At 58.1% G+C, this 57,671-nt stretch carries 42 protein-coding genes (2 of these 42 only partly in view); 19 read left to right on the top strand and 23 right to left on the bottom strand.

Annotated features, from left to right (window positions below; genetic code table 11):
- The 10 genes from eprS to AC3IUF_RS13855 form a co-directional block, all read right to left on the bottom strand.
- On the bottom strand, positions 1 to 391 hold the start of the coding sequence (eprS, locus tag AC3IUF_RS13900) for an autotransporter serine peptidase EprS (RefSeq protein WP_489281341.1). Its footprint begins 2,570 nt before the window's first position; the window shows 391 of its 2,961 coding nt (coding positions 1-391); the start codon lies at positions 389 to 391; its stop codon lies beyond the left edge, outside the window.
- Positions 392 to 708: 317 nt separating this feature from the next.
- Complete coding sequence (locus AC3IUF_RS13895; protein WP_007914891.1) at positions 709 to 2,079, bottom strand: TolC family outer membrane protein; 1,371 nt, start codon at positions 2,077 to 2,079, stop codon at positions 709 to 711.
- A gap of 2 nt (positions 2,080 to 2,081) precedes the next feature.
- Positions 2,082 to 3,431: an HlyD family type I secretion periplasmic adaptor subunit gene (locus tag AC3IUF_RS13890; protein WP_007914892.1), complete on the bottom strand. Its 1,350-nt coding sequence runs from the start codon at positions 3,429 to 3,431 to the stop codon at positions 2,082 to 2,084.
- Positions 3,428 to 5,203: a type I secretion system permease/ATPase gene (locus AC3IUF_RS13885; RefSeq protein WP_007914893.1), complete on the bottom strand. Its 1,776-nt coding sequence runs from the start codon at positions 5,201 to 5,203 to the stop codon at positions 3,428 to 3,430. Before AC3IUF_RS13885 ends, AC3IUF_RS13890 begins: the two co-directional genes overlap by 4 nt.
- A 209-nt stretch (positions 5,204 to 5,412) precedes the next feature.
- A complete protein-coding gene (locus AC3IUF_RS13880) occupies positions 5,413 to 5,835 on the bottom strand; it encodes an AprI/Inh family metalloprotease inhibitor (RefSeq protein WP_489281338.1) in 423 nt (140 codons plus the stop codon).
- A 93-nt stretch (positions 5,836 to 5,928) separates the two neighbouring features.
- Positions 5,929 to 7,374, bottom strand: a complete 1,446-nt coding sequence (locus AC3IUF_RS13875; RefSeq protein ID WP_007914895.1) for a serralysin family metalloprotease — start codon at positions 7,372 to 7,374, stop codon at positions 5,929 to 5,931.
- Positions 7,375 to 7,830: 456 nt separating this feature from the next.
- On the bottom strand, positions 7,831 to 8,916 hold the full coding sequence (locus tag AC3IUF_RS13870; protein ID WP_007914896.1) for a polyamine ABC transporter substrate-binding protein: 1,086 nt from the start codon (positions 8,914 to 8,916) through the stop codon (positions 7,831 to 7,833).
- A gap of 59 nt (positions 8,917 to 8,975) precedes the next feature.
- Positions 8,976 to 9,320 carry a cupin domain-containing protein gene (locus tag AC3IUF_RS13865; RefSeq protein ID WP_123375153.1) on the bottom strand — a complete coding sequence of 115 codons (345 nt, stop codon included), beginning with the start codon at positions 9,318 to 9,320 and terminating at the stop codon, positions 8,976 to 8,978.
- A 41-nt stretch (positions 9,321 to 9,361) separates the two neighbouring features.
- Positions 9,362 to 10,768 (bottom strand): NAD(P)/FAD-dependent oxidoreductase, encoded by a 1,407-nt coding sequence (locus tag AC3IUF_RS13860; protein ID WP_095113291.1) that lies wholly within the window; start codon positions 10,766 to 10,768, stop codon positions 9,362 to 9,364.
- Positions 10,769 to 10,820: 52 nt separating this feature from the next.
- Positions 10,821 to 11,636, bottom strand: coding sequence for a helix-turn-helix domain-containing protein (locus AC3IUF_RS13855; protein WP_095113292.1), 816 nt, complete (start codon positions 11,634 to 11,636; stop codon positions 10,821 to 10,823).
- Between the two features lie 263 nt (positions 11,637 to 11,899).
- Here AC3IUF_RS13855 and AC3IUF_RS13850 point away from each other — a divergent pair, with 263 nt between their 5' ends.
- Positions 11,900 to 12,172, top strand: a complete 273-nt coding sequence (locus tag AC3IUF_RS13850; RefSeq protein ID WP_038367758.1) for a DUF1652 domain-containing protein — start codon at positions 11,900 to 11,902, stop codon at positions 12,170 to 12,172.
- A 49-nt stretch (positions 12,173 to 12,221) separates the two neighbouring features.
- Here AC3IUF_RS13850 and AC3IUF_RS13845 read toward each other — a convergent pair whose 3' ends face one another.
- Positions 12,222 to 14,696: a UvrD-helicase domain-containing protein gene (locus AC3IUF_RS13845; RefSeq protein WP_489281335.1), complete on the bottom strand. Its 2,475-nt coding sequence runs from the start codon at positions 14,694 to 14,696 to the stop codon at positions 12,222 to 12,224.
- 279 nt (positions 14,697 to 14,975) lie between these two features.
- Here AC3IUF_RS13845 and AC3IUF_RS13840 point away from each other — a divergent pair, with 279 nt between their 5' ends.
- Complete coding sequence (locus AC3IUF_RS13840; RefSeq protein ID WP_463542990.1) at positions 14,976 to 15,671, top strand: pirin family protein; 696 nt, start codon at positions 14,976 to 14,978, stop codon at positions 15,669 to 15,671.
- 72 nt (positions 15,672 to 15,743) lie between these two features.
- Here AC3IUF_RS13840 and pgm read toward each other — a convergent pair whose 3' ends face one another.
- From pgm to AC3IUF_RS13820, 4 genes are all read right to left on the bottom strand, one after another.
- A complete protein-coding gene (gene pgm, locus AC3IUF_RS13835; protein WP_007914911.1) occupies positions 15,744 to 17,387 on the bottom strand; it encodes a phosphoglucomutase (alpha-D-glucose-1,6-bisphosphate-dependent) in 1,644 nt (547 codons plus the stop codon).
- A 105-nt stretch (positions 17,388 to 17,492) separates the two neighbouring features.
- Positions 17,493 to 18,890 carry an aminotransferase-like domain-containing protein gene (locus AC3IUF_RS13830; protein WP_042704921.1) on the bottom strand — a complete coding sequence of 466 codons (1,398 nt, stop codon included), beginning with the start codon at positions 18,888 to 18,890 and terminating at the stop codon, positions 17,493 to 17,495.
- A 49-nt stretch (positions 18,891 to 18,939) separates the two neighbouring features.
- Positions 18,940 to 20,391, bottom strand: coding sequence for a hypothetical protein (locus tag AC3IUF_RS13825; RefSeq protein ID WP_007914915.1), 1,452 nt, complete (start codon positions 20,389 to 20,391; stop codon positions 18,940 to 18,942).
- 547 nt (positions 20,392 to 20,938) lie between these two features.
- The gene (locus tag AC3IUF_RS13820; RefSeq protein WP_007914918.1) at positions 20,939 to 21,961 is read right to left on the bottom strand and encodes a zinc-dependent alcohol dehydrogenase family protein; all 1,023 of its coding nucleotides are present in this window, start codon (positions 21,959 to 21,961) and stop codon (positions 20,939 to 20,941) included.
- A gap of 269 nt (positions 21,962 to 22,230) precedes the next feature.
- Between AC3IUF_RS13820 and AC3IUF_RS13815 the strand changes: the two genes are divergently transcribed.
- From AC3IUF_RS13815 to AC3IUF_RS13780, 8 genes are all read left to right on the top strand, one after another.
- The gene (locus AC3IUF_RS13815) at positions 22,231 to 23,145 is read left to right on the top strand and encodes a LysR family transcriptional regulator (RefSeq protein ID WP_007914920.1); all 915 of its coding nucleotides are present in this window, start codon (positions 22,231 to 22,233) and stop codon (positions 23,143 to 23,145) included.
- Positions 23,146 to 23,482: 337 nt separating this feature from the next.
- Positions 23,483 to 23,980 (top strand): PAAR domain-containing protein, encoded by a 498-nt coding sequence (locus AC3IUF_RS13810; protein WP_007914923.1) that lies wholly within the window; start codon positions 23,483 to 23,485, stop codon positions 23,978 to 23,980.
- 4 nt (positions 23,981 to 23,984) lie between these two features.
- A complete protein-coding gene (locus tag AC3IUF_RS13805) occupies positions 23,985 to 24,719 on the top strand; it encodes an alpha/beta hydrolase family protein (RefSeq protein WP_007914925.1) in 735 nt (244 codons plus the stop codon).
- Entirely contained in the window at positions 24,716 to 25,231 is a 516-nt protein-coding gene (locus tag AC3IUF_RS13800) for a hypothetical protein (protein ID WP_007914927.1), read from the top strand. The genes AC3IUF_RS13805 and AC3IUF_RS13800 overlap by 4 nt, the downstream gene beginning before the upstream one ends.
- A gap of 242 nt (positions 25,232 to 25,473) precedes the next feature.
- Positions 25,474 to 27,213, top strand: a complete 1,740-nt coding sequence (locus AC3IUF_RS13795; RefSeq protein WP_489281332.1) for a dipeptidase — start codon at positions 25,474 to 25,476, stop codon at positions 27,211 to 27,213.
- A 272-nt stretch (positions 27,214 to 27,485) separates the two neighbouring features.
- Positions 27,486 to 28,739, top strand: coding sequence for a multidrug efflux RND transporter periplasmic adaptor subunit MexE (mexE, locus tag AC3IUF_RS13790; protein ID WP_007914931.1), 1,254 nt, complete (start codon positions 27,486 to 27,488; stop codon positions 28,737 to 28,739).
- Positions 28,740 to 28,754: 15 nt separating this feature from the next.
- Complete coding sequence (locus tag AC3IUF_RS13785; protein ID WP_489281331.1) at positions 28,755 to 31,934, top strand: efflux RND transporter permease subunit; 3,180 nt, start codon at positions 28,755 to 28,757, stop codon at positions 31,932 to 31,934.
- Entirely contained in the window at positions 31,931 to 33,352 is a 1,422-nt protein-coding gene (locus tag AC3IUF_RS13780; RefSeq protein ID WP_007914935.1) for an efflux transporter outer membrane subunit, read from the top strand. Before AC3IUF_RS13785 ends, AC3IUF_RS13780 begins: the two co-directional genes overlap by 4 nt.
- Positions 33,353 to 33,547: 195 nt before the next feature.
- On the opposite strand, the gene AC3IUF_RS13775 is transcribed toward AC3IUF_RS13780, so the two are convergent.
- From AC3IUF_RS13775 to AC3IUF_RS13765, 3 genes are read right to left on the bottom strand one after another with little or no spacing between them, the layout of a single operon-like run.
- The gene (locus AC3IUF_RS13775) at positions 33,548 to 34,492 is read right to left on the bottom strand and encodes an HlyD family secretion protein (RefSeq protein WP_007914936.1); all 945 of its coding nucleotides are present in this window, start codon (positions 34,490 to 34,492) and stop codon (positions 33,548 to 33,550) included.
- Positions 34,493 to 34,496: 4 nt separating this feature from the next.
- Positions 34,497 to 34,697 (bottom strand): DUF1656 domain-containing protein, encoded by a 201-nt coding sequence (locus tag AC3IUF_RS13770; RefSeq protein ID WP_007914938.1) that lies wholly within the window; start codon positions 34,695 to 34,697, stop codon positions 34,497 to 34,499.
- A complete protein-coding gene (locus AC3IUF_RS13765) occupies positions 34,687 to 36,822 on the bottom strand; it encodes an FUSC family protein (protein ID WP_489281330.1) in 2,136 nt (711 codons plus the stop codon). The genes AC3IUF_RS13770 and AC3IUF_RS13765 overlap by 11 nt, the downstream gene beginning before the upstream one ends.
- Positions 36,823 to 36,993: 171 nt before the next feature.
- Between AC3IUF_RS13765 and AC3IUF_RS13760 the strand changes: the two genes are divergently transcribed.
- From AC3IUF_RS13760 to AC3IUF_RS13750, 3 genes are all read left to right on the top strand, one after another.
- Positions 36,994 to 38,049 (top strand): tetratricopeptide repeat protein, encoded by a 1,056-nt coding sequence (locus AC3IUF_RS13760; RefSeq protein WP_007914942.1) that lies wholly within the window; start codon positions 36,994 to 36,996, stop codon positions 38,047 to 38,049.
- A 132-nt stretch (positions 38,050 to 38,181) separates the two neighbouring features.
- On the top strand, positions 38,182 to 39,684 hold the full coding sequence (locus AC3IUF_RS13755; RefSeq protein ID WP_007914943.1) for an ATPase domain-containing protein: 1,503 nt from the start codon (positions 38,182 to 38,184) through the stop codon (positions 39,682 to 39,684).
- Positions 39,681 to 41,351, top strand: a complete 1,671-nt coding sequence (locus tag AC3IUF_RS13750; protein ID WP_414915141.1) for an ATP-binding protein — start codon at positions 39,681 to 39,683, stop codon at positions 41,349 to 41,351. The genes AC3IUF_RS13755 and AC3IUF_RS13750 overlap by 4 nt, the downstream gene beginning before the upstream one ends.
- 102 nt (positions 41,352 to 41,453) lie before the next feature.
- Here the strand turns inward: AC3IUF_RS13750 and AC3IUF_RS13745 are convergent, their stop codons facing one another.
- The 5 genes from AC3IUF_RS13745 to AC3IUF_RS13725 are packed head-to-tail and all read right to left on the bottom strand — an operon-like array spanning position 41,454 to position 47,998.
- Positions 41,454 to 41,831, bottom strand: a complete 378-nt coding sequence (locus AC3IUF_RS13745; protein ID WP_489281327.1) for a response regulator — start codon at positions 41,829 to 41,831, stop codon at positions 41,454 to 41,456.
- 44 nt (positions 41,832 to 41,875) lie between these two features.
- Positions 41,876 to 43,090: a hybrid sensor histidine kinase/response regulator gene (locus AC3IUF_RS13740; RefSeq protein WP_007914947.1), complete on the bottom strand. Its 1,215-nt coding sequence runs from the start codon at positions 43,088 to 43,090 to the stop codon at positions 41,876 to 41,878.
- Positions 43,084 to 43,677 (bottom strand): chemotaxis protein CheB, encoded by a 594-nt coding sequence (locus tag AC3IUF_RS13735; RefSeq protein ID WP_007914949.1) that lies wholly within the window; start codon positions 43,675 to 43,677, stop codon positions 43,084 to 43,086. Before AC3IUF_RS13735 ends, AC3IUF_RS13740 begins: the two co-directional genes overlap by 7 nt.
- Positions 43,674 to 44,507: a CheR family methyltransferase gene (locus AC3IUF_RS13730; RefSeq protein ID WP_007914952.1), complete on the bottom strand. Its 834-nt coding sequence runs from the start codon at positions 44,505 to 44,507 to the stop codon at positions 43,674 to 43,676. Before AC3IUF_RS13730 ends, AC3IUF_RS13735 begins: the two co-directional genes overlap by 4 nt.
- Positions 44,507 to 47,998 (bottom strand): response regulator, encoded by a 3,492-nt coding sequence (locus tag AC3IUF_RS13725; RefSeq protein ID WP_007914954.1) that lies wholly within the window; start codon positions 47,996 to 47,998, stop codon positions 44,507 to 44,509. The genes AC3IUF_RS13730 and AC3IUF_RS13725 overlap by 1 nt, the downstream gene beginning before the upstream one ends.
- Positions 47,999 to 48,261: 263 nt before the next feature.
- Here AC3IUF_RS13725 and AC3IUF_RS13720 point away from each other — a divergent pair, with 263 nt between their 5' ends.
- The 6 genes from AC3IUF_RS13720 to AC3IUF_RS13695 all read left to right on the top strand — a co-directional run.
- Positions 48,262 to 48,624 (top strand): response regulator, encoded by a 363-nt coding sequence (locus AC3IUF_RS13720; RefSeq protein WP_007914955.1) that lies wholly within the window; start codon positions 48,262 to 48,264, stop codon positions 48,622 to 48,624.
- Positions 48,625 to 48,802: 178 nt separating this feature from the next.
- Positions 48,803 to 52,696: a hypothetical protein gene (locus AC3IUF_RS13715; protein ID WP_489281324.1), complete on the top strand. Its 3,894-nt coding sequence runs from the start codon at positions 48,803 to 48,805 to the stop codon at positions 52,694 to 52,696.
- Between the two features lie 82 nt (positions 52,697 to 52,778).
- Complete coding sequence (locus AC3IUF_RS13710; RefSeq protein WP_489281322.1) at positions 52,779 to 54,089, top strand: glycosyltransferase; 1,311 nt, start codon at positions 52,779 to 52,781, stop codon at positions 54,087 to 54,089.
- Between the two features lie 118 nt (positions 54,090 to 54,207).
- Positions 54,208 to 55,095, top strand: coding sequence for a phosphatidylinositol-specific phospholipase C domain-containing protein (locus AC3IUF_RS13705; RefSeq protein WP_007914963.1), 888 nt, complete (start codon positions 54,208 to 54,210; stop codon positions 55,093 to 55,095).
- 68 nt (positions 55,096 to 55,163) lie between these two features.
- Entirely contained in the window at positions 55,164 to 56,069 is a 906-nt protein-coding gene (locus tag AC3IUF_RS13700; RefSeq protein ID WP_007914965.1) for an AraC family transcriptional regulator, read from the top strand.
- Between the two features lie 342 nt (positions 56,070 to 56,411).
- Positions 56,412 to 57,671, top strand: the 5' portion of a protein-coding gene (locus AC3IUF_RS13695) for an ABC transporter substrate-binding protein (RefSeq protein WP_007914967.1). It continues 51 nt past the right edge of the window; 1,260 of the gene's 1,311 nt are visible here — the first part of the coding sequence; it begins with the start codon at positions 56,412 to 56,414; the stop codon falls past the right edge of the window.

Here is a 57,671-nt window from a genome sequence, read left to right as displayed (position 1 = left end):
GCGAGGCGCCCATGGTGCCGACGACGTGGGTGCCGTGGGAGTCGTTGTTGGGATTGAGGGTGCCGTCGACGTTGAACGGCGAGCCATCGACGTAGCTGCCAGTGGCCGTCACCGGGTGATAGCGGTCACTGGCGAACTCTGGGTGAGTTGTGTCAAAGCCAGAATCGAGGGCGCCGATTTTTACCCCCTTGCCACTAAATCCTGCCGCGTAGGCTTTGTCGGCCTGCATCCGCTCAAGGCCCCAGTCACGGAGGAATTCGGCAGTGCGCCAACTGGCCGGATCGCCGGGTTTTCCAGGTTCCAGGTATTGCGCCTGAGCGGGGTTTGCGGAAATCGCAAGCAGCAAGGTGCCGAGCGAAATAGGTTTGATACGTCCGTCCATGTTCACCATTCACTTTTATTGTTTTATGCAGGTTCTTTTGCGGTGTTGCCTGTTCCCCTCACCCCAGCCCTCTCCCCGAGGGAGAGGGAGCTGACCGAGGTGTCTCGCGTCATGCATCGACCTGAAAAACCTGGGTCGATTGTGGATTAGGTAAAGCACATCCCCTCACGCCAGCCCTCTCCCCGAGGGAGAGGGAGCTGACCGAGGTGTCTCGCTTCATACATCGACCTGAAAACCCCGGTCGATTATGGATTCGGTGCCGCTCGATCAGGTCGGCGTACTTCTAAAATATCCCCCGATCGGTCCCCTCTCCCTCTGGGAGAGGGTTAGGGTGAGGGCTGGTGAGCGACCACAAAAGCCTCATCCACCCGCGCCAGATCCTGCTCGTTCAAGGTCCCGGCGTAGTAATGCAACTTGGTCCACGCCATCAAATAGTCATACCGAGCCTGCGCCAGATCGCGGCGCGTGGTGAACAGTTGCTGCTCGGCGTTCAACGCGTCGAGGTTGGTGCGTTCGCCACCGAGAATGCTCTGCTTGGTCGACACCACCAGCGCTTCCGCCGAGCTCAACGCTTTCTGATAAGCGCGCAGTTTGCTTACCCCGGACAAACACGCACTGAACTGACGACGCAGTTCGATCAGCGTCTCGCGTGTCTTGCCATCAAGCTCGTACTCCGCCTGTTCCATGGTGCGGCTGGCCTGACGCGTCGACGCCGACACCCCGCCCCCGGCATACAACGGCACGCTGACTTCGAAACCAATGGTGTTGGTTTCGTAGCGCTGGTTGTAGGTATTGCCGCTTTCTGATTCGTTCTGGCGCATCGAGGCATAGGCATTGATTTTCGGCAGATGCCCGGCGCGATTGCGTTCCACTTCATAACGCGCAACTTCCACGGCCTGGCGCTGCGAGGCCAGATTCGGGTTATTGCTCACCGCCATTTCGTGCCAGGTGTCGTAATTGGCTGGCATCAGCGCGAAGGTCTGGAAGTTTTGCCCCAGCGGCGCCAGATCGCCGATATCCACCGCTGGCACGCCCACCAGTGCGCCCAGTTCACGCAGCGCCGCGTCTTGTTCATTGCGCGCTTCGATCTCTTCAGCGGTCGCCAGTTCATAGCGCGACTCAGCCTCGAGAATGTCGGTGCGCGTGCCCTCGCCTTGCTTGAACATGTGCTCGTTCTGCTGGAACTGCTGCTCGTAGGCCTTCTTCTTCGCCTGGGCGATATCGATCTGATCCTGCGCGAACAGTGCCTTGGTGTAGTTATCCAGCACGCGGACCAACAGTTCCTGGCTCTTGCCGCGAAAGTTTTCGTCGGCGAACAACGACTGCGCGACACCTTTGCGATACGCGGCATACGCCTCGTAATCGAGCAGCGGTTGCTGCAGGGTCAGTGCCGAGCCGTAACTGCTGTAGTTGCGGTCATCGGTACGATTACGCGCGCGCTCATCCAGCGAGGTGGCTTTCGAGGAGTTACGGCCCTTGTTGTAGGTGTAACCGATGCGCGGCAGCAGGCCGGCACGGCCAATGGCGCGGTTTTCCAGGCCGGCATCACGCTCCTTGATCGCCCCGAGGAACACCGGGTCATTGCGCAACGCCTGTTCGTAGATCTCGAACGGCCCCATCGCCGCCACTGCTGAGTGACTCGCGAGCAGCATCATTGCCGCCGCGAGCATGGAAAGCTTATTCATACAGCCGAACATCCTTATTCCTCGGTCAACGCGGAGCCGGCCCGGTCGAGCAGCGGTTTGAACAGATAGTTGAGGAGTGAACGTTCGCCGGTGCGCACGAACATTTCTGCCGGCATGCCGGGCTTGATCACCAGACCGTTGAGTTTTTCCATGGCCTGATCGCTGACGCTGCTGCGCAGGACGTAGTACGGCACGCCGGTTTTCTCGTCGACCATCTGGTCGGCGGAAATAAGACTGACTTCACCCGGTACACGCGGGGTTTTGCTCTGATTGAACGCGGTAAACAGAATGTCCACCGGCAAATGCGTGCCGACCTTGTCGATCAGGTTGATCGGCAAGTGCCCTTCCACTTCCAGCGTGGTGCCTTGCGGAACGATCTCCAGCAAGGTTTCACCCTGACGCACCACGGCACCTTCGGTGTGCACGCCAAGGTTGACCGCGACGCCGTCGGCGGTGGCGATGATTTCGCTGTGCTGCAGATCGAAACCGGCGGAGGTCAGTTGCTCCGACAGGGTCACGCTTTTCAGCTGCGCGTCGGCCAGTTGCGTGCGGACTTCCTTCTGGTATTCCTCGGCGTGCTGTTGCAGCTTCAGCCGCGACTCGAGGATGCCCTGTTCCACGCGGCCGCTTTCACCGGTGTTTTCCGCCAGTTGCTGCTGCACTTGCGACAGTTGACGCTGGTACTCCATCAAGCGGTTGCGCGGGATGTAGCCGTTGTCTGCCAGCGGTTGCAGGTTGCTCAGCTGTTGTTGCAGCGAGTCGGCCTGGGCATTCAGATCGGTACGGGCGCGGCGCATGCCGGCCAGTTGCGCGGTGGCGCCTTCGATGCTCGCACGCAGTCCGGCCTGCTCGCGGTAGTAGGCCTCGCGACGGCTGCTGAACAGTTGCCGCTGACCTTCCAGCACCAGTGCCAGACGCGGATCCGGATCATTGCTCAGCTCGGCGGGAAAGGTCACTTGCTTGAGGTTGTCGCGCTCGGCCTGCCAACGCGCGAGACTGGCCCAGGCCATGCGGTACTGCGCCTGCAGCGACTGCACGTCAGCGGCGACTTGCGTCTGATCGAGGCGGAACAACGGCTGACCCTGCTTCACGATTTCGCCTTCGCGCACCAGAATCCGGCTGACCACGCCGCTGCTCATCGACTGCACGGCTTTGCGCTTGCCCGAGACCACGACCGTGCCTTGCACCGGAATGCCTTGATCCAGCGGCGCCAACGCCGCCCAAGTGAAGAAACTCCCAGCGCCGACGATCGCCAGAATCCAGCCCATGCGCGCGAAGAACTTTGCATCGCGTTCCGGGCGCTCGGTAATGTAGGCGTGTTCCATGCTCGCTTCGTTTTCAGTGTTCATGCTTGCGCTGCTCATACACCCGAATTCCTTGTCGAGGGCTGATACTGTCGACTCATGCTGAGCCCGCCCGGTGCCTGTGCAGCTTTTTCCCGTTGTTGTTCTTGCTGGCCGGAAAGTGCCTTGAGCACGTCCTGACTCGGGCCGAAGGCTTGCAGACGCCCGTCATTGAGGACCAGCAATTTGTCCGCCTGGGCCAGCACTGAAGAGCGATGCGTCACCAGCACCACCGTGGTGCCTTGCGCTTTAAGCGCGGCAATGGCGCTGGCCAGTGCCGCTTCACCGACGGTGTCGAGGTTGGAATTCGGTTCATCCAGCACCACCAGGCTCGGCGTGCCGTACATCGAACGCGCCAGTGCCACACGCTGCTTCTGGCCGCCGGACAAGCCACTGCCGTCCTCGCCCAGTTGCGTGTCGTAACCTTGCGGCAGACGCAGGATCATTTCGTGCACGCCAGCCTGTTGCGCGGCGGCGACGACTTTCTGTGGATCAGCCTCGCTGAAACGGGCGATGTTTTCGGCGATGCTGCCGCTGAACAGTTCGATGTCTTGCGGCAGATAACCGATGTAGGGGCCGAGCTGGTCGCGGTTCCAGCGATGAATATCCGCGCCATCGAGGCGCACGGTGCCGCCGAGGGTTGGCCAGACACCCACCAGCACACGGGCCAGCGTCGATTTGCCGGAGCCGGAAGCACCGAGCACGCCGAGCACTTCGCCGGCATTCAGATTGAAATTGACCATTTGCAACGTAGCCGTGCGTTGCCCCGGTGGGCCGGCGCTGACCTGTTCGAAAGTAATCTGGCCTTTTGGCGCCGGCAGCGCCATGGCGTCGTCACTCGGCGGGAACGCTTGCAGCAGCGCATCGAGACGACGGTAAGCCAGCTTCGCCCCGCTCCACTGCTTCCACACGGCAATCAACTGATCGATCGGGCTCAGTACACGACCCATCAAGATCGAACCGGCGATCATCATCCCGGCGGTCATGTCACCCTTGATAACCAGCAATGCGCCCAGGCCCAAGACCAGCGATTGCAGGCACAGGCGCAGGGTTTTACTCACAGAGCTGATCACCGCACCGGTGTCGCTGGCCTGATTCTGCAGACCGAGGAAGCGCGAGTGCACCTGGAACCAGCGCTTGCGCAGGGAGCCGAGCATGCCCATCGCCTGAATGGTTTCGGCGTTGTGCAAATGGCTGGTGGCCAACTGGCTGGACTTCTGCGAATAACCGGCGGCTTCGCCCAGCGGCTTTTTGGTCATGTATTCGTTGAGGCAGGCCAGCCCGATCAGCAACAGTGCGCCTGCGGTGGCGAGCACGCCGAGCCAGACGTTGAACAGGTAAATCACGAACAGATAGACCGGGAACCACGGCGCATCGAAAAACGCGAACAGCGCCGGCCCGGTAACGAATTGACGAATGTGCGTGAGGTCGCCCAGCGACTGCCCGGCATTGCCCTCGCCCTTGAACAGGTTGCGTTCGAACGCCGCTTGATAAACACGCAGGTTGAAGCGGCGCTCCAACTGGCTGCCGATGCGAATCACGATAAAGCTGCGGATCACTTCCAGCATGCCGATGAAGGCAAAGAAGCCGACGACCATCAACGACAGCATCGCCAGGGTCGTTTCGTTCTGCGACGACAGCACCCGGTCATAGACCTGGAGCATATAGATGGAGGGCACCAGCATCAGCACGTTAATCAGCGCGGTAAAGCAACCGACGCTGATCAGGATACTTTTATAGTCACCCAATGCCTTGATTAAGGGAGCGGTGGCTGGGGCCTTCGCCATCTTCATTGATTATTCCTGGAAAATATTTCCCGCCATTCATTGGCAAGATTCGAATTAATGATCCGTGCAACGTCGGAACTTGCTTTTTTCGTCTACCGCTTACACTTTCATAACAACTTGCGCGATTAACTGCGGTGCAGTTGCCATTCAGCGTTTCTTATAACCATTGCGTGGCGCTTTATATTAAAACCTTGTCGCCGTTTAAAAAATCAAGGCTATTGCGCTGCGCGCTCAAGCGTAATCACCAGACCCGATTTCAAAGTCGCCAGATAAAGCCCGTCACGTTGTCGGCTGAAAAACTGGATTCTTGAGCCTTCTTTACCGGTGATCGCGATACCGTCCGGCTCAGGAAACCAGCCGATCGGGGTTTCTTCAAGCCATGCACCCAGGCAGCCGGCGCCTTTGCTCAAGGTTTTGTTGGCTGCCAATTCCACGAGGCACGTATTCGAAGGCTTGTCCTGTTGCTTTAGCGCTTCTCGATCATCATCCCGGGTAGACAATGTCGCTTGCCACTGTCCGGCAAACACCGAGGGTTCTTCGAGTCTGAGGCTGCTTGCCATGCTGGTTTCTCCTGAAATCATGATAAGCGCCGCCGAAAGCCACGCCGCTACCTTGTAGGTAAAAGCTTTACTGATCATGGGAATATTCGCTCCGGCGTGTAGCCTTGCTTACCTGTTAATACGATGCAAGCAAAGAAAGCGGCGCATTACGCGCCGCTTTCCATTTCTACATCACGCCACGATGTCGCTGGTCGCTGCCTGGCCAACGGTGCTGACCTGGAAGTCGGCCACGCCGTGCCCGGAGAAGTCCACCGAGAGCAGGCTGTTGCCGCCCGACGACGTCAGGACCGCGTCACCGGCAGCACCGGTGAAGCTGCTGACGAAGTGCAGGCCGGCACCGTTGGTGATGCCAGTCAGGTCGATTTTGTCCAGACCGCTGACGAAATCGAGGATCTGATCGATCGTACCTGGCTTGGAATCGGAACTGGCCGCGAACACAAAGGTGTCCGAACCAGCACCGCCCCACAACTTGTCAGCACCGCCAGCGCCGTAGAGGATGTCGTTGCCGGCACCACCCTTGAGCTCGTTGGCCACGCTGTTGCCGATCAGCAGATCGTTACCCGAGCCGCCAATGGCGTTCTCGATGATCGCGCCCTTGGCGATGGACACGTTACCTACCATGCCGCCAACGTCGGAGAACGAGGCGTCATTGAGGTTGATCTTCTGGTTCTGGGTGAAACCCGAGAAGTCCAGAGTATCTTTGCCGCCCGCGTCCCACACCGAGAACACCACTTTGTCACTCGACGACGAAGCGCTGAGGAAATCGCGACCAGTGTTGGAGTTGAAGCCGTAGGTGGTGTCACCGGTACGGGTGGTCAGGTTGGCACCGTAGAGCTTCTGGATGGCAGCGATATCGTCCATCAGTGGGCCGGACGAATACGCTTCGACTCCGCCCTTGCTGAAGTTCTGATTGGTGTTGCTTTCGCTCCAGTAGCTCATGACGCTGTAGCCGCGGGTGTCCTGCCCGTAGGACGCGTCGTTGTAGGTCGGGTTGCCATTACCGGCGTTGTAGTCGCCAGGGTGAGCGAGACCCAGGCTGTGGCCGATTTCGTGAGTCAGGGTCTGACGACCGTAGTTGTTCAGATCCGGATTCTTGTTCTGCGTGTAGCCACTGTTGATCAGGTACCACGAGGTGCCGTCATAACCGGCGCCAGTGCCTGGCAGATAAGCGAACGCTGCAGCGCCATCCTGGCCACCGCTGTAGTTACCGAAGGTCATGTGGCCGTCACCGCCCGAGGCTTTCTCGGTGAAGGTCACATTGGCCACGTCAGCCCAGGATTGCATGGCGAGCTTGGCCTGGGCTTGTTGTTGTGCACTGAACTGACTGAACCCGGTGATCCCGTGCTTGTACATCGTGCTGGACGATGCCGAAGTCAGGAACGTATAGGTGAGTTCGATCTTGCCGCTGCCGTCCTTGTCCTGGTAGGCAGCACCGTCGCGCAGCAACTGGGTGGCGGCCTGGTCGACGGAGTAGGAGGGTTTGCCATTGACCGTGAGGTTGCCGCCACGGTCGTACTGATGGCTGAAGCTATTGATCTGGTTATACGCCGAGCTGAAGGCTGACAGCTGGAAAGCCTGTTCGGCAGTATCAATAGCATTCGCTTTAACTTTCGACATAAACACACTTCCTTGTTTAGCAATGGAACAGTTTTTGTCCGACAGGACGATCTCTGGCGAGGTCGTCCTATCACTCGCCCAATGAAGGCGTAAGAAACCTGACACAATTTGAAATCTGCCGTAAAGGATTTTTTTGGGATCAAATCGGACTGTTTCGGGAAACTGCCGTAAACAAAGCGTGCGGAGGTGAAAGAATGTTTTAGTTGCGGAGCTTTTGCCTAATTGTCTGACGATTTTCTATTTAAATATTAAATATGGGTAAGTTGTTTTTTGTTAGGCGCGTCTCACTTTCCTGCACTTTATCAGTGCGATGCCAGTGTATTGATATCAACCAAATGGCTCACCCAAACTGTAGGAGCTGACGAGTGAAACGAGGCTGCGATCTTTTGACTTTGCCTTTCAAAAGCAAGATCAAAAGATCGCAGCCTGCGGCAGCGCCTACAGGGGAAAAGCGGATCAGCTACCGGTGCGTATCTTGTTCCACACGCGAGTGCGGATCCGGTCGATATTCAACGGCATCGCCTCCAGCGCAAACAATTTGCCCATCATCTCCGGGCTCGGATACACCTTGGTGTCGTTCTTGATGGCCGGGTCGATCAGGCTGTCCGCCTGCTCATTGCCATTGGCGTAATGCACGTAGTTGCTGATGCCGGCCATCACGTCCGGGCGCAGCAGGTAGTTCATGAACGCATAACCGGCCTTCTCGTCCGGCGCGTCGGCGGGCATGGCGACCATGTCGAACCAGATCGCTGCGCCCTCCTTGGGAATCGCGTAGCCGATGTCGACGCCATTCTTCGCCTCTTTGGCGCGGTTCTCGGCTTGCAGGATGTCACCGGAGAAACCGACCGCCACGCAGATGTCGCCGTTGGCCAGGTCGCTGGTGTATTTCGAGGAATGGAAGTAGCTGACATACGGCCGCACTTTCATCAGCAGCGCCTCGGCCTTTTTATAGTCCTCGGGATTCTTGCTGTGGTGCGGCAGGCCCAGGTAGTTGAGCGCCGCTGGCAGCAATTCCGGGCCGTTGTCGAGGATCGCCACGCCGCACTTCTGCAGCTTTTCCATGTACTCGGGCTTGAAGATCAGATCCCAGGAGTCCACCGGTGCGTTGTCGCCCAGCACCGCTTTGACTTTGGCGATGTTGTAGCCGATGCCGGTGCTGCCCCACAGGTAGGGAAAGCCGTGTTCGTTGTTCGGGTCATTGGTTTGCAGGGCTTTGAGCAGCACCGGATTGAGATTCTTCCAGTTCGGCAACTGGCTCTTGTCGAGTTTCTTCAGCGCCCCACCCTGAATCTGCCGAGCCATGAAGTGGTTGGACGGAAACACCACGTCGTAACCGGATTTGCCGGTCATCAACTTGCCGTCGAGGGTTTCGTTGCTGTCGTAGACGTCATAAGTGACACCCACGCCGGTCTCTTTTTCGAAGTTCTTGGTGGTGTCCGGCGCGATGTAGTCGGACCAGTTGTAAACCTTGACCGTTTCCGCTGCCTGAGCAAGGGAAACGGCGAGCATCAGCGGTGCCAGAGCGAGGGTCTTGCGGATCATGGATCGATTCCTGTGTGGGTTTTCTTTTTTGTTGGCAGGCAATCAAAAGGATCAAACAATCAGAAAATCAGCACGTAGCTCTTGCGCACGGTTTCCTGGATATCCCAGATACCGAGCGTGTTGGCCGGCAACATCAGTGCGTCGCCACCTTGTATGTGCAGGGTTTCGCCGCCACCGTCAGGGGTGAACGTGCAACGCCCGGAGATGAAATGGCAGAACTCTTGCGCGGTGATCTGCCGGCGCCAGCGCCCGGGCGTGCATTCCCAGACGCCGGTCTCGACGCCGTCATCGCGCTCGACGCTGGTGGTCGAGGCGATCGCCACCGGTTCGCCGAGGGGTACGGCCACCGGGTTGGATTCATCGAGAGGCAGGGTTGCGGTGTTTTTGAACTGGGTAATGCTCATGGTCTGACCTGTCTTTGGGCTTTCTTGAATTAATTCGACGCTCAATGCATGAAACCTTCCATGAAGCCCGCGACCTGGCTGGCGAGCTTGCGCCGCCATGGCGCGGTCGCCGGGTTGGCCAAGGTCTGGTCTTCGTGGACGAAACTTTTGATGATCGCGTTGTAACCGAGCCAGCGACACGGCTCCGGCTCCCAGGCGCGCAGTGCATGAATGCCGCCGTCCGGCAGCACCCACGGCTGATGGGTGAGTTCGGTGTCGCGCTCAAGAATCAGCTCCGCGAGGGTGCGCCCGCCGAGATTGCTCGCGCCGACGCCCTCCCCGCCATAACCGCCGGACAGCGCGATGCCATTGGCTCGATCGCAAAGCATGTGTGGTTTGAAGTGCCGGGACATGCCGAGGTTGCCGCCCCAGGCGTGGGTGATCTGCACGTTTTTCAGTTGCGGGAACAGTTCGCCGAACAGATAGCGGCGCAGCTCGACCTCATCGCGGGTCAAATCGAAGTTATGCCGCAACTTGCCGGCAAACTGATAACCGCCACGGGCGCCAAAGATCAGGCGGTTATCCGCGCTGCGCTGGCCGTAAGTGACTTGGCGGCTGAATTCGCTGAAGGCTTGGCCGCGATTGAGGCCGATTTCCTCCCAGGTTGCCGCCGACAACGGTTCAGTGGCGACAATCAGGCTTTGCACCGGCAACTGATAACGGCCCAGCGGCGGCAGAGTCACCGAATAACCTTCGACGGCCGGCACGATCCAGCGACTGCGCACGCTGGCTTTCGCCGTGCGCAAACTGCCCGACTGCCAATGGGTGACCGGGCTGTTTTCGTAGATCTTCACGCCCATGTTCTGCACGGTGCGCGCCAGGCCGCGAACCAGTTTCGCCGGGTGGATGGTCGCCACGTGTGGCGCGTAAATCCCGCCATAGGGTTTGGCCACACGGATCTGCTGGGCCAGTTGTTCGGGGCTGAGCCAGCGGTAATCGTCGTCGGTCAGGCCCTGGGCATGCAGTTTGGCCAGATACTCACGCAGCGTGGCTTCCTGCTCCGGATAGCGCGCCGCGCAATACAGCACGCCGCCCTTGCGGTAATCGCAGTCGATGCCTTCGCGTTCGAGAACAATTTCCACTTCATCGGGAATGCTGTGCAGCAGATCGAAGGACGCGCGGCGTTGCTCTGGCGAAAGCCCGGCCAGCAAGCGATCCTCGCCGAGCAGGTTGCCCATCAGCCAGCCACCATTGCGACCGGAGGCACCGAAACCGGCGGTTTGTGCTTCGACAATCGCAATGTCGAGGCCCGGCGCTAGTTTCTTCAGGTAGTACGCCGTCCACAGGCCGGTGTAGCCGGCGCCGATGATCGCCACGTCGACGTCCAGATCTCGCTCAAGCTCGGGCCGCGCGGTCAGCGGCTCATCGAGTTGATCCATCCACAAACTGATAGTGCGCCACGCCGGCATGCAAGACTCCGCCACTGAAAACCTTCGATGGCGTCGATCCTAGTGGCTGCGCTCAGTTGCTGTCTTGCGCGCGTGTCCGCAAAGAAATTTGTTTAACGTAAGCCTTCGGAGACTGGCCGGTGTGCTGGCGGAAACAGCTGTAAAACGCCGACAACGAATTGAAACCGGCAGCGAAAGCCAGTTCATCGATACGCACCGGCGGTGTGGCGTTATCCAGCGCACGCAGCAAATGCTGCAGGCGCGCCTGATTGACGTAGCGATAGAAGCTTTGCCCAAGCACCTGATTGAGCAGATAGGAAATCTGATTGCGACTGTAGCCGCACTCCTTCGCCACCCGCTGCAAGTCGAGTTCAGGATCGAGATACGGCTGCTGCTTTTCAAAGTACTGTTGCAGGTCTTCAGCCATGAAACTCAATTGACGCGGCGACAAGCCCAGGCGACTGACCGCCGGGCGCTGACTTGCCGAGTTTGTGCCGTGAGCTTGCGTGCGCACCAGCGAAGCGTATTCGTTGACGCGCCAGATCAGCCCGTCCTTGACCGTGATCGCCTCGCTGGAGCGAAACGACACCAGTCCGTCGCCGCCGCGCAAGGTCACTTCGTATTGGATGAATGCGGTGTTGCCGTCGACGCGAATGCGGTCGCAATGCTCGAGCAGTTCGTCGGATTCACGCGGCATGCTGACGCGTACGTACTCGCGCAACTCATCAAGGCCGAGCACGCGATTCTGGAAGAAATCGTTGTACTGGATGTCCGGGTGATACAGCGCCATGACGCTGTCGAGGTCACGGTGCTTCCAGCTCAGGTGATAGCGCATGACCGTGGCCGCCGTGGCCTGGGTCTGTTCTGGGCCGTCGTCGTCGGCGTGCATAAAGGGCTCGGCGCAAAAGAATCGAGCTTGCCGAAGTTCGGCGCGAGCTTCAATGACTAATCCGTAGTGGCCATTTGGCGACGATTGCGTAGGCCGTGACTTACATCAAAAAATGCGAAGCAATCGCAAAATGAACTGAAAAATCTCACAGGAATTTCACATGCAGATGCTACTTTTAATGTCAGTCACCGGTTGAGCCAATGAAGGCTCTTCCCACCTAACATGAGCAAACGGAAGCGCTCGATGAAGAAGGCGGGCAACACATGAATAAAGGGTCAAGCAAAGTCACGTTTCCCAATGCATGCCAGCTGATGCGCTGGCATTTTCATCCCATGGGTTTTGAGGCGACGATGGACGCGCCGGGCAGCATGATCGCCCGTCTGTTTGATCGTGCCAGCGGCGAAACCATGATCGCCATCGCTGGCATCCCGTGTGCGACGGTGATGAATGCAGCGGATGTCGAACGAATTATCGAGGCTGTGGAGGATGAACTGGAAGCCTTCGTACCTCCAGAGTCTCTCAGAAGCTACGCATAAGCTTTTGATTTAAAACAAAAAGCCCACATCTCTGTGGGCTTTTTTGTGCCTATGCGGTTTGTTTGGTGACACGGTGATCAACGAAAAACGGCTTGCCCTTGGCCACCCGGTCAGACGCCCGGGGCATGTTCACCGCTTGCGCTTCCTGCGGTTCGACGTACCAGTAGCAATGGCTGACCGCCCGTGTAATACCGACGTAGGCCAGGCGCAGGATTTCGTCTTTTTGCGCAGTGTCGTACGGTTCGCTGTCGCCCGACTTCCCCAAACCTGCCATGCGATAGACCTGGTTCTTGTAGGGCGAACTGGTCAGGTGCTGGCAATCGCCGAGCAGAAACACCGCGTCGGCCTGCAAGCCTTTGGCGCTGTGGTAGGTCAGCTGCTTGAGACGCCGCGCTTCGTACGGCAAGCTCGAATCAACATTAACCACTGACTGAATATGCTCTTCAATCAATAACTTATCGCTGCTTTTTCGATAAAGCATCAAGATCGAATGACCTTGGCGGTAGTGCTCGGCGAGGCGCTGCCCCAAGGCCTGATCATCGCGCTCCAGCACATTGACCGGCTGCAACGGCTTGGGCGCACCGCTGGCCTTGGCTTTTTTGCCGGGGATCGCTGGCGCAGCGCGGACGATATGCTCAGCGGCATCGATGATGTGCTGGTGACTGCGGTAGTTGTCACTGAGCATCACCCGCGTGGTGCCTGGCGACGGGAATTCCTTGTCGAACGCCATGAAGTAACTCGGCGAACTGCCACGCCAGCCGTAAATCGACTGCCAGTCATCACCGACGCACAGCAGCGATGAACGCTGCGCGCCCCGCCCGACATGCATGGCCGGGCCACGGCTGCGGATTTCCGTGAGGCTGGCGCGAATCCACGAAACGATCTGCGGCGAAACGTCCTGAAACTCGTCGATCATTAAGTGCGACAACGGTCTGAGTAACTCATCGCTCAACAGCTTGAGGTTTTCCGGTGAGTGCTCGCTGAACAGCGCGAACATCCGGTTGTAGGTCATGATCGGCGGCTTCTGGTCGAGCAGATGATCTTCAAAGGCCCGCCAGAACAGGCTGAGTGCCTCAAAGAAAAACCGGTCTGGGTCGTCCTTGGCAAAGCTCATGCGACCGACCGCGTCTGGCACGTCCAGGCCGAGGTTTTCGATGAAACCGGCCGCCGCGACAAAACAGTCGAGCAATGGCGCGGAAGCCAGCTCGCCCTTGACCTTGTACTCAAAGCCCGGCCCGGCGCTGGCATCACCCGCCAACGTGGCCAGAACACGCCTTGACGATTCGTAACTATCTAGCCAAATCAGAGGCTTACGACAGAAAGCTTGAAACAGGGTACGCTTGACTGCCCACTCTGCGCGCACGCTGAGCTTCGCGTTTGGCCGGCTCGTTTGCGGGTTTTCCCGCGGATCGAAGCCGAGCACCACCCAGGCATCCAGGCTCGGAATGTAGCCATGACAGTGAAATTTCGCGCCGTTGATATCGAAACTCTGCCGGTTCGGCTCAATGCCCTTGATCGGCCAGGCGCCAGCGCGGAACCACAGATCTTCAATGGCATCGCACAGTTCTTCATCGCGCTGGGAGGCTAACTGCGTCACCGCTACGCGTTTTTGCACGTCCGGATGATCGCGTTCCAGCTCCTTGAGCTGCAAACCAGCTCGGGACAGCGGCTGAATCAACTGGCGGAAACGCTCGTCTTCATTAAACAAGCGCTGATAACAGGCGTTGAGTTGCTGGCGTTGTGCATCGTTGATGCGCAGGTCGAAGGGGTTACTGTCGACCTCCTGCTCATCACCTTGTGCGCGGTGGCTGAGGTTTTCAAAGGCCTGCAGACGTTCGAAACCCGGCAAGCTGCGCACCATCGGCAGAATTCGCGAGTGGAAAGTACGCACCAGATCGCGTGCCTGGCGCAGGTTCAGCGCCTGCCCCCAGAGCGCGAACAACTCAATCAGTTTATTGATGAAATCCTTGCGCGACTCGCGGGTGAAGGTCACCACGGTCATCGAGTCCAGCTCAAAACCCAGATAGTGGTTAAGCAACAGAATGCGCAGCACCAGCGTGGTGGACTTGCCCGCGCCAGCGCCAGCTACCACTGAGGTTGACGGGGTTTCGCTGAAAATCATCTTCCACTGCGCGACGCTCGGTTGAGCGTGCTCAGGCAGCAAACGGGCGACATCGGCCTTCATGCGCTTTTTCAACTCGGCCGTCAGCGGCAGGCGCCAATCGTCAAACAGATGGTTATCGACGCTGGGCGGTCGATGCTCAGTATTGCGACTGTCACGGATCAGCAGCACCTGACGGCCTTCTTCCAGCCCCTCAAGCTTGCCTTCCTTAAAGCCATATTCGACGCCGGCGGTATGCCCGCTGCGAAAGCCATCGGCCTGACCGTGCAACCACGATGCTCGGTGTTGAGCGCGCAGCCGGGTCAAACCATGGCCGAAAAAGCGCGCAGCCAGACGTTTGAACCATGGCATCTCGGCCAAGGGGCGAAGTTCGGGAGGAAGATCGGGGGTGTGTTGCGCCACGCTGACGGACTCCAGTGTGTGAGGCTGTTGCGGCTATGGTGTCTGTATTTGCCGTTCAATTCTAGCGAAATGCTTACAGGTCATTGGTTTAGGCGATGAACTGAAGGTGAGATGAGACCCTTTCGAGCTTGTTTCCAATCGATCAATTCGATAATAACGCCGCACTTTTTACGCTTTTTATCGATTATTGACTGATAGATGATGGCCGTCATAAACCACCGGTGTCGCGTCGGGTGTCAACCATTCACACCCCATGACGAACCTTTTGAGGAGACGATCATGCTTGAACTCAGACCCTTCAGCTCGCTGGGCGGCGCCCACCACGGCTGGTTGGATGCCCATCACCACTTTTCGTTCGCCGAGTACTACGATCCGCAGCGCATGAGCTGGGGCAACCTGCGGGTGTGGAACGATGACGTGATCGCCGCAGGTACTGGCTTCCCACAACATCCGCATCGCGACATGGAAATCATCACGTATGTCCGTGAAGGTGCGATTACTCACCAGGACAATCTCGGCAACAAGGGTCGCACCGAGGCTGGCGACGTTCAGGTGATGAGCGCCGGCACCGGCATCGCGCATAGCGAATACAACCTGGAAGCCAAGGACACCAAGATCTTCCAGATCTGGATCCTGCCAACGGAAACCGGCGCGCCGCCCTCGTGGGGTGCCAAACCATTCCCGAAAGGCCAGCGCGAAGGCTTTGTCACGCTGGCCAGCGGCAAGGAAGGTGATGACCAGAGCTTGCGGATTCGCGCTGATGCAAGATTGGTCGCGGCCAATCTCAAAGCCGGGGAAACTGCCGAATATCAGCTGGGTGAAGGTCGTCGTGCGTATCTGGTGCCGGCCACTGGCGTGATTGAGGTCAACGGCTTGCGTGCACAAGCTCGAGACGGTGTGGCGGTGGCGCAGGAACGAGTGCTCAGCGTCACGGCCATTGAGGACAGTGAAATTGTCCTGGTGGATCTGGCCTGATCGCTCGAATGGCAGGCAAAAAAAAGGGGCAACCAGACGGTTGCCCCTTTTTTCATGCGCTTGCCGACTTCATCAGCCGGAAATGGCGCCATCTACCAGCGTCTGCGCTTCAACGACCAATTGCTTGAGGTGGTCGTCACTGATGAAGCTTTCGGCGTAGATCTTGTAGATGTCTTCGGTGCCCGACGGACGCGCGGCGAACCAGCCGTTTTCAGTCATCACTTTCAGACCGCCAATCGCCTGATCGTTGCCCGGTGCATGGCTGAGAATGCTCTGGATTTTCTCGCCGGCCAGTTCTGTCGAGGTGACCTGTGCAGGCGACAGCTTGCTCAGCAACGCTTTCTGCTCCGGATTGGCCTTGGCATCGACGCGCACCGAGAACGGTTCGCCCAGCTCATCGGTCAATGCCTTGTAGGCCTGGCTCGGATCGCGACCGGTGCGCGCGGTCATTTCAGCGGCGAGCAATGCCGGGATCAGGCCATCCTTATCGGTGCTCCACACGCCACCGTCCTTGCGCAAGAACGATGCGCCCGCGCTCTCTTCGCCACCGAAACCGAGCGAGCCATCGAACAGGCCGTCGGCGAACCATTTGAAACCGACCGGAACTTCGTACAGACGACGCCCCAAGCGCTTGGCCACGCGATCGATCAGACCGCTGCTGACCACGGTTTTACCGACGCCAGCATCCGCACGCCACTGCGGGCGGTTCTGGAACAGGTAATCGATCGAAACAGCGAGATAGTTGTTCGGCGCGAGCAAACCACCGGACGGCGTCACGATGCCGTGACGGTCGTGATCGGGGTCGCAGGCAAAAGCGACGTCGAAACGCTCTTTCAGGCCGATCAGGCCTTGCATCGCGTGGCTGGACGACGGGTCCATACGAATCTGGCCATCCCAGTCAACGGTCATGAAACGGAACGTCGCGTCGACTTCCTTGTTGACCACTTGCAGATCGAGGCGGTAATGCTCGGCAATCGCCGACCAGTAGCGCACCCCTGCTCCGCCCAGCGGATCAACACCCAGGCGCAGTTTGGCGTCACGAATGGCGTCGAAGTCGATCACGTTGATCAGGTCGGCCACATAAGTGTTCACGTAGTCGTGACGATGCGTCGTGCTGGCCTTGAGCGCCTGCTCGTAACTGATGCGCTTCACACCGGCCAGTTTGGCGGCCAACAGTTCATTGGCCTTGGCTTCGATCCATTTGGTGATGTGGGTGTCGGCCGGCCCGCCGTTGGTTGGGTTGTATTTGTAACCACCACTTTGTGGCGGATTGTGCGACGGCGTGATGACGATGCCGTCCGCCAGGCCCGAGGTGCGGCCACGGTTGTAGCAGAGAATGGCGTGGGAAATGGCCGGCGTCGGCGTGTATTCATCACCTTCGGCGATCATCACGGTGACACCGTTGGCGGCCAGTACTTCCAGCGCGCTGGCTCCGGCCGGAGTCGACAGGGCGTGGGTGTCGATGCCGACAAACAACGGCCCGGTGATCCCTTGGGCTTCGCGATACAGACAGATCGCCTGGCTGATGGCCAGAACGTGCCACTCGTTGAAACTCAAATCGAACGAGCTGCCCCGGTGCCCGGATGTTCCGAACGCCACACGCTGAGTGGAAATCGAGGCGTCAGGCTGTCCGGTGTAGTAAGCCGTTACCAGTCGCGGGATATCGACCAACAATTCTGCCGGTGCCGGTTTGCCCGCAAAAGGACTGAGTGTCATGCAAAACCTCTGAAATAGAGTGATTCAGGAATAGAGCGCAGTTTACTGGCAGTTTGACCGCAGTGCGATGGGATCTATCCGGGACGCTCCCGATGTTTTTTAACGTTATTCACCGGGTGCCAAGCGCAAGGCGTCACCGAGCAGGCCGACCACGCGGGCCAAGTCATGCTCGCCGTGGCTCAGCGGACTCAACCGCACATGCTGCGCATGCAGGCCTTGCAGGCTGAACAGCTCGCCCGGCGCAATAATGATCTGCTGCCTCAGCAGGCGCTGGAACACCTGCGCCATGTTGACCGGCCGCAGAGAACGCACCCACACGGTCGCACCACCTTGGGGTTCGACAACCTGCAACGCATCGCCGAGACGCTCACGCAACAGCTCAATCAATTGCGTGCGACGCTCCTTGAGCATTCGTCGCAATATCAACAAATGCTGATCCAGCCGACCACCCGCCAACAGCCTGGCAACGGCCTTCTGACGGATCGGCGACAAGCGAAACGCGCGCAACAGAAAATGCCGCTGCAACTCGTTGCGCCACTGCCGTGAGAGCAATATGCCGAAGGGTGCCTCGGCACCAATGAATTTCTCGAACGTGGAAAACACCAGCAGACGATCAGGGTCCAGCCAGTCACGCAATCGTTGGGTGCCCCCTCCTTCGTGGAGTTCGCTGTAACAATCGTTTTCCAGCACCCAAGTGCCATGGCGCCCGAGCAAATGCGCGACTGCCTGTTGGTTGCTCAGCGGTATCAGGCTGCCCCGCGGCATGCTCAACGCCGAAGACAACAGGATCAAACGCACCGACTCACTCTTGAGCACCGACTCCAGGCGCTGCAGATCAATCACGCCACCGGCAAATGGCAGTTCGATAACACGCACCTCGGCGGCTTCCAGCAGACGCAAGATCACCCAGTCACAGGGCGACTCGACGACCACGGTGGCGCGACGCAACTCAAGCACGGAAATCAGAATGTCCAGGACACCGCGCAGATCAGCACCAATGTAGACGTCATCCGCACGCCAGTAATTGGCGGTAGACGAGGTATAACGCGCGGCCATTACCGTGCGCAGCTCAAGCTCTCCGCAAGGTTGCACGAGCGCTTGCGGCTGGCGCGGATATTGACGCAGCAGTTCGCGCTCCAGCATCAGTAACGGACTGTCGAGCGGTTGCAGAGAGGCCGGCTCATCGGCGCTCAGCACACACATGCCCGGGCGCCTGGCATTGACGTAAACGGTTTCCAGCAAATCACTGCCGCTATCGGGCGAGTCCGATACGTGTAGCGCTTGCGCGTAGTATCCGGATTTGGCGATTGAATAGACCCTGCCTTCCTTTTCCAGCAGCGAATAGGCGTACTGGACCGTCGAGATCGACACATTGAGCCGATCCGCCAGTTGTCGCAGTGAAGGCAAGCGCACCGCCGAGCCACTGCCCGCCTCGTCTATCAGCAGCGTGAGGTATCGATATACCGCCTGATAAACAAAGTCATTCTGCCTCGCCGCTTTCACAAGCTCGCGTCCGTTGGCATGGCTCCATCTCCCTGCACGAGGCTCACGTTCACCCCTCCGCTGATCGATCAGCTGCCGGTTCAACGACCGGGTCCTGCGAGGCTTTTTCACCGGCAGCAGGCATATGAACAGGCCCCATTGCATACAGGCGCACAATCAGCCTGACCGGCAGCCCACTGACATCCGTCATCCATTTCATGACCTGTTCCGGCGCATGCAGGCCCTGCATCGCCCGGTGCAGATCCGGCAACGCCACCAACATGCCGGGGTGACAATTGCGCAAGAACCGCTCGAGCCCGGCGCCAGCATTGATGAACGGTGAAAACAGCAAGCACGTCAGCTGGATTTCATTCAGTTCGAAATTGGCCTGCAGAGCGCTTTCTGCCTGCTTACGCAGAGACTCGAGTGCCTGCAGATTGCCGAAACTCGCCAGCAACTGTTCGCAAACAGGTTCGGGAACCTGTTTTTGTCGCATGGATATCAGGCTGTTTTTCAGGTAATCGCTGACGCCAGCCTCGTAGGTCCGTCCCTCGATGAAGTGCGCCTGCAAGCCCTGCAGATGCGCAGCTACCAGAGGTTCCACATGTTCGTTATCACCTTGATAAAGCGTCAGGTCATCAGCCTGGAAACCCAGAAAATCACTCAGCAAGGGCCAGCGTTCTTCGAGCTTGCCGACAATCATGTCGTTGATACTGATGAAACTGGTGCGCCGACAGGCCTCGAATTGACCTTCGGGACGCCACGCTACCCGCTCTTCTTCGGGATAAAACTCGCGGTAATAATCGCCACCCAGTCCATCGAGAAGCGGGAACAGCATGTCAAAGCCGAGAGAACTCACCTGCGGCCCGGCAATCGCGGCTTTCTGCGCGGCGCGCCCCAATCCCTCAAGGAAGTGCCCCTGACGGCGCACGGATTCACTGCCGATCATCGCATCGACGCCATTGTTCCAGCGGGCAACCTGCCCGTAGAACTCGGCAGTGGCCAGATAAGCGTCATCCCACAGTTCAAGCGTTTCGTTCCAGGTTCGACGATGGCCGATCAGCAACAGATTGATGCGGTTGGCTTCACGCCCCGCCTCGCCAATGGGTGCCTGATGATCAAACGGCAGGACCTCGCGGTGATCCACCATCACCAGTTCGACTCGTGGATCGTCATACAGAAACAGCGCGCTGTAGCTGCGGTGCATGTTTTGCAGGGACGCCGGGCTGCTGCCGTTCCAACGCAGGTTGGCGACCCGCAGCTGAAAGGTCGCGGGCGATCGGCCAGCAATGGTCAGTTGTGCGGCCCGTAAAAGGGCCAGCGTATAACAACTGTCGCGCGACCCTGACTGGTTCACCAGAACCTTGAAATGACCGATGTTCTCCATACCGCCGGCGGCCACTGCCAGTCGCTGGATCAGCAACTGCAACGCCGTGCGTTCCGCGCGAGAGAAGAAACTCAGCAAACGTTGCAATACTTGCTGGTAGACATAGTTCATTGCCTGATCATGGATCGTGCTCATCGGTATTTACCCGGTATCGAAAGTTTCATGCCGCGCGGACTGAAAATCAGTCTGGCGACAATTCATCAATAAGTAATAGACGTTCGAATGCTAACACTTACAAGTTTGTAGTTATTTGAAACACTTGAGCTGCAAAAACCCCTTCAGCGACCGACCAACAGCCTCAAACCGCTGTAATTGCAGGGATATTTTTTTCCGGACGCAGTCCTAGGAAACTTCCCACAATGTCCCACGACAAGTGAGTACAAGAAAAAGAGAAGCAGTTTCCGAATAGCCCTACAACAATTAAACAAAAGTTGGCTTGATCAATCGATTTATTCGTTTGATATCGCGCAGGACAAATTGAATGCACAGCCATGGCTCATTCCTTGAGATGAAAGTAATCATTCAATTATCAGGGCTTACATTGTGATTAGAAGATACAGATAGGGAGCAAAAACCAGTTCAGTTGCTGAACGGTCCCGGGGGCTGCACCAGAGCGCTGTGTTTTTCAGGAGGGAGGTAAACGCACAAGAGTCCGTGGGGCCACGGACTCTGATGACAAGGCTTACGCCGGTTCGACTTGCAGGGCAACCCGTTCGCGGCATGGGCATTCGTCCATGTAGCGATGCGCTTCGACGAATTCGTTGAACGGGAAAACCCGCGTTTTCAGCGGCAGCAACACACGATCAGCGGTCAACTGGTTGATGTCACGCAAAGCACGTTGCAGAGCGACGTGGTCCTGAGTGATGCCCAGTTCCGGCTTGCCGGTGAAGTTGCCAATGCAGTGCACGAAAAACTGGATGTTCTTCTGGAACGCTGCACAGGCCGGGAACGGCGTCTGGTTGCCGCCCTGCAAACCGTACAGCACCAGGCTGCCACGCGGCGCCAGCACATCGCCAAGCAGCGACATCTGTGGGCCGCCGAGACCGTCGAACACCACATCGACACCACGGTTGTCGGTGATCTTGTTGATTCGCATCAACAGATCTTCCTCTTCCGTGACGATGACCTTTTCTGCACCGAGGGACAGCAGGTACTCGCGCTCTTCGGCTTCTTTGGTCGCAGCGATCACCCGCACGCCCATCGCCTTGCCCAACTGGACAAACGAGGGACCGGCACAATGGCTGGCGTCCGTGACCAGAGCGAATTGCCCCGGCTTGACCCGCGCCAGATCGGCGTAGGCAAAGTAGGCGATCAGCAGTGGCGTGTAATGCACGCTGGCTTCGATCGGGCTGAGCACATCCGGATAACGGGTCAGCGCAGTACGCGGCAGTACGATCGACTCGCCGTAGACCGGATAGTCGTTCGGGCTTTCAGCCGGAAAACTCGCGACCTTGTCACCGACGGACAGGTCCTCGACATCGGCACCGACTGCAGTGACCACGCCGGCCATTTCATGGCCAAGACCCGATGGCAAACGTGCCTGGGACGATGCCAGGTTCTGACGCCACAGGGTGTCGTACCAGCTGATGCCGATTGCCTCGACACGCACCTGCACTTCGCCAGGACCTGGCTGAGCGGCCGCATGCTCTTCGCATTTGAGCACCTCGGCCGGACCAAACTTGTGAAAACGGATCGTGCGGGACATCGCAAACCTCGTCAAAGTAACCTCTAATGCCATGAACTCTATCTGGGCTTTTGACCCAAGACTATCAGTGGCTATTAATAGTCGACATGCCTGTCATTGATTCCGCAACAGGGGCGGCAGTGGCAAAATCCATGAAAAACTGCTGCCACCGTCTCACTCAAGCTGAATTTTCCGGTGCAGAGTACCAGCCTTTCCCCGTAAGATTCATGCCGGCCATTGTTCTCATATGGCCGCTCTCGTCAAGCTTGATGACTCTGCCAGGACTCCAGATGAATCGTAATGACCTGCGTCGTGTCGACCTGAACCTGTTGATCGTATTCGAAACATTGATGCACGAACGCAGTGTGACCCGGGCGGCAGAAAAGCTCTTTCTCGGTCAACCGGCAATCAGTGCGGCGCTCTCGCGCCTGCGCAGCCTGTTCGATGACCCGCTGTTTGTACGCACCGGGCGCAGCATGGAACCGTCCGCCCGTGCGGTGGAAATCTTCGCCCTGCTCTCACCGGCCCTCGATTCGATTTCGACCGCCGTCAGCCGTGCGGCCGAATTCGACCCGGCGACCAGCACGTCGGTATTTCGGATCGGTTTGTCCGACGACGTCGAATTCGCCCTGCTGCCAATGCTGCTCAAACGCCTGCGCGCCGAATCCCCGGGAATCGTGTTGGTGATTCGTCGCGTCAATTACATATTGATGCCGGGCCTGCTGGCTTCCGGCGAGATATCCATTGGCGTCAGCTACACCACGGACCTGCCGGCCAACGCCAAGCGCAAGGTCCTGCGTCGCAGCGCGCCAAAATTGCTGCGTGCCGATACTGTGCCGGGGCCGTTGAGCCTGGACGACTATTGCGCGCGTCCGCATGCGCTGGTGTCGTTTGCCGGTGACCTCAGTGGCTTTATTGATGAAGAGCTGGAGAAGCTCGGACGCAAGCGCCATGTGGTGCTGGCTGTTCCGCAGTTCAATGGGTTGAGTACGTTGTTGGCGGGCACTGACATCGTCGCGACCGTGCCCGATTACACCGCGGAAGCATTGACGGCTGCCGGCGGTGTTCGCGCGGAGGACCCGCCGTTGCCGACGCGTACGTTTGAGCTGCATATGGCTTGGCGTGGATCGCAGGATAATGATCCGGGTGAGCGTTGGTTGCGGTCGCGGATTCAGATGTTTTTTGGGGATCCGGATAGTCTCTGAATCAGCGCTGGCAGTTCTGAATATTATTGAACGCAAGCGTAGCTTGCGGCATTCTTCGCAACGAAATTTCCAGGGACGGTAAAATTTGATGCGTACTTCACGTATGCAAGCGCTTGTGCCCCTCGCGTCTTCAAACACCACCGGTGTGATTGAAGGCGAACACTCGCATCCGTCCGGATGCACATGGGGTCAATGTCTCGCAGAACTGCCACCACACCTTCGCCATTCCCGATTCTACGACCGCTTAAGGCTGCCGATCCAACGGACAGCCTTGGCGCTCTACGCTACGGCTATCCATCACAGCTGCCCGATCTGACCTCTTGAAACGGAACTTCGCATGAGCGGAAAACCTGCTGCACGCCTCACGGACCCCACTAGCTGCCCTCTTCCGGGACATGGCACGAATCCCATTGCCAGTGGCTCGCCCAATGTGAACTTTGACGGGCTTGCTGCCGCCCGGATGACCGACAAATCCGCTTGTGGCAGTCCGATCACGGGAGGCGTCAGCTCGACCGTTTTCATCAATGGTTTGAATGCTGCGACGATCGACAGCACGGGCGGACACGGCAACATCGTTGTGGGCGGTTCCGGAACAGTCATCATCGGCGACACCTTCGTCTCGGCACCTTTCAGCGGTCTGCTGCCGATGCCGGTGCACTTCAGCGACAAGATCAAATTGATCGACGAAAGCACGGGTGAGCCCATGCCTAATCATGCCTACGCGATTCAGCGCGCGGACGGCAGTTTCGAGTACGGCACCAGTGATTCGCTGGGGTTCACGCATGTCGTGAGTTCACACGTGGCAGAAACCTTCAAACTATTTCTGGAAGATTGAAAACATGCCGGCAGAGCAAATCCAGCTTCCCAATGGAAATACCGCGAGTCTGGCCGTCACGCCGACGTTAACACTCGTGAAGGATCAGTCGGTAAAGACGGCTCCCGTTCCCGTAAAGAAGGCGATCGTTTTTTTCATTGGTGGGGCTGCCGACCAAGAGAAATATTATTTTCAAGGCGCGTTCCACAATATCGACGACGCAAAAAAACAGCTCGACGGCAAAATTGCCGGCAGCGCCAAGCTGCCGGCGAAATACACGGGGTTCCCTAAAAGTTATAAGGATGCAAGGGGTTCCGGCGATATCCAGACTCACTTCATCGACAACATTCCCAGCAAATCCTGCCCGGTTTACATCGTCGGCCACAGCCTCGGCGGATGGAACGGCGCACATCTGTCACAGATCCTTTCCGAAGCCGGTTACACCATCAAATATCTGGTGACACTCGATCCAGTGGGTGAAGGATTCCTGGTATGGCTGGGTTCCGATATCTATTTTTCGGAGCCAACGCCTGTCGCTGAAACATGGATCAACATCCGGGCCAACGCCAGTACACCTGACCAATCTGACGGTGTCGCAGAATTCGGGGAGCGTTGGATGATCGAGTCTGGTCCGACCATCAACAAGACCATTGATAGGCACCATGCATCTGCTGACTGGATGTTTATAGAACCTGTGCAAGGGACGAAGTCCGCCTGCGATCTGATTTTTGACTCAATCAACGGTATTTTCGGCCAATGAACAGCTTCCGCGCGGTCATATACCTGGGCGTTCTACTCTTCACCGGCTGCGTAAAAACGGCGAGCATTCCCCCCGCCGACCTCACGCTATCGTCGTTTGAGCTCGGCCCCGCCAATCTGTTCACGGCCCACTTCAACTCCACTGTGGATTTGCAGAACGCTTTCAATGATTACGAAAACTCCAACCAGCTCAACCCTACCCTGATCTGCTCTCTCAATCGCGACATGGAGTTCTCATCCGAGCATTCAATCGCGGTAAAAGCCGAAGGGCGAGTGAACGCAAGCGGTCAAGCCAGGCCCAATTACAAGTTTTCCTCCGACCTGATCTTCTACTACACCAATCCGGATGGTACGCAACGCGACTTGAATGACTACGACGCCATCAAACCGTTGCTGACGTCGCAAACTTCCATCCCGTGCAAAGTTCGCATAACCGCCTATGGGTATGAGGCCTATTACACTAATACGTTATTCATCCCCTCCAGGATCATGATTGAACAGATCTTCAGATAGCCGCGCTTTGCTGAACCTGGCGCAAGGATTTGGAGAAGCACTGGTTGTCAGGCGAGCACCCATAAAAAAGCCCGGAAACCTTCCCCGGGCTTTTTCATTTGTGCGTCTCTTTTGCATTTTTGTGCGACACATCCCCTTTCAGGACTCCCGCAAGGCTCTGACACGGTGTTAGGTTGTAAGCGTATGTGTCCCAACCTTGAGACACGCCTAACTCACTGCCCTGCAAAGGAATGCCCTTCGTAATGAATGTCCCTTTCAAAAAACTGGCTGCCACCACCTTGATGCTGGCCGGCCTCGCCGTGTTCACCGCGCCCGCGCAAGCCAATATCACCCCGCAGCAGAGTGCAGAAATCCTCAAGACCTACAGCGCTGAAAAAGCCACTGATTTCCGCCAGTTCATCGGTAATCTGGGCAAGAGCGATCTGGCGAAAACCGCCGACATTGGCTCGGCGATTGGCGCGTACCTTGATAACAAGACCCTGACCGCCGATCAGCAGAACGAAATCTATCGTCTGCTGGGTATCTACACGCGCGCGAAATACAGCGCTGCCGCCACTGAAACCCTGCGCGAACTGGTGGAGATCCCGACCTTTCGCAAGGATGGCGTCGAACAGCACGACAACCCGGAATTCATCAAGATCGCGGCGAAGATTCAGAGCCTTGCCGAGTCGTTCAATCTGAAATTCCGCAACATCGACAATCGTGTCTACGAGATCTCTCTCGACGGTAGCGGCGACGAAGTGGTTGGCATTCATGCGCACGCTGACGTGGTACCGGTGACACCGGAAAACTGGGTGCTCAAGGATGGCACCCGCCTCGACCCGTTCAAGATCACTCTGATCGGCGACCGCATGTACGGTCGTGGCACCGAGGATGACAAGAACGGCATCGTGGTTACGCTGTATGCCATGAAAGTCATCAAGGAAGAAAAGCTGCCGCTGGTGCGCAACTTCAAGCTGTTGGTCGACACCACTGAAGAAACCACGGGCGACGCGATTCCCTACTACTTCGAACGCAATCCGACACCGAACTACAACCTGGCGCTGGACGGCGGTTACCCGGTGGTGATTGCCGAGAAAGGCTACGGCACCGTCATGGCCAACTTTGCCAAGCGCAAAGGTGCAGGCAAAGGTGCGGAAATCATCTCGATGACCGGTGGCCTGGCGACCAACCAGATTCCATCAGCGTCTGTCGCCACCCTGGTCACCGATAAGCCTGCGGAGCTGGCCGCCAGTCTGCAGAAGGCCGGTGACGAGTTTGCCAAGCGCAATGGCGGCGATTTTCAGGTGAGCGCCAAGGTCGACGGCAAAGACGTCAAACTGACCGTGACTGGCGTATCTGCGCACTCCTCCGAGCCAGAGTCCGGGGTCAACCCGGTCGCGCGGATGCTGGTCTTTATCAATAGCCTTGATGGCAAAGTCGCGTTCAAGCACAACCACATCACCGATGCCGCGCGTTACGCCGCCGACAACTGGGGTCTGGATTACCTCGGTAACAAGCTGGGGGTCGGTTTCTCCGATGCTTTCATGGGGCCGCTGACAACGTCGTTGACCTACGTCGGAATGGATGACAAAGCCTTCAAACTCGCGGTCAACCTGCGCGTGCCGAAGGGCAAGTCGCCGGAGAAGCTCAAGGCTGAAATCGCTGAGAAACTGGCGGCGTGGAGCAAGAAATCCCACGTAGCGGTTGCGTTCGACTACTCGATTGCCGAGCCGATGTACCGCAATCCTGAGGGCGAATGGGTCAAGGCACTGTTGGCGGTTTCGACAGAAAACCTCGGCATGAAACACGAGTTCGGCACTTCCGCCGGCGCCACTTCGGTGCATGAACTGCCGAATGGCGTGCAATTCGGTTTGGCCATGCCAAATGTGAAGTACACCGGTCACACTGATGGCGAGTTCAAGACCGTGGAGCAATTCCAGCTGGATCTGCAGATCGTGACGGAAATGATCGGACGTGTCGGCCAGTTGCCGAAACTCTGATCACATTGTCGAACCCGCCGCCATGGCGGGTTCGGCATTTTTAATCCCCGCATAATCCCCGCCGCGCAGCCTCGCTCCTGACTTTTGCAGGTCAGGCAACAGAGAATTGCCGTGAGAGAGATTGATAGCCACCTAACGAAAGGTGCATGCTAGAGGGCTCGTTCGGGTCTTATATCATTCCGAATGATAGTTACCTTTGCTTCATTCGATTCGTGCCATCACACCCCGCCGAGCATCATCCGCCCATCTTCAATACATTGGCGGATGCATCCATGGAACAGTCACTCAAACATTTGCGCTTCCCGTTGGCCATGTTGGCCGTACTGGTGATGAGCGCCTGCGGCAAGACTCCGGAGACTGCCGCCACTATGCCCGCTGCGAAAGTCAGCGTGGCCAAGGTGATCGAACAACCGGTCAACGAGTGGGACGAATTCACCGGGCGCCTCGAAGCGCCAGAAACCGTTGAAATCCGTCCACGGGTCTCCGGTCAGATTGACGAGGTGGCTTTCACCGAAGGCGCACTGGTCAAGAAAGGCGACCTGCTGTTCCAGATCGACCCGCGTCCGTTCCAGGCTGAGGTGCGCCGCCTCGAAGCATTGGTCGCCCAGTCCCGCGCCAACGCCACCCGCAGTGAAAACGAAGCCGGACGTGGTGAGCGTCTGCGCGCCAGCAACGCCATTTCCGCCGAACTGGCCGACTCGCGCACCAGCGCTGCACAGGAAGCCCGCGCCGCCGTCGGTGCCCTGCAAGCGCAACTGGATCTGGCCAAACTGAACCTCAGCTTCACCCGCGTGACCGCACCGATCAGTGGCCGCGTCAGCCGTGCCGAAATTACCGCAGGTAACCTGGTAACCGCCGACACCACGCCACTGACCAGCGTGGTTTCCACCGACCGCGTCTACGCCTACTTCGACGCCGACGAGCGCGTGTTCCTCAAATACACCCAACTCGCCCGTAACGGTCAGCGCGGTGCCACCACTCCGGTGTACATGGGCCTGTCCAACGAAGACGGCAACCCGCACCTCGGCCAGATGAACTTCGTCGACAACCAGGTCAACCCGAAAACCGGCACCATCCGTGGTCGCGCGGTGTTCGACAACCGCGACGGCACCTACACCCCGGGCCTGTACGCACGCCTGAAACTGGTCGGCAGCGGTACCTACAACGCCATGCTGATCAACGACGAAGCGGTCGGTACCGACCTCGGCAAGAAGTTCGTGCTGGTGATGGATGCGGACAACAAAACCGCGTACCGCGCCGTCGAACTGGGTCCGAAAATCGAAGGCCTGCGCATCGTCCGTAACGGCCTGAACAAGGACGACACGATCATCGTCAAGGGTCTGCAACGGGTTCGCCCTGGCTCACCGGTCACTCCTGAAGTGGTGCCAATGGCCAGCGAACAGACCATCGCGGCACTCGCTCAACAACGTCAAGCGCTGGAAGCCAGCAACCTGCCCAAAGTCGCCCCTGCCAAAGGTGCGTCCGGTTCGGTTGTGAAGCTGGCTGCTACGACCCCACGCGGTTAAGGGACGACAACTCCGATGAATTTTTCCCAATTCTTCATTTCACGGCCGATCTTCGCAGCGGTGCTGTCGCTGTTGATCCTGATCGCCGGTGCGATCTCGCTGTTCCAGCTACCGATCAGCGAATACCCGGAAGTCGTGCCACCGACCGTGGTGGTACGTGCCAACTTCCCGGGCGCCAACCCTAAAGTCATCGGTGAAACCGTGGCCGCTCCGCTGGAGCAGGCCATCACCGGCGTCGAGAACATGCTGTACATGTCCTCGCAGTCGACCGCCGACGGCAAGATCACCCTGACCATCACCTTCGCCCTGGGCACTGACCTGGACAATGCGCAGGTGCAGGTGCAAAACCGGGTGACCCGTACCGAACCGAAGCTTCCCGAGGAAGTGACACGCATCGGTATCACCGTCGACAAGGCCTCGCCCGACCTGACCATGGTTGTGCACTTGACCTCCCCGGACAAGCGCTACGACATGCTCTACCTGTCCAACTACGCGATCCTCAACATCAAGGATGAGCTCGCTCGTCTGAACGGTGTTGGTGATGTGCAGTTGTTTGGTATGGGCGATTACTCGCTGCGGGTCTGGCTCGATCCGAACAAGACCGCTTCGCGCAATCTGACCGCAACGGATGTGGTCACCGCGATTCGTGAGCAAAACCGCCAGGTCGCGGCCGGTCAATTGGGTGCGCCCCCTGCCCCGAATGCCCAGAGCTTCCAGCTGTCGGTCAATACTCAGGGCCGTCTGGTCTCCGAGGAAGAGTTCGAGAACATCATCATTCGTGCAGGCGACGACGGTGAAATCACTCGTCTCAAAGACATCGCTCGCGTTGAACTCGGTTCCAGTCAATACGCCCTGCGCTCGTTGCTGGACAATCAGCCGGCGGTAGCCATCCCGATCTTCCAGCGTCCAGGCTCCAATGCCATCGACATCTCGAACGACGTTCGGGCGAAAATGGACGAGTTGAAGAAAGGCTTCCCGCAAGGCATGGACTACAGCATCGTCTATGACCCGACGATCTTTGTGCGCGGCTCGATCGAGGCGGTGGTTCACACCCTCTTCGAAGCACTGATTCTCGTGGTACTGGTGGTCATCCTGTTCCTGCAAACCTGGCGCGCCTCGATCATTCCGTTGGTGGCGGTGCCGGTATCGTTGATCGGTACGTTTGCGGTGATGCACCTGTTCGGCTTCTCGCTCAATGCGCTCTCGCTATTCGGCCTGGTACTGGCCATCGGTATCGTGGTGGACGACGCCATCGTGGTGGTGGAGAACGTCGAGCGCAATATCGAGCTCGGATTGAATCCGGTCGAAGCCACCAAGCGCGCCATGCGTGAAGTGACCGGCCCGATCGTTGCCACGGCGCTGGTGCTGTGTGCGGTGTTCATTCCGGCAGCGTTCATCTCCGGTCTCACCGGGCAGTTCTACAAACAGTTTGCACTGACCATCGCCATCTCGACCGTGATCTCGGCGTTCAACTCGCTGACCCTCTCGCCAGCACTGGCCGCTGTGTTGCTGAAAAGCCACAACGCACCGAAAGACCGCTTCTCCAAAGTGCTCGACAAGATCTTCGGTGGTTGGCTGTTCCGTCCGTTCAACCGCTTCTTCGACCGCGCCAGCCATGGCTACGTCGGTACGGTGGGCCGGGTTATCCGCAGCAGCGGCATCGCCCTTCTGCTCTACGCCGGTCTGATGGTCCTGACCTTCTTCGGTTTCTCCAGCACGCCGACCGGTTTCGTACCCGGCCAGGACAAGCAATACCTGGTGGCCTTCGCACAACTGCCGGATGCTTCGAGCCTGGATCGCACCGAAGACGTGATCAAGCGCATGTCTGATCTGGCGCTGAAACAGCCAGGCGTGGAAAGCGCCGTTGCGTTCCCGGGTCTGTCGATCAACGGTTTCACCAACAGCCCGAACGCCGGCATCGTCTTCGTGACGCTGAAACCGTTCGACGAGCGTAAAGACCCGAGCATGTCCGCCGGTGCAATTGCCGGTGCCTTGAACGGCCAATATGCGAACATTCAAGAGGCGTACATGGCGATCTTCCCGCCACCGCCGGTACAAGGTCTGGGCACCATTGGTGGTTTCCGTCTGCAAATCGAAGACCGGGGCAACCTGGGCTACGACGAGCTGTACAAAGAAACCATGAACATCATTAACAAGAGCCACAGCGTCCCGGAACTGGCGGGCCTGTTCACTAGCTACACGGTGAACGTGCCACAGGTCGATGCCGCCATCGACCGTGAAAAAGCCAAGACCCACGGCGTGGCCGTCAGCGACATCTTCGACACCCTGCAGATCTACCTGGGCTCGCTGTATGCCAACGACTTCAACCGTTTTGGGCGCACCTATCAGGTCAACGTTCAGGCCGAACAACAGTTCCGCCTCGAATCCGATCAGATCGGTCAGCTGAAAGTGCGCAACAACAAAGGCGAAATGATCCCGCTGGCGACCTTCATCAAGGTCAGCGACACCTCGGGCCCGGATCGCGTGATGCACTACAACGGCTTCATCACCGCAGAAATCAACGGTGCGGCAGCTCCCGGTTACAGCTCCGGCCAAGCCGAGAAAGCCATCGAGAAACTGCTGAAAGATGAACTGCCGAACGGCATGACCTACGAGTGGACCGACCTGACCTACCAGCAGATTCTGTCCGGCAACACCGCGTTGTTCGTGTTCCCGCTCTGCGTACTGCTGGCGTTCCTGGTGCTCGCCGCTCAATACGAAAGCTGGAGCCTGCCATTGGCGGTAATCCTGATCGTACCGATGACCCTGCTGTCGGCCATCACCGGCGTGATCATCTCGGGCGGTGACAACAACATCTTTACCCAGATCGGCTTGATCGTACTGGTCGGACTTGCCTGTAAGAACGCGATTCTGATCGTCGAGTTCGCCAAGGACAAACAGGAAGAAGGCCTCGACCCGCTCGCTGCGGTACTGGAAGCCTGCCGTCTGCGTCTGCGGCCGATCCTGATGACTTCCTTCGCGTTCATCATGGGTGTGGTGCCGCTGGTGTTCTCCAGCGGTGCCGGTGCCGAGATGCGTCACGCCATGGGTGTGGCAGTGTTCTCCGGGATGCTCGGGGTGACCTTCTTCGGTCTGTTGCTGACACCTGTGTTCTACGTACTGATCCGTAACTTTGTCGAACGCGGTGAAGCCCGCAAAGCGGCCAAAGCTCTGAAACTGGAGGCGCAACAATGAGTCTGAAAGTCTTCCTGCCGAGTCTGCTGGTGCTGGCCCTCAGTGCCTGCGCCGTCGGCCCCGACTACAAGACCCCAGCCACGGAGGCGGCCAACATCACGGCCGTCACCGACGGCGCCGCCGGGCAAAAGAACTTCGACCGCTCGAAATTCGAAGGCATCTGGTGGCAGCAATTCGACGATCCGACCCTCAACCAGTTGGTGACCCAATCGCTGCAAGGCAACCGTGAACTGCGCGTGGCGTTCGCCCGCTGGAAAGCCGCCCGGGCGATCCGCGACGACGCCAGCAACGATGCGATGCCGACCATCACCAGCCGCGCCAGCAGTGATCTGGCCAAGGGGCAAATCCCTGGCCAGACCACCGACCGGGTCAATAGCGAACGCTATGACCTCGGTCTGGACATGGCCTGGGAGCTGGACCTGTTTGGCCGCATCCAGCGCAATCTGGAAGCCAGCAACGCCGACCAGCAAGCGGCCGAAGCCGATCTGTATCAACTGCAAGTCACCATGATTGCCGAACTGGTCGATGCTTACGGTCAACTGCGCGGTGCCCAGCTGCGCGAAAAGATCGCCGTGGCCAACCTGAACAATCAGGTGGAGTCGCGCAAGATCACCATCAGCCTGCGAGACGCCGGTGTCGGTGATCAGCTCGATGTCGAGCGCGCCGATGCGCGTCTGGCCAACGTTGAAGCCACCGTGCCGCAGTTGCAGGCGGAACAGGTTCGGCAGAAAAACCGCATCGCCACCCTGCTCGGTGAGCGTCCGGACAAGCTGACCGTCGATCTGAGCCCGAAAGACTTGCCGGCGATTGCCAAGGCCTTGCCGATCGGAGATCCGGGCGAACTGCTGCAGCGTCGGCCGGACATTCTCAGCGCTGAACGCAATCTGGCTTCGGCCACGGCGCGTATCGGCGTGGCGAAAGCCGATCTGTTCCCTCGGGTCAGCCTTAGCGGCTTCCTCGGCTGGACGGCCGGGCGTGGTTCGCAGATCGGTTCCTCGGCGGCCAACGCCTGGGCACTCGGCCCGAGCATCACGTGGGCGGCGTTCGACCTTGGCAGCGTACGCGCCCGTTTGCGTGGCGCCGATGCTGAAGCCGAAGGCGCACTGGCGACTTACGAGCAACAAGTGCTGCTGGCCCTGGAAGAGTCGGAAAACGCTTTCAGCGATTACGGCAAACGCCAGCAACGCCTGATCTCGCTGATCCGTCAGAGCGAATCGAGCCGCAAGGCTGCCGACCTGGCTGAAATTCGCTATCGCGAAGGCACGACTGACTTCCTCGTGCTGCTCGACGCTCAACGTGAACGGTTGAACGCCGAAGACAGTCAGGCCCAGGCCGAAGTTGACCTGTATCGCGGCATTGTCGCGATCTACAAGGCCCTTGGCGGCGGCTGGCAACCGGAGACTGTTGCCAGCAAGTAATCGATTGTTAAAGAGCTCCTTTGGTTGGCCGCAACCAACCAAATTTTTTGCCCCGCGTATCATTCGGTCGCGGGGCTTTTTTATGCCTCGAAAATCACATCCTCTTCTGTAAGAGCTGCCGCAGACTGCGATCTTTCGACTTTGCTTTAAAGGAGCAGATCAAAAGATCGCAGCCTGCGGCAGCACCTACAGGGATCAGTTTTCCAGCACGGTGACGGTCGCTGTGGTGCCCGCACGCAAACGGTTTTTGCCGGCGTAGTCGCCATCGATTTCGATCCGTACCGGCACCCGCTGCGCCAGTTTCACCCAGGTGTAACTCGGGTTGATGTTCGCCAGCAGCCGACTGCCCGGCGCGTTCTCCCGGTCGGCAATGGCGAAGGCAATGCTCTGCACCGTACCGCCGAAGGTCTCCCCACTCATCAATTGCACCCGCACCCGATCGCCCTCACCGATTCGCGGTAGTTTGGTTTCTTCGAAATAACCGCTGATGTAGAACGAATCACTGTCGACCAGCGCCAACAACGCGCCGCCACTCACTGCGTAGTCACCTTCGCGAGTCAGCAGGTTAGTGACATAGCCACTGACCGGTGACTCGACGCGGGTGCGCTGCAAGTCCAGTTCGGCCTGAGTCATCGCGGCAATCGCCAACTGCACATTGGCTTCGGCCAGGCCGAGATTGGCCTGATTACGTAAAAGATCGGCCTGGGCCACCGCTACATCGGTACTGGATTTCTCCCACTCTTCCCCGGAAATCGCAAAACCCTGCTTGAGCGTACGCCGCCTACGCTCTTCGCTTTGCCGCTGTTTGAGCAAGGCTTCACTGGCAACGATCGCCGCTTGCGACTGGCCCAGCGTCGCCTTGGCCACTTCCACTGAACGTCGCGAATGCTCCACCGCCAACCTGTAACGCGCCGGGTCGATCTCCATCAACAGTTGCCCCTTGTCGACATGCTGGTTGTCCTGCACCGCCAGCCTGACAATGCGCCCCGAGACATCCGCCGACAGCGTCACCACATCCGCCCTCACCCGGGCATCGCGAGTCCACGGTGCGCGGGTGTAATGCTCCCAGGCGAACCAGCCGAGCACGATCGCCAGCAACACCACCGCCAACGTGATCAATCGCGTGAATAACACTTTCAAGGCATCAGGCTCCCATCAGCAAAATCAGCGTGGCACAGACGCAGGCATATAGGGCGCCTTCGAACAGCGCTTCATGCCAGACCAGGCGCAGCACACCCAGACGCCGCAATCCCCAGTCGAGCAGCATGAATATCGGTATGGCCAACAATAGCGCCTGGGCAATGGGCGGCAGGTAGACACCGCCAATCTCGAAATCAATGGGCAAGGGCTGCTTCTCCTTCCGGGACAGATTGCTGGATGGCGTCACCGTGGCGCTGCAGGAATGACACGACGATCAACAGGGCCACGCGCATGCGAAACAACGACCACACATGCTCATGACTGGCGACGTGCAATTCATCCAGTTCGTCGCCCAGTGTGTGCAGCGTGGTCAGCAGTGGTGCCAATTGCACATCCTGACGCCCGGCGACAAAACGCCCGGTTTTGCGCACGGCCGAAGCAAGACGCTGATTGAAGGTGTCTGTCAGCAGCGCATTGTTGTGTGCCTGCTGACGCAGTTGATGCATCGCCACACCCAGCGCAACACACGCCAGGCTGATTTCGTAAAGTTGCTGCATCGCGCGGCTGTTCACCGCCGGCAGCAGGCCGAGCATGCTGGTCAGACGATCGACCATGCGGCTTTCGAAAGCGAACTGTTGTTCATCGGTCGCGGGGGTTTTGGTTAGCGCATACACCTGCTCGCGCGCTTCGTTGTACAAGCGACGAAGGCGCCACGCCGGGCGAAACGGGAAAATCCACGCGTAGACAATCAGGGCAAGCATGGCCGCACTGATGTAGGCGCCGGCGAACTCGAACCATTGAATCGCCGTGTTCTGCCCGGTACCGACATTCTGCGGGCCGATCATCAGGAAACTCGACAACCCCAGTCCCATGCCGATGCCCGCCGTCGCCGGGCTGGCAAGACCAATTGCGATCACATACAGCAGCGGGGCCAGCAGTAATGCCAACAGCTCGAAATCACTGACCGCCGGCACCAGCATGAATTGATAGAACGCCGAGACCACCAGCGCGAGCCCCAAGCCTCGGGCGTAACTTTGCGCGGCCATCAGTGGACGCGGGAAAGTAGCCATCAGCGAACAGAGGATTCCCACCAGAATCATCCCGCCCCGCGCACCGTCCCACGCGGTTTCGATCCAGATCAACCCGGCCACCAGCAACGCAGTGAAAGCGCGAATCGCGTTCATCGACGCCAGGGTGAAGTCCAGATGCAACGGGCTGACCTGACCGCGATAGAGGCAACTGGCCTCGCGCCCTTCCTGGATGGCATCGCTCAATTCGAGGATTTGCTCCAGTTGCTGCAACAGCCGCGCCTGTTCCCAGCGCAGCGCCCAGGCCAGCGAACGTAGCGTGGCACTCATGTCTTCAGTCAGTTGTTCGGCCTGATAAGCGAGCGCCTCGAACTGATGCTGCAGCGTGATAAACCGGTGACGTGTGGGCTCGGGCAATGATCGCCCCTGCTCCGCCAACTGATCGAGGAGCGCCAGTTCGTCCGCACGCAGTCGCTGGATATCCAGCGGCAGCTCCCCCTCCCAACGTTCGGTGAGCAGTTCGCGTTGATGGCGCAGCGCGGTTAATCGCGAGGTCAACAGCATCAGTTGATTGCCCAACAGCAGCACCAGATGGTTGGCGCTGCGCAATCGTGGTGCATCGAAATACAAGTGTCGCCGCAAGCCTTCAAGTGCGCTGATCTCCCCCAGCAGTTGCATTTGCCGGCGCTGGAAATCGGCCTCGCTTTCTTCCGTGCGAAGCACCGCCGCTGCGTGGCTGGCGGCCAGTTTGATCACTTGATCGACTTTGGCGAAATAACCCTTGGCCACCGCTTGCGGGCGCGCTGTCAGCAGGCTGACGACACACACGCACGCCACGGCCAGCAAGGTTTCGGTCACGCGGGTAACCGCCAGTAAAAACGTACCTTCCTGATCCGGAATCGCCAGTAACGCCACCACCACGGCAGTGTAACCACTGAGCACAAATGCTTGAGAGCTGGTGTAGCGCAGCAACGTACCGCCCGCCGTGCACAGCGCCAGCCATAGGGCCAGAGTGGTAATGAATGGCAGCGGTGCCTGGGGAAAGATCGCCATGATCAACACCGCCACCGCCGCCCCGAGGGTCGTACCGATCACCTGACCGAAACTGCGCGCCAGTGCCATCCCGGCCAACGGCTGGCTGACGATGACTACCGCCATGATCGACCACTTGGGCTGGTCGAGATCGAACAGGAACGCCAGATACAGCGTCAGCAACCCCGCCGCAATAGTTCGCAGGGCAAACAGCAGGACGGCCTGACCGGGATGGATCACGGCCTTGAAATAATTGAACAGGGCTTGCATGGGCACACTCATCGAAGCGACTTCTGCAAGCGTAGACACTGCATCGAAAGCCTGACGGGTAACTGAGTCGACGCAGCTTGTAGGGCGATTCGCATGCACAGGGTTTGACTCGTGGCCCGCGCTGACCGAAGCTTGCCGTTCTGCTCAAGAACGCCTGTTTCGGAAACCTGCATGCCTCAGTCGCGCCGCTACCTGCTTATCAGCCTGGGCCTTGTGCTTGTCGTCATTGTCGCGTGGTTGTCCGTGCGCAGCACCGTGCCGGTCATACCCGATGCGATCAAACACGGCTATAGCGAAGCGCTGGATGCCGCCCGCAAGGGTCAACCGGGCGCGGCGCGTCAGCTATATCAACAGCTGGGCCGTCCGGACATCTCGGTCAAGCGCCGCGTGTGGCTGCATGGCGAGCTGCCTAACTATCCGAGTCCACAGGCGTTGAAGCTGGCCGACACCGACCTGCAAAACGAATCCCCAGCCGTGCGGCTGGCGGCGATCAAAAGCGTGGTGGGGCTGGTGCCAGGCGGGCAACGCAGCCTGTTGCTCGGGCCAATGCTCGATGATGAAGATCAAACCGTGCGCTTTGCCGCCATCAACGCTCTGCTCGGCTTGACCCCGGATGAACTGGGTCTGTACTTCGCACCGCTGCAACAAGCAATCGACGGCTGGGAACAAACGCTCAAGGCGCAACCGGAAAGCGCCGCCAACTACGCGCAAATCGCTCGGCTGCATCTACACAACGCCGAACTCAAGGAGGCGCAGGTCGCGCTCGATAACACCCTGCGCCTGGAGCCCGGCAATCTGCAGGCGCTGGTGATGCAGATCGATGTCCTCGACCGCCAGGGCCAGACCGACGCCGCCCGGCAATTGCTGGGGCAACAACTCAAAGCGCAACCCGATTCTGCTTACCTGCAACATGCTCTGGGTCTTTGGCTGTTACACCACGATCAGCGCGAATACGCCCTGCTCGGCTTGTCCAAAGCCGTCGAACTTGAGCCAGACAACAAGGATTACCGCTACGACCTCGCCACCACCCTGCACAGCGCCGAAGAACTGGAAGCGGCACAAAAGCAATTGCAGGAAATCGTCCAGCGCCACCCCGCTGACCGCAAGGCGCGGGTCTTGTTGATCAACTACTGGAAAGAAAGCGGTCAACTGCAGAATGTGCAGATTCTGTTGGCGCAACTGGAACAACTCAACCCGGATGACCCGGCCTTGCAGCAAGGCCTCTGACCCACTTTCGACAGCTCTTTCGACACATCTGGCAAGGAATTTCGGAACTGCCATCACGCCAAGGGGTCAAGTTAATCAGGCCGCGCGATTCTGTTGGCGGCCTCGCTTCCCTTAGTCATGAGAGGGCATTTTTTGTCTACTTCTAACGAGTTGATCAGTGCGAAAGCCGCTACCGGCATTGTGGGTCTGGACGACATCCTGGCCGGTGGTTTGTCTCGCGGTCATGTTTTCTTGCTGGAGGGTGAACCCGGTACCGGCAAAACCACGGTCGCTTTGCATTTTCTCCTGGCCGGCGCGAAAGCCGGCGAACGCTCGTTGTACATCACGCTCTCGGAAACCGAGCGCGAACTAAGGCAGGGGGCGTCGTCCCACGGCTGGACGCTGGATGACAACATCAAGATCTTCGAGCTGACGCCCCCGGAAAGCCTGCTCAATGCCGAGCATCAGCAGAGTCTGTTGTATTCCTCCGACCTGGAACTGGGCGAAGCCACCAAGCAGATTTTCGAAGCAGTCGAACGCTTCAAGCCCACGCGCGTGGTGCTCGACAGCCTGTCGGAGATCCGTTTGCTGGCGCAGAGTTCGTTGCGTTATCGCCGACAGATTCTGGCGATCAAGCATTACTTCGTGCGCTACAACGCCACCGTATTGCTGCTTGACGACCTGACCACCGAGTCGCTCGACAAGACTGTGCACAGCGTTGCTCACGGGGTCATTCGCCTCGAAGAGCTGACACCTAACTACGGCGCCGAGCGCCGACGCGTGCGGGTGGTCAAGTACCGCGGCCAGAAGTATCGCGGTGGTTTCCATGACTTCACCATCATGGGCGACGGCGTGCATGTATTCCCACGACTGGTGGCGGCCGAACATCGCGGCGAGTACGCGCGATTGCAACTCTCGAGCGGCATCCCGGAAATGGACGCGCTCCTCGGCGGCGGCATCGAGACCGGCTCCAGTACGCTGATTCTCGGCCCTGCCGGTACCGGTAAATCGCTGATCTCGATGATCTTCGCTGCCGCTGCCGTACTACGCGGGGAAAAAGCCGCGCTGTTTATCTTCGATGAAGAACTCGGCCTGCTGTTTGAGCGGATGAAAAACATCGGCATCGACCTGAAAGCCTTGCAGGCCACCGGCAATCTGTTGATCGAACAAGTCGACGCCGCTGAACTGTCGCCAGGTGAGTTCTCCCATCGCGTGCGACGCTGCGTCGATGAAGGTCAAATCAAAACCGTGGTCATCGACAGCATCAACGGCTATCAGGCGGCAATGCCGGAAGAAAACGCGCTGGTGCTGCACATGCACGAGTTGTTGCTGTACCTGAACCGCAAAGGCGCGGCGACGTTCATGACGGTCGCCCAGCATGGTCTGGTCGGCGACATGCAAGCGCCGGTCGACATTACTTATCTGGCTGACACGGTGATTCTGTTGCGCTACTTCGAAGCACTGGGCAAAGTCCGCCGCGCGATCTCGATCATCAAGAAACGCACTGGCAGCCACGAATCGACCATTCGTGAATACCGCATTTCCACGCAAGGCATGACCATCGGTGAACCGCTGGAAGCCTTTCAAGGCGTGCTGCGAGGCGTCCCCACCTACCTCGGCGCGAGTAATCCGCTGTTGCAGGAAGAACACTTGTGACGGTTCAGGTGCCGCTGGCCGAACGGGCGCTGATTCTGGCGCCGGTGGGTCGCGACAGCCAGATTGCGCTGATGATCCTCAACGAGGCCGGCTACAGCGGACTCGTCACGCCAGGTCTGGATTCGCTGTGCACGGAGCTTGAACAGGGTGCCGGTCTGGTGCTGGTCGCCGCCGAAGCCTTGCGCGGACCGGAACTGGAAGCGCTGTTCCTGCACCTGGAGCAGCAGCCGGCTTGGTCGGATCTGCCCATTGTGCTGTTGACCCATCACGGCGGCCAGGAACAAGGCCCCTCCTCGCGGTTGAGCGATCTGTTGGGCAACGTGACGTTCCTTGAGCGACCGTTCCATCCCGCGACACTGGTCAGTATGGTGTCCGCCGCATTGCGCGGCCGACGACGACAGTACGAGGCCCGCGACCGGCTGGTTGACCTCAGTGAAAGCGAACGACGTCTGCAATCGACCCTGGAAACCCTTGAACAACAGGTCGAAGAGCGCACCGCACAACTGCGGCACAATGAAGAAGCCCTGCGCCAATCGCAGAAAATGGAAGCGGTCGGCCAACTCACTGGCGGTATCGCCCACGACTTCAACAACATGCTGACCGGCATCATCGGCAGCCTGGAGTTGTTACGTCGGCGCCTGGCCCGTGGACGTCTGGACGACCTCGACAGCCTGATCGATCTGGGCGTGACGTCGGCCAACCGTGCCGCCAGTCTGACCCACCGCCTGCTGGCATTTTCGCGTCGGCAATCACTCGATTCAAAAGCTGTGCAGATGAACACCCTGGTGCTGTCCATGGGTGAACTGCTGCAACGCAGCCTCAACGAAAGCATTCAACTGGACATGCGCCTCAACGACAAGTTGTGGGTCGCAGAGGCCGACCCCAATCAACTGGAAAGTGCCCTGCTCAACCTGGTCATTAATGCCCGCGACGCCATGCCCGACGGCGGCAAACTGGTGGTCGAGACCAGTAATCAGGTACTCAAGCGCGAATTCACCGAGGCCTACAGCAATCTCGAACCCGGTGATTACGTGATGCTCAGTGTCACCGACAACGGCAGCGGCATGCCGCAAAGTGTCATCAACCGTGCGTTCGATCCTTTTTTCACCACCAAACCGATTGGTCAGGGCACCGGGCTGGGCCTGTCGATGATCTACGGGTTCAGCAAGCAGTCCCGTGGCCATGTCTCGATTCACAGCGAGATCGATGAAGGCACCACGGTAAAACTTTATCTGCCGCGCTTTCGCGGTGAAGAACTGTCCAGTCCAGACTCGGCTATTCAACAAGCCCCGGATGCGCTGGACGGCGAAACCGTGCTGATCGTCGAGGACGACCCGGCAGTGCGCGTGCTGGTCTGCGCGGTGCTCGGTGAGTTGGGCTATGCCTTTGTCGAAGCCTGGGATGCTGACAGCGCCGTGCCGATTCTGAATTCGACGCAGCGTATCGATCTGCTGATCAGCGATGTCGGCCTGCCGGGCATGAACGGCCGGCAACTGGCAGAAGTCGGCCGCCAATATCGTCCGGGGCTGAAGGTTCTGTTTATCACCGGCTACGCCGAGCACGCCGCAGTGCGTGGCGGGTTCCTCGATTCGGGGATGCAGATGATCACCAAACCGTTCACTTTCGACCTGTTGACCGCCAAAGTGCGGGAGATGATCAAAAGCTGAAACCGCTGAAACTGTAGGAGCTGCCGAAGGCTGCGATCTTTTGATCTTGTTCTTGATCATCAACATCAAAAGATCGCAGCCTTCGGCAGCTCCTACAGGGCTTTACGCGAGCAATTCCTGAATCTTTTCCTGCAACACATACAGGTCGAATGGTTTTTCCAGGATCGGCGCCTTGCGTGTGATCGGGCTGCCGGTTTCGCGGATTTCCTGCGGATAGCCGCTGATGAAAATCACCTTCAGGTCCGGACGCAATTTGACGGCCGGTTCAGCGATCTGCACGCCGGAGATCCCGCCCGGCAAACGGAAATCGGTGATCAACATGTCCAGATGTGGCTTGCGTGCAAGAATCTCGAACGCCTGCTCGCCGTTTTCCGCCTGCAACACGCGATACCCCTGCCCTGACAAGTAATCCGTCAGGACCATCAAGATAACCGGTTCGTCCTCGACGACGAGTACTACATCTTGTGCATCTACGCTCATGGGAAGCCTTTGTTCAGTCAATAGCTGCTGATACGACCGTACGGTCAATCAGAGGTTGCGTCGGATGTGCCGTTTTCCTGAATTGGCAGACAAACGCGAAACAGGGCGCCTTCGTTGATTTCACTCTCGACGACGATGGAGCCGCCATGGGCGGCGACGATCTGCTCGGAAATGAACAGACCCAGCCCGAGCCCGGCCACTACCGTCTTGGCGGAAACCCGTTCGAACTGTTGGAAAATACGTTTCTGATTCTCTTGGCTGATGCCGATGCCACGGTCCTGCACCTCGACCCGCGCCTCATCACCTTCACGGTAAACCCGCACCTGAATCGGGCTGCGGCCACCGTAACGCAGGGCGTTGGTCAGCAGATTGGTCACCACCTGCTCGATGCGGAACTCGTCCCAATGGCCTTCCACCGGTACAGGCGCGGTGAACGACACTTCGGTTTCAGCAGCTTCGATCTGTGCCGCGAAGTTTTGCAGCAGGTTGCTCACCAGTTGCACCAGATCGAAACGGCTCGGTCGGATCGACAATTTGCCGGTGCGAATGCGTGACACGTCGAGCATGTCTTCGATCAGGCGAATCAGGCTTTTGATCTGGCGTTCATCGCGGTCGACCATGGCGTGCATCTTGTCGAGGGTGAACGCCGCAGCGTTGTCGCGGGCCAGGTGCATCTTGCGCAGCTGGGTTTCAAGGATCAGGCCATTAAGCGGCGTGCGCACTTCATGGGCGACGATGGACATGAAGTCATCGCGCATGCGCACCGCCTGCTCCAGTTCCAGCTGGGTGCTTTGCAGTTGTTGCAACAGTGCTTCCTGCTCGCGACGGGCCTGCTCCAGCGCTTCGAGCTGTTGCTTCATCGCCTTGCTCTGACGGTACAGATCGACGAAGACGTTGACCTTGCTCTTCACCGCGTGGATATCCAGCGGCTTGTGCAGAAAGTCCACTGCCCCGCTCTCGTAGCCCTTGAACGCGTAATTGAGTTCACGGCCGGCAGCGCTGACAAAAATGATCGGTATGTTCTTGGTTTTCTCGGTGCCGCGCATCAACTCGGCGAGTTCGAAGCCGTTCATGCCCGGCATTTGCACATCGAGGATGGCCATGGCGAACTCGTGTTGCAGCAGCAGCGACAGCGCTTCATCCGCCGACAAGGCTTTGTAGACAGTACGGTCTTCACGCTTGATCAGCGCTTCGAGCGCCAGCAGGTTCTCCGGCAGATCGTCGACGATCAGCAGTTTGGCTTGGATATTACTCAGCATGCGATTCGTTCCAGCTCGACAAGCAGACGGCCGATGCCGTGAATGGGTAGGACATGGTCCGGCTGCTGAATCTTCAGTGCAGCCAAGGGCATGGTGGCGACTTGCGCGTCTTCGGGGTCTTGAACGATGGTCAGGCCACCGCGGCGTTTGACTTGCGCCAGCCCGCGCGCGCCATCGTGATTGGCGCCGGTGAGCAGTACGGCGGCCAGCGACTCTCCGTAGGCGTCAGCCGCCGATTCAAACAGATAGTCGATCGATGGCCGGGAATAATGCACGCGCTCCTCAAGGCTCAGCGAGAGGCTGCGATCCTGCTCCACCGACAGGTGATAACCCGGCGTGGCGAAATACACATTGCCGGCAACGATATCCTGCTTGTCAGCAGCCTCGTGCACCGGCATGTCCACGCGGCGGGCGAAGACTTCGGCCAATTGACTACGGCGTTCTTCGGGCAGATGCAGGACCACAACGATCGGCAACCTATAGCCTCGGCGCAGCGGTCCGAGCAGGCTCAGCAGCGCCTCGACGCCGCCGGCGGAAGCCCCGACCACAATCGCCTCGACGCGAGGTAAATCCACGGCCTCGTTCATGTTTTGCGGTAGATCCGTTCTTGTTTGACCAGCGGTTCGAACTGGTTCGCGTAACCGGAGAAATCCAGCGTTTCCTTGCTGCCCAGCACCAGAAATCCGCGGTGGCACAGCGATTCATGAAACAGACCGAAGGCACGGTCCTGAAGTTTCTTGTTGAAGTAAATCAGTACGTTGCGACAGGAAATCAATTGGGTTTCGGAGAACACACTGTCCGTCGCCAGACTATGGTCGGCGAAGGTCACGTTCTCGCACAGGCTCTTGTCGAAAATCGCATAACCGTACGCTGCCGTGTAGTAGTCGGCAAACGAACGCTGACCACCGGCCTGCTGATAGTTGGCCGTATACGCACGAACATTCTCCATGGAGAAAATCCCCTGCTTGGCCTTGTCCAGCGAGCGCGGGTTGATATCGGTGGCATAGATGATCGTGCGATCGAGCAGGCCTTCTTCGCGCAACAAAATCGCCATCGAATAGACCTCCTCGCCCGTGCTGCACCCGGCAATCCAGATCTTGATCGACGGATAGGTGCGCAGCAACGGCACCACTTCCCTGCGAATGGCTAGGAAGTGCGACGGATCGCGGAACATCTCGCTGACCGGAATCGTCAGCAATTGCAGCAACTGCATGAACGCCGTCGGATCGTGCAGGACTTTTTCCTGCAGCGCCGAAATGGTCGCGCATTCGAACTGGCTCAGCGCGTGCTGCACCCGGCGCTTGATTGAAGCGCCGGAGTAATCGCGAAAATCGTAGCTGTACTTGAGGTAAATCGCCTCAATCAACAAGCGCAGTTCGATTTCACTGTTTCGTTCAGCTGGCGTACTACGTTCCACTAAATGCGTTCCATCTTCGGTAACCACACGCGAATCAGCGAGAACAAGCGATCCAGGTCGATAGGCTTGGCCAGGTAATCATTGGCGCCCGCCTGCAGGCAGCGCTCCTGATCGTCTTTCATGGCCTTGGCCGTCACCGCGATGATCGGCAGCTTGCGCCAGCGCGGATCCTTGCGGATTTCAATGGTGGCTTCGAAACCATCCATTTCCGGCATCATCACGTCCATCAACACCAGATCGATATCCTCGACTTCATTGAGTCTTTCAATCGCCTCACGACCGTTACGGCCGATCACCACGACTGCGCCTTTGGTCTCCAGGGCACTGGTGAGGGCGAAAATGTTGCGCACATCGTCGTCCACCAGCAGCACCTTGCGACCCTCGAAGACCTTGTCGCGGCTACGCGCGGTCTTGAGCATCTTCTGCCGTTCATGGGACAACTGCGATTCGACTTTGTGCAGAAAGAGTGTGACCTCATCCAGCAAACGCTCTGGCGAGCGTGCGCCCTTGATGATGATCGAGCGCGAGTACTTGCGCAGTTCGGCCTCTTCATCGCGAGTCAGGTTGCGTCCGGTATAGACGATGACCGGTGGGAACGAGCAGATGTCCTCGGTGGACATGCGCTTGAGCAGGTCATTGCCGAGCATGTCCGGCAATTTCAGGTCGATGACCATGCAGTCGTAGATCGTCGTGCGCAGCAGCTCCAGCGCGTCCTGCGCGAGGCCGACGGCGGTGATTTCGATGTCTTCGTCGCCGATCAGTCGGGCAATGCTCTCGCGCTGCAAGTCGTCGTCCTCGACCAACAGCACGCGTTTGACCTTCTGGGTCAGCTTGGCCTCAAGACGGGCAAACACGTCCTTGAGCTCTTCGCGGGTGGTCGGTTTGACCGCGTAACCGATCGCGCCCATGTGCATCGCCGCTTCGACGCGGTCCTCGACGGAAATCACATGCACCGGGATGTGCCGGGTTCCGGCGTGTTCCTTCAGACGCTGCAGCACGGTGAGGCCGGAGTGATCCGGCAGACGCATGTCGAGCAGGATGGCATCCGGGACGAATTCTTTGGCCAGGTCGTAGCCCTCGTCCGCGCCATGAGCCACCAGGCACTGATAGCCAAGCTCATGCGCCAGATCGTAGAGGATATGCGCAAAGTTCGGCTCGTCTTCCACCACCAGGATGCAGCGCGTGGCGAATGGCGCTTTGTTACGGTCATCGGCGAAGCGCGGAATGTGCACCGGCGTCAACGGCGAAACAACCGGCGCCAGTGGCACGCTGGCCACCGCCGCTGGCGGGGTAAAGGTCAACGGAGCGAACGGCACTTCATTGGTCTCGTCGAACTGCTGCGGCAACACCAGCGTGAACACACTGCCCTGCCCCGGTGTACTGCTGACGCTGATCGAACCGCCGAGCAAGGTCGCCAGATCCCGCGAAATCGACAGCCCCAGACCGGTGCCGCCGTACTTGCGGTTAGTGGTGCCGTCGGCCTGGCGGAAGGCTTCGAAAATGCTTTCCTGCTGATCGGCAGCAATGCCAATACCCGAATCGCGCACGATGAACGCGACGCGATCATCCGGCTGGCCGGCAATGGTCAGGCTGACTGCGCCCTTCTCGGTGAACTTCACGGCGTTGGACAGCAGGTTCTTGATCACCTGCTCCAGACGCTGACGGTCGGTGTAGAGCATGCCCGGCGCGCCAGGTTGCAAATCGACACTGAAGGTCAGCTGCTTGTCTGCCGCCAGAGGCTCGAACACGCTGCGCAGACCATCGGCCAGACGCGCCACGCTGGTGTTCTCCGGAATCACTTCGAGCTTGCCCGCCTCGACCTTGGAGATGTCCAGAATATCGTTGATCAGGTTGAGCAGATCGTTGCCGGCAGAGTAGATCGATTCGGCAAACTTGACCTGTTCGGCGCTGAGGTTGTCTTGCGGGTTCTCCGCCAGCAGCTTGGCCAGAATCAGCGAACTGTTGAGCGGTGTGCGCAGTTCGTGGGACATGTTGGCGAGGAATTCGGACTTGTACTTGCTCGAACGCTGCAACTCTTCGGCGCGTTCTTCGAGTTGTACCTGGGCCTGGTTGAGTTCGGTGTTCTTCAGGTCCATGGCGTCGCGCTGTTCGGCCAGGGTCTGCGCCTGCTCGGCGAGTTGCTCGTTGGTCTGCTCCAGTTCGACCTGCTGGGTTTCCAGATGCGCCTGGGATTCCTTGAGAATCCGCGATTGCTCTTCCAGTTCTTCGTTGGCGGTTTTCAGCTCTTCCTGCTGCACCTGCAACTCTTCGTTGAGCTGCTGGGTTTCGGCCAGCACTTCCTGCAAGCGCTGACGGTAGCGCGCAGCTTCGATGGAGGTGCCGATATTGCCGGCAATCAGTTCCAGCAATTCGATATCGCGATCCGTGAGCGGCCGCAGGAAACCCAGTTCGATCACGCCATTGACCCGGTCGTCATCGCTGGTCGGCACTACCAGCACACTGTGCGGCAAGCCCTCGCCCAGCCCAGAACTGACTTTGAAGTAGTCCGACGGCACCGAATCCAGACGGATCAGCCGCGCCTGTTGCGCCACCTGGCCGACAATGCCTTCGCCGCTGTAAATCGACTGATCTTGTTCTTCCTGCTCGCGAGAGAAGCCGTAAGTGGCCACCCGCTTGAGGCCGCCATGTTCTTCACGCACGTACAGCGCGGCCACGGCGGTGCCCAGGTATTGCGCGCAGAACTGCAGAATATTGCGCCCCAGCAAGTTCAGCGTCAGTTGCCCCAGCACCTGCTCGGCCAGCTCGGTCTGACCATTGCGCAACCACGCCTGCTGCTCCAGACGTTCGGCACTGGCTTGCTGTGCGGCAAGGTTGGCGCTGTAGTTGGTCGACAGATTGACCAGATCACGACGGCCGATATAGGCCAGCAAGCCGCTGATACCAGCGATGAAAATCAGGTAGAGGCTGATGCTCCAGATCGTGGTGCGGCGCACGTCTTCATTGCGCGTCGTGCGCAGAACCTGTTCGGTTTCGATGACGTCTTCAAATTGCTTGCGGATTTCGTCCGTCAGGCGTTTGCCACGTCCAGCCTTGACCGCGCCCCGGTAATCGCCGCTGGAGCGCTGCAGATCGATCATCGATTGTGCGTAATTGGCCCACTCGATCTGCAAGGCCTGCAAACGACGCAAGCGATCGGTCTGCACCGGGTTATCGGCGGTCAGATCGAGCAAAGTACTGAGCGCCACCGCGATACGCGGTTTGGCAGTTTCGTAAGGGTCAAGGAAATGCTCGTCGCCGCTAAGCAAGAAACCGCGCATGCCGGTTTCCAGGTCCACGGTGAGCTTCACCGCTTCGTTGGCGTTATTGATCACCCGGTCGGTGTGCTCCACCCACTGGATCACCGACAGCAGATAAGTAATCAGCGACACGAAGAACACGGCACTGAGCACACCGACGCCCAAGGGCAGACTGATGTTGCGACTCAGGAGTTTACGAAACCGTTGCTCATCAACCGTAGACGGAGAGGACATGGGGCAGCCTTGTCGAACTGTTGAAAAACAGGCAGTTTGCCCCAAAACGGCGGCATGGATCCATTTTTCTCACACCTTTCGCAGCAAATTCCTACGCTCACCAGCATGTTCATGCCCCTGAACAGTTATCCTTGCGCCCCCATCTGCGGCTATGCTTTTTTTGCGTCGGGCGGGGAACTTGTGGCACTGCGCCACTTACTGATGAAGAAGCCCGGCACTTTTGATCGACCGGCGACCCTGAACTGACTTTCGAGAGCCTTATTATGTCTACCCCCGCCTCCACCATCCTTGTCGTAGAAGACGACGACATCGTGCGCATGCTGATCGTCGATGTGCTGGAGGAGCTGGAGTTCACGGTGCTCGAAGCAGACGGCAGCGAACAGGCACTGGAAAAGCTTGAAGACTCAAGTCTGCACATTGATCTGATGATGACCGACGTCGGCCTGCCGGGCATGGATGGCCGCGAACTGGCGACCGAAGCACGCAAACTGCGCCCCGCCCTGCCGATTATGTTTGCCAGCGGTTATGCCGAATCCATTGATGTACCCGCAGGCATGCATGTAATCGGCAAACCGTTTTCAATTGATCAGTTGCGTGACAAGGTAAAAGCCATATTGAACAATTAACAACAGGAAATAGCAGCCGAAGCAACTTGTTATATCCACGCATAATTCGCAACGCACTAAACCTGTAATTACTGATCACCGCAGTTCTATCCTGAGTCAACTCTTTGATCTGTGGCGCCTGACAAATCAGCGCCGCTAACAAAGACACTTGAAGCTTACCCGACTCAGGATAGAAGACATGCGCCCCGCAGTAATCAATAAAACTTCATACGTCGATCGTTCTCTTTTCGACAAACAGGAAAGAGCCAACATCACCCAAGCGCTGAATGCTGCCCTTCTACGTTCGCATCCCACTTTGACATTTGAGCAGTACAGCGCGAGCGCGTCTTTACCCGAGACAACCAGGCTTAGCCTGCAGAACCTGTTTTTCCCCTACGTTGCCGGCAGCACGTTCGATGAAGCCTATGAGCCAGCACGTCATGCCTTGCAGAAAATGATTGAAACCGAGCAGTTCTCGCATCTTTGCGAAATTCATGGTTTTCCGGCGAACGCTAGAATCGGTGTCGACGGCGAAGGCAGTATCTTTGGAATATTTGAACACGCCAAACATGAGCTACCCATCGGCGGAAGCGCAGAGACGCTGATGCTGGCCGAGTTTGCGGAAATAACCGGTGGCTATGTTTATTCCGGTTACGACATTGGCATTGAGCAATGGCTTGCCTTTGAAGGTTTGAATCTGCCGCAGACCATTGGCGACATCAAACAATTGATCGCCTATTTGATTTTTGAACTTCCCGCCCCTCCCGACTCCGGCGATTACCACGAGTTACTGAACAGTGAAGCGGATTCACCGTTTCATTTATCGCGCGCCAAACGCGAAATCATCACACAAGTCATTCAGGAAGCGACTGAAGGCAAGAGCACTCTTCTGAAAAAACTGTCCCTCGCCGATTTCAAGCAGATTCCCATCGCCACTAAACGCAAGCACGTGGACGACATTATTACCGACTGTTTGAAGCAGAACTTTGCCAGTGACCTGGGCCGAAAGCTCCATGAGTGCCTCGACTGGCATCTGGAAACGGACGATCAGCACGTGCGCGCCAATCAGCTTCGCGAAATCCTGCAGGCCGCGCTGGTCATCGATCTGGAGGCGCGGACCAACTCGCCCATCCTCGCCGGTTACGACCTGTATCAACCGGCCAATGCAACCCGCCATGCTGCACAAATGCGTGAAAGCCTCGAGCAGCATCTCGTTAGCGAAGGCTTGATTGAACCAGACTACGCCCTGCTGGCGGCACACCTGTTACTGGCCGGCTCCGCCGCTGAATTTCTGATCGCCGATATACCGCCTGATCTGACCCTGGAAAAACCTGGCTGGGTCGTCATCGCTCAAGCGGTGGCGTTGATCGAACACGCCTCGCCGGGGTCCTCCCGAATGATGACATATAGCCAAATCAAGGCGTTTGCAGAACTGGCTCCGCTGTCCCCCGAACAAATCGAACTGCACCAGGTAGCTGGATTCACCCCGACGATCAATTGGGCAGTACTCAATGGCTTGATCGACTACCGAGCCCAAAAAGATTACGACAAGCCCACGCTGGTCAAGGCTACCGCGCACTTCGAGCGCTACATGGAGGCCCTCAGCCAATCGGAGACGGGTCTGTCGCGAACGCCCCCCGAGCGCAGAACAATCGCCCTTGAGGCATTAAAGAAGGTGATGCCCGAAGGCAGTTACCTCGAAAAGAAAGGGTTCTCCATCAAATACCTGAGCAGCTTCAAAGACCGCAGCTGGCTTGAGGGACTCAAGGCGGCGCACCCGGCCGGCATTCTCAGCGAGTTCTATGATGCGCTGCTTAGCACAACCGGCAACAGCGAATACGCGATAAACAAACTGCTGCGCCTGCGCTTCTCGATAGTGGATCTCTACCTGTCCGGCGACCTGATCGAAAATGGCAAGTTGACAGACCGATTTCAGCAACAAAGCGATTTCAAGCCATCCGCTGACGCATTTGCCCGATTGTCCGAACTCGAATTGCCTGGCGTACTGTTCGATCAAGCCTTCGATTGCTATTACAAAGACGTGCGCGAGGGAATGTCTTCGGTCATGAAAATGGCGATTTCGAACATGCCCGAGCGCGATAGACAGGCGCTCACCAACGGCTACATGACGCTTTACACCGTCAGAAAGGAAGTCAATCCACTCAATCCACAGGAAGAAACCCAATTCGCTCGTGACGAAGCGAAAGGTCGCTACGGCCTTATTCTGTGCTGTAACAATGACGATGCATTGCGTACTTATGAGTTATTCAGCTTGCGCGGTCTGTGTCGCGAACGCCCCGAATTACTGGTGTTATTGCAAAGCACGCAGATCATCGATGCTCGCCCGACACTCTCCTTCACCGGCAGCCGGTACGACTTCCAGGCAAAGAACAAAGCCGTGGAATGGCCTCTCGATTTCGCGGCTTACAGCGAGGGCAGCGAGCCCCGAGGTGGCGTGACGTCTCGCGTAGTGGTGGAAAAGCTCTGGCACCTGAATCTGGCCGCCACGGACAATCGACCGGTTTCCCTGTTCTTTTCCCGCGAGGTCGATGACATCGCCGAATGCATCCTGACCCACCATCCTGTGGCCAGCCGTGCCGAGCTGTACGCCTCACTGAATGTGCAGACGGAGTTGGAGGAATGGCGCACAACCATAGAAACCGTTGAACGCTTGGCGATCAACGTGATCGTGCCGTTCAAACAATGTATTGAAGATATCCGTTCGGGGCGTACTGATCGGGTTTCCGAGGGCATCGGTGGCTGTGTGCTGGATGGCCTGTCGGTCATCGGTTTGTTGATTGGTCTGGGGGCAAGCGCGGCAAGTATCGCCGCCAAGACCGGGTCAACCACACTCAAGGTATTGAAAATCTCCAGGGCCGTGGCTCGTGTAGCGCTGTCGTTGATCAATCCGCTGGATGGCTTGCCGACACTGGCACGCAAAGGTCTGCGGCTCGCGGGCCGTGGCATCGTCTTCGTCGGCGAAAACGCACTGAGTACGGCGCGAACCGCCAATGCCCAGTTGCGCAAACTCGTGCGCGGTGCAAATGCCCCTGAGTTGATCAAGTTCGAACGGCTGACCGATATGCGCCAGGCGACCTGGCGCGGGGCGGACGGTGTGAGCCAGGCCGTCGATATTGCCGTGCTGCAACGCAACAAGCGCTGGCACGCACTCAACCTCAAAGTCGGCGGTGCCTGGGGGCCGCGCCTGAAGTTCCTCAATCTGGGGAATTTCTCGCCGTTGAAACGATTGTTCGCTCGCGCCAGGCCCTTCAGTTACACGCAGGGATATCTGACCAAAGCCATTCCCCACGCGAAAAGCAAACTCGACAACACGATCGGCGTGCTCAGCAACATACACGAGGACGATCACCATGTTCGCTCGCTGCTCAAGCATGTCTTTGGCACTGACTCTAACGAAGCAATTGAATACATCACCCACAATTTGCGCGCCATGCGCAAGGATCTCGACTCCGTTGATCTCACCAATATGGTATTCCGCCCGCATGAGCCGGACATCCTCGCGGCACTGCGTGTCGATACCTACAAACACTGGAAAGCCGGCGTGGACGCTGGCGTGAAAGTCGATAAAAACGCAGTTCAGTTTCTCGCGATCTACCCGGACAATCTGGATGAGTTCTATCAAGTGTCCAGGTATGACGATGGCAGCATTGGCGATGTCATCGTCCATGAAATGTCGCACGGCGCTCCGGGAACGCTCGACCTTTACTACGGCGAAGTGCTTGCCGGGGTTACTCCCGCCGAGTTCGATGCCGTCGGGCTGCTTGAATTTGCCAGGGACGCGCACAGGGCCCATCCGGATAATCTGAGCAATCCTCATTTCCGCTTTGCCAAGCGTGAGGAATACATCGAGTTCAAGCGAATCAAGGACGGGCTGCCAAAAGTGGTCCAAGACCATCCCGCATTGTTGAATGCGGAATCCTATGCACTGTCTGTCTCGCTCCTGGACCAGCAAGTGACCGCGCCCGCGGCGTTTCAACTCAACCTCTCGGCCATGGAAAACGCTTTGAAGAACACGGCTCCCGGTGCTTTTATCCAGGGGCCGCTGTTGCTTAATCTCGCCAAACCGATGTGAAGAGAAACAGGGCGCATCCAAGCTTTATGGCTGTGGTTTAATTGCGCCCTTTTTTCTCACCTGCTTTAAAGGATCTGCCCCCATGACCCAACCCGATAACACCAAAGTCCTGGTCATCGGCTACGTCTGGCCCGAGCCGCGCTCTTCCGCGGCCAGTGGTCATGTGATGCAGATCCTCGAAACCTTCCTGCAACAAGGCTGGGACATTACCTTCAGCAGCCCGGCCGGTCCCGGCGAGCACAAGGCGGATCTTGCCGCACTCGGCATTCGTGAGGTGCCGATCGAACTCAACAACAGCAGCTTCGATCAATTCATCAGCGGACTGGCGCCGGACATCGTCTTGTTCGACCAATTCATGATGGAAGAGCAGTTCGGCTGGCGAGTTGAAAAACACTGCCCTCAGGCGCTGCGCGTGCTGGAAACTTCCGACCTGCAAAGTCTGCGGCATGCGCGTCATCAGCGACTCAAGTCTCGTCTGAAGGTCAATCCTGACCAGAATGATTTCAGTGATGTCTTTGCCCCAGACCTGCGCGATGAATTCGGACTGATGGCCGAAACCGATCTGGCCAAGCGTGAAATCGCCGCGCTGTATCGTTGCGATCTGAACCTGATGATCTCCGAAGTGGAGATCGAATTGTTGATCGAGCAGTTCGGCTTGCCCCGACAATTGCTGCACTGGTGCCCGCTGATGATCGACCCGCCTGCGGTCGAACCTGCAACATTTGCGGATCGGGCGCACTTTCTGAGTATCGGCAACTTCCGCCACGCACCCAACTGGGATGCCGTGCTGTGGATGAAAACCACGATCTGGCCGCTGATTCGCCAACAGTTGCCCCAGGCACAATTGCACATTTACGGCGCGTATACGCCGCCGAAAGCCACAGCGCTGCATAACGCCCGCGAAGGTTTCCACATCATGAACTGGGCCGAAGATGCATTGCAGGTCATGTCTGCCGCGCGAGTCTGCCTGGCGCCCTTGCGATTTGGTGCCGGTATCAAGGGCAAACTGGTCGACGCCATGCTTTGCGGTACACCCAGTGTCACCACGCCGGTTGGCGCCGAGGCCATGCAAGGCGATCACGCGTGGCCCGGTGCAGTCACCAGCAGCGCAGTGGAGTTCGCCAACAGTGCCGTGGCGCTTTACAACGACGAGTCACGCTGGCAGGACGCTCGTCTGGCGGGATACACGCTGTTGAATCAACGCTACCCACAACCAGTACATGGTCCGGCATTGATTGAAAAACTGCGTTATTGCCAACGGAACTTAGAACACCTCAGATCCAACAACTTCATTGGCAGCATGCTCCGTCATCACTCGCACAAAAGCACCCAGTACATGGCGCAATGGATCGAAGCGAAAAACCGACACACACAACAAACACCGGACATGTAAGTAACGCCTTTACACGACTTGCATTAAAAGCAAACTTGGCCGAACACCCGGCACCCGTTATAAACATCCTGCGCGCGCAATTCCGACAACTTTCGTTTTCAATTGCAGGATGTACAACATGAACAATCTTGATAATTTCCAACCTTATCAATGGATGGCGGATTCGCCGCAAATCGACAACTTGTCGCTTTTCGAACTTAGTTTGCCGGGTGCCCATAACGCTGGCTGCGACTGGGAAGCGGGTTATGCACTGATACCCGGTAAAAACTGGCTCGCCTGCCAGGATGTCTCCTTTTATTCACAATTGAATCGCGGTGTTCGAGCACTCGACGCCCGCCTGACTTACGATAACAAAGCGCAAGGACTGGCAAAGTTCCGCTTCCACCACAACGGCTACCTTTCTTCCCGTACGCTTGAAGATCTTGTACGCGACGTCAAAGCTTTTTATGAAAGGAACATCAATGAATTCATCATTCTGGACTTTCATGAATTAGGTAGTGGCAAGGACGCATTCGATCATTCGGAGTTTCAAGCGTTGATACTGCAACACTTGGGCGACCGAATGATCCCGACCCGGAATCTGCACCTGACGCTTGGCCAGCTCAAAGCGATCAGCCCGTTGCAGCGCATCATGGTGGCAGCCCCCATGACCTGGGAAACCGAGGACTACCGTATCTATGGAAGAATCCAGCACAAGTGGATCGGAAAGCAGCTTGTCAGTTCTCTCGATCTGCAGGGTTACATCAAAGAAGTATTGAGCACTGCCAACAGCACACTTCGCCCGTGGTCGCTGTCAGCAACCAGTTTTTCGATTGGCGGCCCTCAGCGAATTCTGGATGATCTCGACCACTGGTTTGACCCGGCCAGATCGGATTGGGCCAAAAAGTGCAACATCATCAATTTCGACTTTATTAAAAACTCGAACATTGTACGTTTCTGCCAGATGGCCAATCTGGAAAAAGCCATCGAGAAGTCCAGAGGCAGCGTCCGCGAGCAGACCGCTTGAGTGAAACTGGCGCAAGTCCCGAGAAACGAGGCATGATCGGCAGGCGATAACAAAAAAAGTAGCTCGCCATGACTCGAACCGCCCGCGTGACCGACCCTTCATACGAGTTGATGGATGACCACAACGGGTTGTCCATCATCTACCGCCAGCACGGTTTTCCGTGCCCGCTGGTGCGCTGGCATTTCCACAAGGAATATGAACTGCACCTGATTGTCGCCAGCTCGGGCAAGGTGTTTATCGGTGACTACATTGGCAACTTCTATCCCGAAACCCTGTTCCTCACTGGCCCCAATTTGCCGCACAACTGGATCAGCCAGGTGGCCGAGGACGAGGTCGTTGAAAAGCGCGACATGCTGGTCAACTTCACCGACGAGTTGTTCGAGAGTGGCCACCAGGTGTTTGCCGAACTGAAGACCCTGGCGCCCCTGCTGGAACGTGCGCAGTACGGCATCGAGTTTCGCTGCAAACGTACCATCCGCCAGGCCATGACGCTGATGCAGCGCATCGCCGACAGCAAGGGCATCACCCGCCTCGGGCACTTCTTTATCCTGATGGAATTGCTCGCGGCCAGCGATGATTTCCAGCTGTTGTCCGGCGCCACCACCCCGCAACTGGCCGATGAGCACAATATCGATCGTACCAACCGGGCCGTCGACTATATTTTCAGCCACTACGCCCGCGATATCTCGCTGGAGGAAGTCGCCGCGCATCTGGGCATGACGCCGACCTATTTCAGCCGAGTGTTCAAACAGGCCACCGGGCGCAATTTCATCGAGTTCGTCAATCGCTTGCGTATCAGCAAGTCCTGCGAGCTGCTGGCCGACGGCGACAAACCGGTGACCGAGGTGTGTTTCGAATCGGGGTTCAACAACATTTCCAACTTCAATCGGCGCTTTCAGCAGCTCAAGGGCATGACGCCGTCGCACTATCGGCGGCTTGCGGTGCAGCGCCTGACTGAACAAAACCATCTCTGACAACGCAACTCCCCTGTAGGAGTGAGCCTGCTCGCGATAGCGGTGTGACAGCGTGCAGATATGTTGGCTGACACTCCGCTATCGCGAGCAGGCTCACCCCTACAAGTTGCGATGCCACTCCGGAAACCTGTACGCATCCGACAGCACCTCTGCGCTGAAAAGCCCTTCCCTGCATTCGCCCCACAAAAGCCCAGTGCAAAAAAGTATCGATCAAAGTGTTAGGGATGATTTGTCAGCCCTGCGATTGAAGGCTGTAATCAGCGCACATTCTTCCTGCACAGGAAGACACAAAAACAATAACTGTCCTTCTGTAACCCTACGGGTGCAGAAAAGGAGTGCACGATGCAACCGACTGCAAAAGCTCTGCTTGCCCTCACCTGCATGACCCTCAGCAGCGTCAGCCTTGGCGCCCAGACCCTGACCATCGCCACCGTCAACAACAGCGACATGATCCGCATGCAAAAACTCTCGAAAACCTTCGAGACCGAGCATCCGGACATCAAGCTCAATTGGGTCGTGCTCGAAGAAAACGTCCTGCGCCAACGCCTGACCACCGACATCGCCACCCAGGGCGGCCAGTTCGACGTGTTGACCATCGGCATGTACGAAGCCGCACTGTGGGGCGCCAAAGGCTGGCTGGAACCGATGAAGGATCTGCCGGCCAGTTACGCCCTCGACGATGTGTTCCCGTCGGTGCGTGAAGGCCTGTCAGTCAAGGGTTCGCTGTACGCCCTGCCGTTCTACGCGGAAAGTTCGATCACCTATTACCGCACCGACCTGTTCAAGGATGCTGGCCTGACCATGCCCGAGCGTCCGACCTGGGAGCAGATCGCCGGTTTCGCCGAAAAACTCACCCACAAAGACAAAGAGCAGTACGGCATCTGCCTGCGCGGCAAGGCCGGTTGGGGCGAGAACATGGCGCTGATCACGACGGTTGCCAACGCCTACGGCGCGCGCTGGTTCGATGAGCAGTGGAAACCGGAATTCAGCGGGCCGGAGTGGAAAAACGCGCTGAATTTCTACGTCGACACCATGAAGAAATCCGGCCCGCCGGGCGCCTCCAGCAACGGTTTCAACGAAAACCTTGCGCTGTTCAACAGCGGCAAATGCGCGATCTGGGTCGATGCCAGCGTCGCCGGCTCGTTCGTCACTGACAAGACCCAGAGCAAGGTTGCTGATCACGTCGGCTTCACTTTCGCCCCGCATCAAGTGACCGACAAAGGCTCGGCCTGGTTGTATTCATGGGCGCTGGCAATCCCGACCAGTTCCAAAGCCAAAGACGCCGCCAAAGAATTCAGCGCTTGGGCGACGTCAAAAGAGTACGGCGAACTGGTCGCCAAGACTGACGGCATCGCCAACGTACCGCCCGGCACCCGCGCCTCGACCTACAGCGATGCCTACATGAGCGCCGCGCCGTTTGCCAAGGTCACGCTGGAATCGCTGAAAGCGGCTGATCCGAGCAAGCCAACGCTGAAACCGGTGCCGTACATCGGTATTCAACTGGTGACCATTCCTGAATTCCAGGCCGTGGGCACTCAGGTCGGCAAGCTGTTCTCGGCGGCGCTGATCGGCCAGACCACGGTGGATCAAGCCCTGACTGCC

Source organism: Pseudomonas sp. KH_040 (assembly GCF_057839305.1).
This window is presented reverse-complemented; position numbering and strand designations above follow the sequence as displayed.

Coding starts and splice junctions, on each gene's coding strand:
- AC3IUF_RS13895 (WP_007914891.1), bottom strand. CDS start 2,079: ATGTTCGGCTGTATGAATAAGCTTTCCATGCTCGCGGCGGCAATGATG.
- AC3IUF_RS13890 (WP_007914892.1), bottom strand. CDS start 3,431: ATGAGCAGCGCAAGCATGAACACTGAAAACGAAGCGAGCATGGAACAC.
- AC3IUF_RS13885 (WP_007914893.1), bottom strand. CDS start 5,203: ATGAAGATGGCGAAGGCCCCAGCCACCGCTCCCTTAATCAAGGCATTG.
- AC3IUF_RS13880 (WP_489281338.1), bottom strand. CDS start 5,835: ATGATCAGTAAAGCTTTTACCTACAAGGTAGCGGCGTGGCTTTCGGCG.
- AC3IUF_RS13875 (WP_007914895.1), bottom strand. CDS start 7,374: ATGTCGAAAGTTAAAGCGAATGCTATTGATACTGCCGAACAGGCTTTC.
- AC3IUF_RS13870 (WP_007914896.1), bottom strand. CDS start 8,916: ATGATCCGCAAGACCCTCGCTCTGGCACCGCTGATGCTCGCCGTTTCC.
- AC3IUF_RS13865 (WP_123375153.1), bottom strand. CDS start 9,320: ATGAGCATTACCCAGTTCAAAAACACCGCAACCCTGCCTCTCGATGAA.
- AC3IUF_RS13860 (WP_095113291.1), bottom strand. CDS start 10,768: ATGCCGGCGTGGCGCACTATCAGTTTGTGGATGGATCAACTCGATGAG.
- AC3IUF_RS13855 (WP_095113292.1), bottom strand. CDS start 11,636: ATGCACGCCGACGACGACGGCCCAGAACAGACCCAGGCCACGGCGGCC.
- AC3IUF_RS13850 (WP_038367758.1), top strand. CDS start 11,900: ATGAATAAAGGGTCAAGCAAAGTCACGTTTCCCAATGCATGCCAGCTG.
- AC3IUF_RS13840 (WP_463542990.1), top strand. CDS start 14,976: ATGCTTGAACTCAGACCCTTCAGCTCGCTGGGCGGCGCCCACCACGGC.
- pgm (WP_007914911.1), bottom strand. CDS start 17,387: ATGACACTCAGTCCTTTTGCGGGCAAACCGGCACCGGCAGAATTGTTG.
- AC3IUF_RS13825 (WP_007914915.1), bottom strand. CDS start 20,391: ATGAGCACGATCCATGATCAGGCAATGAACTATGTCTACCAGCAAGTA.
- AC3IUF_RS13820 (WP_007914918.1), bottom strand. CDS start 21,961: ATGTCCCGCACGATCCGTTTTCACAAGTTTGGTCCGGCCGAGGTGCTC.
- AC3IUF_RS13815 (WP_007914920.1), top strand. CDS start 22,231: ATGAATCGTAATGACCTGCGTCGTGTCGACCTGAACCTGTTGATCGTA.
- AC3IUF_RS13810 (WP_007914923.1), top strand. CDS start 23,483: ATGAGCGGAAAACCTGCTGCACGCCTCACGGACCCCACTAGCTGCCCT.
- AC3IUF_RS13805 (WP_007914925.1), top strand. CDS start 23,985: ATGCCGGCAGAGCAAATCCAGCTTCCCAATGGAAATACCGCGAGTCTG.
- AC3IUF_RS13800 (WP_007914927.1), top strand. CDS start 24,716: ATGAACAGCTTCCGCGCGGTCATATACCTGGGCGTTCTACTCTTCACC.
- AC3IUF_RS13795 (WP_489281332.1), top strand. CDS start 25,474: ATGAATGTCCCTTTCAAAAAACTGGCTGCCACCACCTTGATGCTGGCC.
- mexE (WP_007914931.1), top strand. CDS start 27,486: ATGGAACAGTCACTCAAACATTTGCGCTTCCCGTTGGCCATGTTGGCC.
- AC3IUF_RS13785 (WP_489281331.1), top strand. CDS start 28,755: ATGAATTTTTCCCAATTCTTCATTTCACGGCCGATCTTCGCAGCGGTG.
- AC3IUF_RS13780 (WP_007914935.1), top strand. CDS start 31,931: ATGAGTCTGAAAGTCTTCCTGCCGAGTCTGCTGGTGCTGGCCCTCAGT.
- AC3IUF_RS13765 (WP_489281330.1), bottom strand. CDS start 36,822: ATGCAAGCCCTGTTCAATTATTTCAAGGCCGTGATCCATCCCGGTCAG.
- AC3IUF_RS13760 (WP_007914942.1), top strand. CDS start 36,994: ATGCCTCAGTCGCGCCGCTACCTGCTTATCAGCCTGGGCCTTGTGCTT.
- AC3IUF_RS13745 (WP_489281327.1), bottom strand. CDS start 41,831: ATGAGCGTAGATGCACAAGATGTAGTACTCGTCGTCGAGGACGAACCG.
- AC3IUF_RS13740 (WP_007914947.1), bottom strand. CDS start 43,090: ATGCTGAGTAATATCCAAGCCAAACTGCTGATCGTCGACGATCTGCCG.
- AC3IUF_RS13735 (WP_007914949.1), bottom strand. CDS start 43,677: ATGAACGAGGCCGTGGATTTACCTCGCGTCGAGGCGATTGTGGTCGGG.
- AC3IUF_RS13725 (WP_007914954.1), bottom strand. CDS start 47,998: ATGTCCTCTCCGTCTACGGTTGATGAGCAACGGTTTCGTAAACTCCTG.
- AC3IUF_RS13720 (WP_007914955.1), top strand. CDS start 48,262: ATGTCTACCCCCGCCTCCACCATCCTTGTCGTAGAAGACGACGACATC.
- AC3IUF_RS13715 (WP_489281324.1), top strand. CDS start 48,803: ATGCGCCCCGCAGTAATCAATAAAACTTCATACGTCGATCGTTCTCTT.
- AC3IUF_RS13710 (WP_489281322.1), top strand. CDS start 52,779: ATGACCCAACCCGATAACACCAAAGTCCTGGTCATCGGCTACGTCTGG.
- AC3IUF_RS13705 (WP_007914963.1), top strand. CDS start 54,208: ATGAACAATCTTGATAATTTCCAACCTTATCAATGGATGGCGGATTCG.
- AC3IUF_RS13700 (WP_007914965.1), top strand. CDS start 55,164: ATGACTCGAACCGCCCGCGTGACCGACCCTTCATACGAGTTGATGGAT.